General features: G+C 64.2%; 55 protein-coding genes, 3 tRNA genes and 4 pseudogenes. 28 read left to right on the top strand and 34 right to left on the bottom strand.

Annotation, left to right across the window (positions count from 1 at the left end; translation table 11 throughout):
- Positions 1-103: pseudogene (locus tag TZ00_RS19735) on the top strand (IS982 family transposase); the annotation flags it as partial.
- Between the two features lie 39 nt (positions 104-142).
- On the opposite strand, the gene TZ00_RS13130 reads toward TZ00_RS19735, so the two are convergent.
- The gene (locus tag TZ00_RS13130) at positions 143-427 is read right to left on the bottom strand and encodes a GNAT family N-acetyltransferase (protein ID WP_044442398.1); all 285 of its coding nucleotides are present in this window, start codon (positions 425-427) and stop codon (positions 143-145) included.
- 43 nt (positions 428-470) lie between these two features.
- Between TZ00_RS13130 and TZ00_RS13135 the strand changes: the two genes are divergently transcribed.
- Positions 471-1,340, top strand: a complete 870-nt coding sequence (locus tag TZ00_RS13135; protein ID WP_044442401.1) for a DNA-methyltransferase — start codon at positions 471-473, stop codon at positions 1,338-1,340.
- An 88-nt stretch (positions 1,341-1,428) separates the two neighbouring features.
- Here TZ00_RS13135 and TZ00_RS13140 read toward each other — a convergent pair whose 3' ends face one another.
- Positions 1,429-2,970: an MFS transporter gene (locus TZ00_RS13140; RefSeq protein WP_044442704.1), complete on the bottom strand. Its 1,542-nt coding sequence runs from the start codon at positions 2,968-2,970 to the stop codon at positions 1,429-1,431.
- Between the two features lie 136 nt (positions 2,971-3,106).
- Here TZ00_RS13140 and TZ00_RS13145 point away from each other — a divergent pair, with 136 nt between their 5' ends.
- Positions 3,107-3,757, top strand: a complete 651-nt coding sequence (locus TZ00_RS13145; RefSeq protein ID WP_044442402.1) for a TetR/AcrR family transcriptional regulator — start codon at positions 3,107-3,109, stop codon at positions 3,755-3,757.
- On the opposite strand, the pseudogene TZ00_RS13150 reads toward TZ00_RS13145, so the two are convergent.
- From TZ00_RS13150 to TZ00_RS13160, 3 genes and pseudogenes are all read right to left on the bottom strand, one after another.
- Positions 3,735-4,785: pseudogene (locus TZ00_RS13150) on the bottom strand (LacI family DNA-binding transcriptional regulator). The gene TZ00_RS13145 and the pseudogene TZ00_RS13150 overlap by 23 nt on opposite strands.
- A 237-nt stretch (positions 4,786-5,022) precedes the next feature.
- Positions 5,023-6,450 carry a glycoside hydrolase family 1 protein gene (locus TZ00_RS13155; protein ID WP_044442706.1) on the bottom strand — a complete coding sequence of 476 codons (1,428 nt, stop codon included), beginning with the start codon at positions 6,448-6,450 and terminating at the stop codon, positions 5,023-5,025.
- A 137-nt stretch (positions 6,451-6,587) separates the two neighbouring features.
- A complete protein-coding gene (locus TZ00_RS13160) occupies positions 6,588-8,450 on the bottom strand; it encodes an MDR family MFS transporter (protein WP_174436075.1) in 1,863 nt (620 codons plus the stop codon).
- A gap of 150 nt (positions 8,451-8,600) precedes the next feature.
- Between TZ00_RS13160 and TZ00_RS13165 the strand changes: the two genes are divergently transcribed.
- Genes TZ00_RS13165 through TZ00_RS13175 form a run of 3 tightly spaced genes read left to right on the top strand, consistent with a single transcriptional unit; the run spans position 8,601 to position 11,872 of the window.
- A complete protein-coding gene (locus TZ00_RS13165; protein WP_052521561.1) occupies positions 8,601-9,527 on the top strand; it encodes a M15 family metallopeptidase in 927 nt (308 codons plus the stop codon).
- 52 nt (positions 9,528-9,579) lie between these two features.
- Positions 9,580-10,899, top strand: coding sequence for an MFS transporter (locus TZ00_RS13170; protein WP_238579687.1), 1,320 nt, complete (start codon positions 9,580-9,582; stop codon positions 10,897-10,899).
- 52 nt (positions 10,900-10,951) lie between these two features.
- A complete protein-coding gene (locus tag TZ00_RS13175; RefSeq protein WP_052521562.1) occupies positions 10,952-11,872 on the top strand; it encodes an amidase domain-containing protein in 921 nt (306 codons plus the stop codon).
- A gap of 16 nt (positions 11,873-11,888) precedes the next feature.
- Here TZ00_RS13175 and pgm read toward each other — a convergent pair whose 3' ends face one another.
- Positions 11,889-13,511 (bottom strand): phosphoglucomutase (alpha-D-glucose-1,6-bisphosphate-dependent), encoded by a 1,623-nt coding sequence (gene pgm / locus TZ00_RS13180; protein WP_044442405.1) that lies wholly within the window; start codon positions 13,509-13,511, stop codon positions 11,889-11,891.
- 167 nt (positions 13,512-13,678) lie between these two features.
- On the opposite strand from pgm, the gene TZ00_RS18985 reads away from it, so the two are divergent.
- Complete coding sequence (locus TZ00_RS18985; protein WP_052521563.1) at positions 13,679-14,062, top strand: PadR family transcriptional regulator; 384 nt, start codon at positions 13,679-13,681, stop codon at positions 14,060-14,062.
- Positions 14,059-14,781: a hypothetical protein gene (locus TZ00_RS13190; RefSeq protein ID WP_044442406.1), complete on the top strand. Its 723-nt coding sequence runs from the start codon at positions 14,059-14,061 to the stop codon at positions 14,779-14,781. Before TZ00_RS18985 ends, TZ00_RS13190 begins: the two co-directional genes overlap by 4 nt.
- 43 nt (positions 14,782-14,824) lie before the next feature.
- Here the strand turns inward: TZ00_RS13190 and TZ00_RS13195 are convergent, their stop codons facing one another.
- Positions 14,825-15,337, bottom strand: coding sequence for a GNAT family N-acetyltransferase (locus TZ00_RS13195; protein WP_052521564.1), 513 nt, complete (start codon positions 15,335-15,337; stop codon positions 14,825-14,827).
- Between the two features lie 231 nt (positions 15,338-15,568).
- Between TZ00_RS13195 and pheA the strand changes: the two genes are divergently transcribed.
- The 3 genes from pheA to TZ00_RS13210 all read left to right on the top strand — a co-directional run bounded on the left by pheA (position 15,569) and on the right by TZ00_RS13210 (position 18,385).
- Positions 15,569-16,534, top strand: a complete 966-nt coding sequence (gene pheA / locus TZ00_RS13200) for a prephenate dehydratase (protein ID WP_044442408.1) — start codon at positions 15,569-15,571, stop codon at positions 16,532-16,534.
- A gap of 538 nt (positions 16,535-17,072) precedes the next feature.
- On the top strand, positions 17,073-17,957 hold the full coding sequence (locus TZ00_RS13205; protein ID WP_044442409.1) for a hypothetical protein: 885 nt from the start codon (positions 17,073-17,075) through the stop codon (positions 17,955-17,957).
- Complete coding sequence (locus TZ00_RS13210; RefSeq protein WP_044442411.1) at positions 17,948-18,385, top strand: hypothetical protein; 438 nt, start codon at positions 17,948-17,950, stop codon at positions 18,383-18,385. The genes TZ00_RS13205 and TZ00_RS13210 overlap by 10 nt, the downstream gene beginning before the upstream one ends.
- Here the strand turns inward: TZ00_RS13210 and TZ00_RS13215 are convergent.
- From TZ00_RS13215 to TZ00_RS13230, 4 genes are all read right to left on the bottom strand, one after another.
- On the bottom strand, positions 18,382-19,119 hold the full coding sequence (locus TZ00_RS13215) for a hypothetical protein (RefSeq protein ID WP_044442412.1): 738 nt from the start codon (positions 19,117-19,119) through the stop codon (positions 18,382-18,384). The two genes, TZ00_RS13210 and TZ00_RS13215, sit on opposite strands and share 4 nt — an antisense overlap.
- Entirely contained in the window at positions 19,106-19,381 is a 276-nt protein-coding gene (locus TZ00_RS13220) for a type II toxin-antitoxin system prevent-host-death family antitoxin (RefSeq protein WP_044442413.1), read from the bottom strand. Before TZ00_RS13220 ends, TZ00_RS13215 begins: the two co-directional genes overlap by 14 nt.
- Before the next feature lie 149 nt (positions 19,382-19,530).
- A complete protein-coding gene (locus tag TZ00_RS13225; RefSeq protein WP_152631199.1) occupies positions 19,531-20,202 on the bottom strand; it encodes a hypothetical protein in 672 nt (223 codons plus the stop codon).
- A 166-nt stretch (positions 20,203-20,368) separates the two neighbouring features.
- On the bottom strand, positions 20,369-21,352 hold the full coding sequence (locus TZ00_RS13230) for a diacylglycerol/lipid kinase family protein (RefSeq protein WP_052521565.1): 984 nt from the start codon (positions 21,350-21,352) through the stop codon (positions 20,369-20,371).
- Between the two features lie 71 nt (positions 21,353-21,423).
- Between TZ00_RS13230 and serS the strand changes: the two genes are divergently transcribed.
- From serS to TZ00_RS13265, 7 genes are all read left to right on the top strand, one after another.
- The gene (serS, locus tag TZ00_RS13235) at positions 21,424-22,686 is read left to right on the top strand and encodes a serine--tRNA ligase (RefSeq protein WP_044442418.1); all 1,263 of its coding nucleotides are present in this window, start codon (positions 21,424-21,426) and stop codon (positions 22,684-22,686) included.
- The gene (locus TZ00_RS13240; RefSeq protein ID WP_044442420.1) at positions 22,683-23,516 is read left to right on the top strand and encodes an HAD family hydrolase; all 834 of its coding nucleotides are present in this window, start codon (positions 22,683-22,685) and stop codon (positions 23,514-23,516) included. Before serS ends, TZ00_RS13240 begins: the two co-directional genes overlap by 4 nt.
- Positions 23,517-23,583: 67 nt before the next feature.
- Positions 23,584-23,671, top strand: a tRNA-Ser gene (locus tag TZ00_RS13245).
- A gap of 53 nt (positions 23,672-23,724) precedes the next feature.
- Positions 23,725-25,020 carry an LCP family protein gene (locus tag TZ00_RS13250; RefSeq protein WP_044442422.1) on the top strand — a complete coding sequence of 432 codons (1,296 nt, stop codon included), beginning with the start codon at positions 23,725-23,727 and terminating at the stop codon, positions 25,018-25,020.
- Between the two features lie 61 nt (positions 25,021-25,081).
- A tRNA-Ser gene (locus TZ00_RS13255) sits at positions 25,082-25,170 on the top strand.
- A 432-nt stretch (positions 25,171-25,602) separates the two neighbouring features.
- Entirely contained in the window at positions 25,603-26,442 is an 840-nt protein-coding gene (locus tag TZ00_RS20425) for a cupin domain-containing protein (protein ID WP_238579688.1), read from the top strand.
- A 344-nt stretch (positions 26,443-26,786) separates the two neighbouring features.
- Positions 26,787-27,131, top strand: a complete 345-nt coding sequence (locus TZ00_RS13265) for a cupin domain-containing protein (protein WP_044442423.1) — start codon at positions 26,787-26,789, stop codon at positions 27,129-27,131.
- Positions 27,132-27,177: 46 nt separating this feature from the next.
- On the opposite strand, the gene TZ00_RS13270 is transcribed toward TZ00_RS13265, so the two are convergent.
- Positions 27,178-27,768, bottom strand: a complete 591-nt coding sequence (locus TZ00_RS13270) for a TetR/AcrR family transcriptional regulator (RefSeq protein WP_161793772.1) — start codon at positions 27,766-27,768, stop codon at positions 27,178-27,180.
- 128 nt (positions 27,769-27,896) lie between these two features.
- Between TZ00_RS13270 and TZ00_RS13275 the strand changes: the two genes are divergently transcribed.
- Positions 27,897-28,970, top strand: a complete 1,074-nt coding sequence (locus TZ00_RS13275; protein WP_052521566.1) for a hypothetical protein — start codon at positions 27,897-27,899, stop codon at positions 28,968-28,970.
- 10 nt (positions 28,971-28,980) lie between these two features.
- Here the strand turns inward: TZ00_RS13275 and TZ00_RS13280 are convergent, their stop codons facing one another.
- The 6 genes from TZ00_RS13280 to TZ00_RS13305 are packed head-to-tail and all read right to left on the bottom strand — an operon-like array spanning position 28,981 to position 35,535.
- On the bottom strand, positions 28,981-29,781 hold the full coding sequence (locus tag TZ00_RS13280) for a glucosamine-6-phosphate deaminase (protein WP_044442425.1): 801 nt from the start codon (positions 29,779-29,781) through the stop codon (positions 28,981-28,983).
- 12 nt (positions 29,782-29,793) lie between these two features.
- Positions 29,794-30,822 carry a Gfo/Idh/MocA family protein gene (locus tag TZ00_RS13285; RefSeq protein WP_044442426.1) on the bottom strand — a complete coding sequence of 343 codons (1,029 nt, stop codon included), beginning with the start codon at positions 30,820-30,822 and terminating at the stop codon, positions 29,794-29,796.
- Positions 30,823-30,828: 6 nt separating this feature from the next.
- Complete coding sequence (locus TZ00_RS13290) at positions 30,829-31,836, bottom strand: Gfo/Idh/MocA family protein (protein WP_044442427.1); 1,008 nt, start codon at positions 31,834-31,836, stop codon at positions 30,829-30,831.
- A gap of 57 nt (positions 31,837-31,893) precedes the next feature.
- The gene (locus TZ00_RS13295) at positions 31,894-33,213 is read right to left on the bottom strand and encodes an MFS transporter (RefSeq protein ID WP_044442428.1); all 1,320 of its coding nucleotides are present in this window, start codon (positions 33,211-33,213) and stop codon (positions 31,894-31,896) included.
- Positions 33,206-34,237, bottom strand: coding sequence for an ROK family protein (locus TZ00_RS13300; protein ID WP_052521567.1), 1,032 nt, complete (start codon positions 34,235-34,237; stop codon positions 33,206-33,208). The genes TZ00_RS13295 and TZ00_RS13300 overlap by 8 nt, the downstream gene beginning before the upstream one ends.
- Positions 34,238-34,290: 53 nt before the next feature.
- On the bottom strand, positions 34,291-35,535 hold the full coding sequence (locus tag TZ00_RS13305; RefSeq protein WP_044442429.1) for an ROK family transcriptional regulator: 1,245 nt from the start codon (positions 35,533-35,535) through the stop codon (positions 34,291-34,293).
- A 182-nt stretch (positions 35,536-35,717) separates the two neighbouring features.
- On the opposite strand from TZ00_RS13305, the gene TZ00_RS13310 reads away from it, so the two are divergent.
- From TZ00_RS13310 to TZ00_RS13330, 5 genes are all read left to right on the top strand, one after another.
- A complete protein-coding gene (locus TZ00_RS13310) occupies positions 35,718-37,070 on the top strand; it encodes an extracellular solute-binding protein (RefSeq protein ID WP_044442430.1) in 1,353 nt (450 codons plus the stop codon).
- 9 nt (positions 37,071-37,079) lie between these two features.
- A complete protein-coding gene (locus TZ00_RS13315) occupies positions 37,080-38,021 on the top strand; it encodes a carbohydrate ABC transporter permease (RefSeq protein WP_078713047.1) in 942 nt (313 codons plus the stop codon).
- On the top strand, positions 38,018-38,839 hold the full coding sequence (locus tag TZ00_RS13320) for a carbohydrate ABC transporter permease (protein WP_044442432.1): 822 nt from the start codon (positions 38,018-38,020) through the stop codon (positions 38,837-38,839). Before TZ00_RS13315 ends, TZ00_RS13320 begins: the two co-directional genes overlap by 4 nt.
- The gene (locus tag TZ00_RS13325) at positions 38,836-39,705 is read left to right on the top strand and encodes an acyltransferase domain-containing protein (RefSeq protein ID WP_044442433.1); all 870 of its coding nucleotides are present in this window, start codon (positions 38,836-38,838) and stop codon (positions 39,703-39,705) included. The genes TZ00_RS13320 and TZ00_RS13325 overlap by 4 nt, the downstream gene beginning before the upstream one ends.
- Positions 39,706-39,796: 91 nt before the next feature.
- A tRNA-Arg gene (locus tag TZ00_RS13330) sits at positions 39,797-39,870 on the top strand.
- Positions 39,871-40,040: 170 nt separating this feature from the next.
- On the opposite strand, the gene TZ00_RS13335 is transcribed toward TZ00_RS13330, so the two are convergent.
- From TZ00_RS13335 to TZ00_RS13365, 8 genes are read right to left on the bottom strand one after another with little or no spacing between them, the layout of a single operon-like run.
- Positions 40,041-40,325, bottom strand: a complete 285-nt coding sequence (locus tag TZ00_RS13335; protein WP_152631200.1) for a hypothetical protein — start codon at positions 40,323-40,325, stop codon at positions 40,041-40,043.
- A complete protein-coding gene (locus TZ00_RS13340; RefSeq protein ID WP_044442435.1) occupies positions 40,312-40,851 on the bottom strand; it encodes a hypothetical protein in 540 nt (179 codons plus the stop codon). The genes TZ00_RS13335 and TZ00_RS13340 overlap by 14 nt, the downstream gene beginning before the upstream one ends.
- Positions 40,848-42,008, bottom strand: coding sequence for a tyrosine-type recombinase/integrase (locus TZ00_RS13345; protein ID WP_044442437.1), 1,161 nt, complete (start codon positions 42,006-42,008; stop codon positions 40,848-40,850). The genes TZ00_RS13340 and TZ00_RS13345 overlap by 4 nt, the downstream gene beginning before the upstream one ends.
- Entirely contained in the window at positions 42,005-42,190 is a 186-nt protein-coding gene (locus TZ00_RS20635) for a helix-turn-helix domain-containing protein (RefSeq protein ID WP_084606149.1), read from the bottom strand. The genes TZ00_RS13345 and TZ00_RS20635 overlap by 4 nt, the downstream gene beginning before the upstream one ends.
- Positions 42,191-42,195: 5 nt before the next feature.
- A complete protein-coding gene (locus TZ00_RS20540; RefSeq protein ID WP_044442439.1) occupies positions 42,196-43,635 on the bottom strand; it encodes a replication initiator in 1,440 nt (479 codons plus the stop codon).
- Positions 43,636-43,637: 2 nt separating this feature from the next.
- Positions 43,638-44,060: a hypothetical protein gene (locus TZ00_RS13355; RefSeq protein WP_044442441.1), complete on the bottom strand. Its 423-nt coding sequence runs from the start codon at positions 44,058-44,060 to the stop codon at positions 43,638-43,640.
- Positions 44,057-45,460: an FtsK/SpoIIIE domain-containing protein gene (locus TZ00_RS13360; RefSeq protein ID WP_052521568.1), complete on the bottom strand. Its 1,404-nt coding sequence runs from the start codon at positions 45,458-45,460 to the stop codon at positions 44,057-44,059. Before TZ00_RS13360 ends, TZ00_RS13355 begins: the two co-directional genes overlap by 4 nt.
- Positions 45,461-45,465: 5 nt before the next feature.
- Positions 45,466-45,873 (bottom strand): hypothetical protein, encoded by a 408-nt coding sequence (locus TZ00_RS13365; RefSeq protein WP_052521569.1) that lies wholly within the window; start codon positions 45,871-45,873, stop codon positions 45,466-45,468.
- Between the two features lie 250 nt (positions 45,874-46,123).
- Between TZ00_RS13365 and TZ00_RS13370 the strand changes: the two genes are divergently transcribed.
- Positions 46,124-46,717, top strand: a complete 594-nt coding sequence (locus TZ00_RS13370) for a hypothetical protein (RefSeq protein ID WP_044442442.1) — start codon at positions 46,124-46,126, stop codon at positions 46,715-46,717.
- A 182-nt stretch (positions 46,718-46,899) separates the two neighbouring features.
- A complete protein-coding gene (locus TZ00_RS19375) occupies positions 46,900-47,928 on the top strand; it encodes a DNA cytosine methyltransferase (protein WP_238579689.1) in 1,029 nt (342 codons plus the stop codon).
- On the opposite strand, the gene TZ00_RS19380 is transcribed toward TZ00_RS19375, so the two are convergent.
- A complete protein-coding gene (locus tag TZ00_RS19380; RefSeq protein ID WP_161793773.1) occupies positions 47,895-48,857 on the bottom strand; it encodes an HNH endonuclease in 963 nt (320 codons plus the stop codon). The genes TZ00_RS19375 and TZ00_RS19380 overlap by 34 nt on opposite strands.
- Before the next feature lie 534 nt (positions 48,858-49,391).
- Positions 49,392-50,030 carry a hypothetical protein gene (locus tag TZ00_RS19750; protein ID WP_238579690.1) on the bottom strand — a complete coding sequence of 213 codons (639 nt, stop codon included), beginning with the start codon at positions 50,028-50,030 and terminating at the stop codon, positions 49,392-49,394.
- A 361-nt stretch (positions 50,031-50,391) separates the two neighbouring features.
- On the opposite strand from TZ00_RS19750, the gene TZ00_RS13390 reads away from it, so the two are divergent.
- Complete coding sequence (locus TZ00_RS13390) at positions 50,392-50,616, top strand: hypothetical protein (protein ID WP_044442445.1); 225 nt, start codon at positions 50,392-50,394, stop codon at positions 50,614-50,616.
- Between the two features lie 31 nt (positions 50,617-50,647).
- On the opposite strand, the pseudogene TZ00_RS20640 reads toward TZ00_RS13390, so the two are convergent.
- From TZ00_RS20640 to TZ00_RS13410, 6 genes and pseudogenes are all read right to left on the bottom strand, one after another.
- Positions 50,648-50,719 (bottom strand): annotated as a pseudogene (locus tag TZ00_RS20640) (nuclear transport factor 2 family protein); the annotation flags it as partial.
- 18 nt (positions 50,720-50,737) lie between these two features.
- Positions 50,738-50,902: pseudogene (locus TZ00_RS19760) on the bottom strand (IS3 family transposase); the annotation flags it as partial.
- Positions 50,903-51,197: 295 nt separating this feature from the next.
- Positions 51,198-51,557, bottom strand: a complete 360-nt coding sequence (locus TZ00_RS13395) for a hypothetical protein (RefSeq protein WP_044442446.1) — start codon at positions 51,555-51,557, stop codon at positions 51,198-51,200.
- Between the two features lie 60 nt (positions 51,558-51,617).
- The gene (locus TZ00_RS19000) at positions 51,618-52,451 is read right to left on the bottom strand and encodes a hypothetical protein (protein WP_052521572.1); all 834 of its coding nucleotides are present in this window, start codon (positions 52,449-52,451) and stop codon (positions 51,618-51,620) included.
- 418 nt (positions 52,452-52,869) lie between these two features.
- On the bottom strand, positions 52,870-53,241 hold the full coding sequence (locus tag TZ00_RS13405) for a YybH family protein (RefSeq protein WP_044442447.1): 372 nt from the start codon (positions 53,239-53,241) through the stop codon (positions 52,870-52,872).
- Positions 53,242-53,378: 137 nt separating this feature from the next.
- Positions 53,379-53,858 (bottom strand): DUF3817 domain-containing protein, encoded by a 480-nt coding sequence (locus TZ00_RS13410; protein WP_044442448.1) that lies wholly within the window; start codon positions 53,856-53,858, stop codon positions 53,379-53,381.
- A gap of 46 nt (positions 53,859-53,904) precedes the next feature.
- Here TZ00_RS13410 and TZ00_RS13415 point away from each other — a divergent pair, with 46 nt between their 5' ends.
- Entirely contained in the window at positions 53,905-55,188 is a 1,284-nt protein-coding gene (locus TZ00_RS13415) for an MFS transporter (protein WP_044442450.1), read from the top strand.
- The last annotated feature ends 162 nt before the right edge of the window (positions 55,189-55,350 follow it).

Consider the following 55,350-nt stretch of genomic DNA (forward strand, 5'->3'; position numbering starts at 1 on the left):
CTCCCGCGTCGCCGCGAGACTCCTCGCCCTCGCCGCCGGGATCTGGCACAACTGGCTCATCAATGCCCCCGCCAAACGCTCCCTCATCGCCTACGACCACTGAAACGAATCGGACTCACTCATCTAGGGAGTCGGGTCGGAGTCAGCGCGTGGTGAGCGGCTGATACTCCTCGTGGTTGTCGATGTAGCTCGCGACGAAGGGGCATGCCGGAATAACGCGCTGCGTGCCCTCGGCGATCTGATCGAGAACGCCCTGCACCAGCACACTGCCGAGACCTCCGTGCTGCTTGCTGGGATCGATCTCGGTGTGGGTGATGGCGATCGCATCGCCCTGCACCTCGTAGTCGGCGAGGCCGACCTGTTCGTCGTCGATCCAGAGGGTGTAGCGGCGGGCATCGGGCTCATGGCGCACTTCGCGGCTCTGCATTCAACGAACGATACGCCTCGGCAAGACCTGCCACAATTGCAGGATGCCCGATCATCCGACAGACCCGGCGTCTGACCAGGGGGTCAGCCGGATCATCCAGGGTGACAATCTCGCCGTTCTCGCCGAACTCGCCGACGAGGCGTTCACGCTCATCTACCTCGACCCGCCGTTCAATACGGGCCGTGTGCAGAAGCGGCAGTCGACGACATCCATTCGAACCGAAGCCGGAGTCGGCTCGATCACCGGATTCAAGGGCCGCAGCTACGACCGCATCAAGGGCGATCTGCTCGCCTACGACGACGTGTTCGAGAACTACTGGGAGTTCATCGAACCTAGACTTCTTGAGGCCTGGCGCCTGCTGGCCCCCGATGGAACTCTCTATCTGCACCTCGACTATCGCGAGGCCCACTACGCCAAGGTGCTGCTCGACGCGCTGTTCGGCCGCGAGAGTTTTCTCAACGAGATCATCTGGGCCTATGACTACGGAGCCAAGACCAAGAGTCGGTGGCCAGCGAAGCACGACACGATCCTTGTCTACGTCAAAGACCCGGCGCGGTACTACTTCGACTCGGCCACGGTCGATCGCGAGCCGTACATGGCTCCGGGCCTCGTGACTCCCGAGAAGGTCGCAAAGGGCAAGCTGCCGACGGATGTCTGGTGGCACACGATCGTGTCGCCGACGGGCCGTGAGAAGACCGGCTATCCCACCCAGAAGCCCGAGGGCATCCTGCGGCGCATCATTCAGGCATCGAGCCGCGAGGGCGACTGGGTGCTCGACTTCTTCGCGGGCAGCGGCACGACCGGCGCGGTCGCCCACGCGCTCGGCCGCCGCTTCGTGCTCGTCGACCAGAACCCGGAGGCCATCCAGGTGATGCGCACCCGCATGCCCGACGTTCCCGTCCACGGCGACTGAACGCATCCGCGCCCGCTCGGCGCATACGCCACCGGTCGACAGGCAGCGGATGCGCCGAACGGGCGCGAATGCGTCGAGCGCGGCGGCTCTAGTGCACGGGCATCGGCACAGCGTCGGCCGAATCGGATGCGCCGGCCTGGGCGGCCGGTGCGGCCGGGTGCGCGAGCGACAGTCCCTGGCCGCGGCGGCGGAACAGCAGCGCGGCGACGATGGCTCCGAGTGCGAAGAACCCGGCGCTCCACCAGTACGCGGTGGCGTAGCTGGCGATTGCGGCGTTCGCTGCGACCGTGGCCGTGACCGGCGCGTTCGAGGCGAGGTAGTCGGTTGCGGCGGTTGCGGCGAGGGTGTTCAGCAGTGCCACACCGATCGACCCTCCGACCTGCTGGCTCGTGTTCACCAGGGCCGAGGCGACGCCGGCGAATTCGCGGTCGACACCGAGGGTGGCGGTCTGCATCGAGGCGGGCATGATCGTGCCCATTCCGAAGCCCATGATCATCAGCGCCGGCAGCACGTTCGCCGCGTAGGTGCTGTCGAGGTCGAGTCGGGTGAGCATGATCATGGCGACCATGGCGATGATCATTCCGGCCGGCACAAGGATCTTCGGGCCGAAGCGTGGAACGAAGATGTTCGTGCCGAGCTGGGCGGCGAGCACGAGCATGGCGATCATCGGTAGGAATGACAGGCCGGTCTGGATGGGCGAGAAGCCAAGCGATGTCTGGAGGTAGTAAGTGACGAAGAGGAAGATGCCGAACATGCCGGCGCCGGCGATGAGCACCGAGGAGTAGGCCGCGCCTCGGTTGCGATCGAGCACGATCTTCAGTGGCAGCAGGGGGTGCGTGGCCCTGCGCTGCCAGAGCACGAACGCGACGAGCAGAACGGCTGCGCCAGCGAGCATGCCCCAGGTCAGGGGTGCATCCCAGCCTTCGGTCTCGGCGTTGGCGAAGCCGTAGACCAGGCCGAACAGACCGCCCGAGATGAGCACGGTGCCCGGGATGTCGAGCTTCGGACGCGGGCCGGTGCGCTTGGATTCCGTCACGTAGATGGCAGCGCCGATCACGCCGATGATGGCGATGAAGACGTTGATGTAGAGGTTCCAGCGCCAGTCGAAGCGCTCCGTGAGGAATCCGCCGAGGAGCAGGCCGACTGCTCCGCCGGCTCCGGCGATGGCGCCGAAGATTCCGAACGCGCGGGCGCGTTCCTTGGGGATGGTGAAGGTGGTGGTGAGCACTGCCAGTGCGGTGGGGGCGAGCATCGCGCCGAAGGCGCCCTGCAGGGCACGGGCCGCGACTAGAGTGCCGAAGCCGTCTGCCGCGCCTCCGAGTGCTGAGGCCACGGAGAACCCGATGAGTCCGATGATGAAGGTTCGCTTGCGGCCGATGAGATCGGAGAGGCGCCCGCCGAGCAGCAGGAGGCTGCCGAAGGCGAGGGAGTAGGCGGTTACGACCCACTGGCGGTCACCGTCGCTGAATCCGAGGTCGGCCTGCGCGGCGGGGAGGGCGATGTTGACCACGGTCGAGTCGAGCACGACCATGAGCTGGGCGAGGCCGACGACGACGAGTGTCAGCCAGCGGCGTGAAGAGACCTTCTCGGAGCCGACGGCACCCGAGGACGATGAAGTGATCTGGGTCATGCGGAAAAGCATATACGGAACTCTGGAGTTCCGGATAGATCTAGTTTCGAATATCTTCAGTTCCGGATCTCAACAGTTCCCTAATTGATAGAGTGAGGTCGAAGCGCTTGTAAGACGACAGAAGGAGACGGCCGCAATGACGCAGCTTGACGACGGTCAGAAAGTTCTGGACGACGCCCCGAAACTCGGGCGCCGACGCGATCCGGCCAAAGATCAACAGATTCTGGATGCCGCGGTCGAGATCCTCGCCGAGACCGGCTTCGACGGCATGACGATCGACATGGTCGCCGCCCGCGCTGGCGCCGGCAAGGCGACGGTGTACCGCCGCTGGGCCTCGAAGAACGAGCTCGTGCTCGACGCGGTCGCGTGTCTGAAGAAGAACGACCTCGACACGCTTCAGATCCCCGATACGGGAACGCTGCGCGGAGATCTCGTAGCGATGATCCGCCCGCCCACGCTCGACGACGCCGAACGCAAGCTCAAGGTCATGGCCGCGCTCGCGTCGATGCTTTCGACCGCTCCCGATCTCGCCGACGCAGCCAACGAGGCCATCGTCGAGCCGCGCGCTCGTATCAATCGCATGCTGCTCCATCGAGCTATCGAGCGGGGTGAAATCGCACCCGACGTCGATGTTCAGCTCGTTGCGTTGATCTCCCCTTCGATGGTGGCCTACCACTCCCTCATTCAGCGCAAGCCGGTCGATCGCGAATTCCTGCTCACGGTGATCGACGGGGTCATCCTCCCCGCGGTGGGACTGGGTCGCGCTACGCGCCTGACGACTCCCTGATCACCAGGCTCGTCGGCATGATCGTCTGTCGCTCGATCTCCTCCTTGGCGATCAAGCGCACCAGAGCGGCGGCCATACCCGCGCCGAGCTCCGAAGAGGGCTGATGCACCGTCGTGAGAGTCGGGCTCAGGGCTGTGCCGAGCGGGTCGTCGTCGAACCCGGCTACGGCGATGTCCTGAGGAATCGAGAGCCCGCGCTCGCGCAGCACCGGATACGCGCCGGCCGCCATCTGGTCGTTCGCGAAGAACACGGCGTCGATCGACGGATCGCGCTCGAGGAGCCGGCCCATCGCATCCGCCCCCGACGCGGGGGAGAACCCGCCGATTTCGACGAGGTCGGTGGCCAAGCCGGCGGCATCCAGGGCCTCGCGCCAGCCGCGCAGGCGGTCGACGCCGGGCGGCATGTCTTGAGGGCCGGCGACCGTGGCGATGCGGGTGCGACCGCGAGCGATGAGGTGCTCGGTGGCCGCGCGCGGCGGCCACGTTGTCGACGTCGACGAAGTAGCTGTCGTCGAGCTCGGGGGTGAGGGGCCGTCCGCCGAAGACGATCGGCAGCTTCTGCCCTAGCCGTGTGTAGGAGTGGTCGCCCGAGTGGTGCGAGACCACGAGCGCGCCGTCGACGTTGCCGCCGAGCAGGTAGCGCCGGGTCTTGTCGCTCGACGACTCCGACGCGATGAGCAGGTTGAGTGTGTAGTCGGTGTCGTTGAGATAGACGGCCACGCCCTGGATGACGGCCGCGAAGAAGGGGTCGCTGAACACGGTCGACGTCTGCTCGGGAACGATGAGTGCAATCACGTTCGTGCGCCTGCTCGCCAGTGAGCGGGCTGCCCTGTTAGGCACGTAGCTGAGCTTCTCGATGGCGGCATTCACGACGGCAGTCACCTGAGGAGTCACTGCGGTCGATCCGTTGACGACGCGCGACACGGTGGCCCGCGACACTCCGGCCTCGTGCGCGACCATCTCGAGTGTGGGCGCCTGCGGAGCGGCCGTCTGCTCGGACGCCGCATCCTCGGGGTGATCGATCGACATTGACGCTGCCCTTCTGGCTGGAGGATCCCAGTCTAGAAGCGTGGCCCGCGCTCGGGGCACGTGGCCACGGCTCTGAGGTTCGGGAAATGGCCCCTTCGAAGCGCGGATTTCGGTACGAACGCCTGAAGTGCGGTCGCCTCTGTTACCCGGGGCGACGTCTGTTACCGGGCGCCCGGGCACATACGTCGCGAACGGCAACAGGCACGGCCGGATACGCAGACGCCCCGCGCGGCGCGGCTACTCCGCGGCGGGTCGGCCCGCGAACACGGCCGCGAACGCGCGTCCGGAGTCCTTGATCGTGCGCTCCTGCGTGTCGTAGTCGACGCGCACGATGCCGAACCGCTTGTCGTAGCCCCAGGCCCACTCGAAGTTGTCGAGCAGCGACCACACGAAGTAACCACGAACATCCGCGCCCTCGGCGATGGCCTGGGCCACGGCAGACACGTGCGCCAGAATGAACGCGGTCCGCTCGGGGTCGTGCACTTCACCGTCAGAAGACACGACGTCGTCGTAGGCTGCGCCGTTCTCGGTCATGTACAGCGGGGGCAGGTTCGGGTACTCGTGACCGAGGCGCACCAGCAGGTGGCGCAGCCCGTCGGGGTGCACCTCCCAGTCCATGGCCGTGCGGGGTAGGCCGCGGCTCGGGAAGGTCAGAAACTCGCTGCCCACGAACGGCGAGCTCAGCGGCCGCCCGGTCTCGACCAGGTGCGGGTCGATGGCGCCTTCGCCCAGCGGATGTCCGCTTACGACATCGTCGTGGTAGTGGTTGATGCCCAGAAAATCGATGGGTGCAGAGATGATCTCGAGGTCGCCGTCGTGCACGATTTCAGACAGCCGGATGCCGACGGCCACCAGATCGCCGGCCACATCGGCGGGGTAGGCCCCGCGCAGCACGGGGTCGAGGAAGATGCGGTTCATCATGCCGTCGAGGCGGCGGGCTGCATCGACGTCGACGGGGTCGGCCGCGTCGGAAGGGATGGCGTTCGTGAGGTTGTAGGTGACACCGAGGTTTTGCGCGCCGAGCTCGCGCAGCCGGTTCACGGCGAGACCGTGCGCGAGGTGGTGATGGTGAACAGCCTGGATGGCGGCGAGCGGCTCGCGGCGGCCGGGCGCGTGCACGCCGGCGCCGTATCCGAGCAGGGCAGAGCAGAACGGCTCGTTGAACGTGGTCCAGTGCTCGACCCGATCTCCGAGAACCGCGTAGACGCCCTCGGCGTAGTCGCGGAAGCGGTAGGCGGTGTCGCGGCTGGCCCACCCGCCCTGCTCTTCGACCGCCTGGGGCAGATCCCAGTGATAGAGCGTGAGCCAGGGCAGGATGCCGGCGTCGAGCAGGTTGTCGACGAGGCGTGAGTAGAAGTCGAGCCCTGTGCGGTTGAACTCGCGATCGCCCGGCTTGATGCGCGCCCAACTCGTTGAGAAGCGGTAGGAGTCGAGGCCGAGCTCTTTCATGATCGCGATGTCGCCCGCGAAGCGGTGGTAGTGATCGACCGCAACCTCGGGGGTGTCGCCGTTGATGATCGCGTGGGGAACGCGGGCGAACGCGTCCCACACCGAGTCTTCTTTGCCGCCCTCGTGCGCCGCCCCTTCGATCTGTGCGGCGGCCGTGGCCGAGCCCCAGATGAAGCCGGGAGGGAAGGATGTAAATGCGGGTGTGTCGAGCGACATGGTGACGACAGGCTCCTCAATTGCGACGAGAGAGCGCTCTCTCGGCATTCTCACAACGGTAGGCGACCGCTCCGACAGGTGTCAAACCTGCCGGAGCGGTCGTCGAGCGTTCGACGCCTCTTCGCAGAGGGCCGGAGCTAGTGCTTGGGCTTCTGCGCAGGAACGCTGCCGGTTGCAGGCTCGACGAGTGCCCCGAATGTCTCGGCGGCCCGTGTGGAACCCAGCTGCAGCTGCAGTTCGCCCTCGGACTCGGCGTCGGCTCCATCTGCCTTCGCGGCAGCGGCGGCCGCCGCGTCGTCGTTGGCCTCCTGCAGAGCAGACTTCTGCCGCAGGGGAGTGGCCTTGAGGAACCAGCTGAGCACGAAAGCAAGCAGCGCAACGCTGAGGCTGATCCAGAATCCCGTGACCATGGCGGTCGAGAAGCCCTCGAGGAACGGCCGCGCGAGCCGGGGGTCGATGAGGTTCAGGAACGAGGTGTCGCCGTTGAGTGCGCTGCCCAGCGTGTTGGGCTGTCCGGACTGCGCCTGCTGCATCTGCGTGAGCAGGTCGACGTTGGCCGGGTTCGCGAGCACCTTCGGATCTTGACCGGCCGCCGCGATGCCGGCCACGACATCCGGCGTCTTGAACGCGTCTTGGATGGCGCCGGGGGCACGCGAGAACACCACCGAGAAGATGACGGCGGTGCCGAGCGTTCCGCCGATCTGGCGGAAGAACGTGGCGGCGCTGGTAGCCACTCCGATGTCGCGCGGTCCGACCGAGTTCTGGGTGGCGATCGTGAGCGTCTGCATCAGCTGGCCGAGGCCGAGGCCGAGCATCAGCATTCCGCCCATGATGTAGACGACGCCGCTGGTCGCGGTCGCGAACGTGAGGTAGAAGAAGGCGGCCGACATCAGGAATGTTCCGACGATGGGGAAGACCTTGTACTTGCCCGTGCGCGCGATGATCTGACCCGACACGATCGACGCGATCATGAGGCCGACGACCATGGGAATCATGAGCAGGCCTGATTCGGTGGGTGTCGCTCCGTTGACGATCTGCAGGTAGAGGGGGATGGTCAGCATGCCGCCGAACATTCCGAAGCCCACGAGCGTTCCGATGACGCTGGCCATCGAGAAGGTCGGCGACGAGAACAGCGAGAGCGGAATGAGGGCGTTGCTGCCCATGCGGCGCTCGGTGAGGATGAACGCGATGATGCCGACGACACCGATCACGTAGCAGGCGAGGGCACCAGCCGATCCCCAGCCCCAGTCGCGGCCGTTCTCGGCGACGAGCAGCAGGGGTGCGATGCCCATAACGATGAACGCGGCGCCCCACCAGTCGATGCGGGCATCGCGCCGGGTGTGCGGAATGTGAAGGAAGCTGACCACGAGGATCATCGCGATCGCGGCGACGGGCAGATTGAGCAGGAAGATCCAGCGCCATCCGGTGATGAAGAAGATCTCGGGCGTGCCAGAGATCAAACCGCCCAGAAGTGGGCCGAGAACGCTCGAGACGCCGAACACGGCGAGGAAGTAGCCCTGGTACTTGGCCCGCTCGCGGGGAGCGAGGATGTCGCCCATCACGGTGAGAGCCAGCGACATCAGGCCACCGGCGCCGAGGCCCTGGATGGCGCGGAAGCCGGCGAGCTCGAGCATCGAGGTGGAGATACCTGCGAGGAGTGAGCCGAGGATGAAGATCGAGATGGCGATGATGTACAGCGGGCGGCGACCGAAGATGTCGCTGAGCTTGCCGTAGATCGGTGTGGCGATCGTCGAGACCACGAGATAGGCCGTGGTGACCCAGGCCTGCTGGTCCTGGCCCTTCAGGTCGTCTCCGATGGTGCGCATCGACGTGCCCACGATCGACTGGTCGAGCGCGGCGAGGAACATGCCCGCCATAAGGCCGAAGATGATGAATTGGATCTGTCGTGCCGACAGTTGGCCACCGGATTCGGCGGCGGCCCGTGCGCGATCGGCGCCGGACTTCTTCGCGCTCCGAGAAGCGCTCGGTGTTGAGGTCATGAGATTCCTGACAGAAGAGGGGAGGAGGGGGAAAGCGGAGCGGCAGAAAGTTTGCGCAGACTGCAAATTTACACCCGGCGCAACGGCTTCTCAACCGCGCTGAGCCCCGACCTCCACGAAAAGATCAGATCGCGCCCGTATTGTGGGACGGTGACCGAGTTGAGAACGCGCCGCGAACTGCGTCGCCGCGAACCCTCTCGCCCCCGCGAACCCTCTCGCCGCTCCAAAGCGCGCGTGCTCACCGCCGGGCTCGCCGCCATTGTGCTTGTGATTGCCGGCGAGACCGCTCTGTGGGGCGCGACGGCTCAGCGCAACGACTCCGAGGCATCCATCGCGGCCGATTCGCGACTGAGCGACACGTCGGCACCCGCGCAGATCACCATTCCCGCGCCCATCCAGACTTCGGCACCGCTCGCTGTTCCGGTCGAGCCGGAGCAGGCCACCCCGGCCGGCTTCAACAAGTCGGCCCGCTCGATCGACGATCCCACCAGCATCTGGTTCGTCGTCGACAAGACGCGCCCGATTCCGGATGCCGCCAACTACGTTCCGCCCGACCTGGTCGCCCTGCGCAGCGACATCCCCAATCCCTACGGCTATCCGCTGCGTCAGGAGGCCGCCGACGCGCTCGCCTCCATGGCCGACGCGGCGACCGCCGAGATCGGCCAGCAGCTCGTGGCCCAGAGCGGCTATCGCGCCTACGACATTCAAGAGATCGTCTACAATCGCTACGTCGCGCAGCTCGGCGTGGCCGGAGCAGACCGCACCAGTGCGCGCCCCGGATACAGCGAGCACCAGACGGGCATGGCCATCGACATCCTCGCCACAGGCAGCGGATGTTCTCTCGACGGCCCGTGCTTCGGCGAGACGACCGCGGGCCAGTGGCTGGCCGCCAACGCCTACCGCTTCGGCTATCTGCTGAGTTATCCGGCAGACAAGACCGCGGTCACGGGCTACGAGTACGAGCCGTGGCACTTCCGCTATATCGGCGTCGACCTCTCAACAGAGATGCACAACGAGGGAGTCACGACCCTCGAAGAATTCTTCGGCTTGCCCGCCGCCCCCGGCTACCTTGGGTAGGCCCGAGGCCGCCGCGCGCCCCCAGGGCATTCTCCACAGGCCGTATCGCTTGGTGAGCATCGGCGCGTGCGCGCTCATCGTGATCGCCGCGTTCGAGCAGCTCGCCGTCACCACGATCATGCCCGAGATCGCGCGCGATCTGGATGGGCTGGCTCTCTACGCCCTGGCCTTCGCAGGCCCACTCGCGTCGGGTGTGATCGGCATGGTGCTGGCCGGCGACTGGTCAGACCGGCGCGGCCCTGTGAAGGCGCTCTACGCATCCGTCGCGCTCTTCGCCCTGGGACTCGTGATCGCCGGTGCTGCCTGGACGATGCCGCTCTTTCTCGCCGGCCGCCTCGTGCAGGGTCTCGGAGGAGGAGCACTGACCGTCGCGCTCTATGTGATCGTGGCGAAGATCTATCCGCCCTCGCTGCAGCCGAAGATCTTCGGTGCCTTTGCTGCTGCCTGGGTCGTTCCCGCCCTGGTCGGGCCGTTCATTGCGGGTGTCGTCGGGCAGTATCTCGGGTGGCGCTGGGTATTCCTCGGCGTCGTTGTGCTGGTGCTGCCGGCGATGGCGATGGTGCTGCCGGGCATGCGCAGCATGGCGCCCCACGAACGCCTTGAGTCGGGTGACCGAAGCAGCACCGCGCGGGCGCTCTGGGCCGTGCTGCTGGCCGTCGCCATCCTGGGCCTGAATCTCGCAGCCGATCTGGATGGCGTGGCCCGCTGGGCGTTGGCCGTCGGCGGCCTGGCAGTCGCGCTCGTGGCCCTGCGGCCACTTCTGCCCGCGGCCAGCCTGCGCCTGCGCCGTGGACTCCCGAGCGTGATCGCGTTGCGCGGCCTGCTCGCCGGGGCGTTTATGAGCGCCGAGGTGTACCTGCCGTATGTGCTCACCGAGCGTTTCGGACTGACGGCGGCGCTTGCGGGACTCGCTCTGAGCTTCTCGGGGGTTGCCTGGGGTTCGTCGTCTCTGGTGCAAGGGCGTCTCGGCGATCGGGTGGCGCACCGCACCGCCATCCGCATCGGCATTCTGGGGGCCACGATCGCGATCGGGATCGTGGTTCTCGTGACCGCGCTCGAGCTGCCCGCCTGGATGATCATCGGCGGATGGTTTCTCGGGGGAGCGGGCATGGGTTTCGCCTATCCGCGCATCACGGTGCTGACCTTCGACTACTCGGCTCCGGCCGAGCAGGGCTTCAACTCGTCGGCGCTCGCTATTGCAGATTCGGGCGGATCGGCCATCGCGCTCGCCCTCGGCGCGGTCGCGTTCTCCATCGCGGGCGAGCCCGGGAGCCAGCCGTCGTTCGTGGCCACCTTCGCCTTCTCGCTGGTGGTCGGCATCCTGGCCCTGCTGGTGAGCGCGCGGGTCTCGGAGCGCGCGCGGGCGGCGTGACTCTTTCGGGGGGTGTTCAGAAAGCTGTGTTGAGATGGACTCAATCCCGGTCATGCGCTCGTTTTTCCTCTCGGTGCGCCTGAGAAGTTCTCTGGAGGACGTCATCGCTACCCGCACACGCACCACCCGCTCGGTCGTCGCATCGCTGTTCGTGGCCGCACTCGCTCTCACGGGGTGCTCTGCGGTTGAAGAGACTCAGACCGAGGGGGCGGAGCAGTCCAAGAAGATCGACGCGACGCGCATCGACACGATCTCGCCGGCATCCGGATCTCTTCTCGGCGGCGAGACGATCACATTCACCGGCCAGGGGCTCGATCACGTGTCGTCCGTCGTCTTCGGGGGCGTCGCCGCCACGTCGGTGACCGTGGTGGCTGACAGCCAGATTCAGGTCGTGGCTCCCGCGGCGCTCGACTACGCGGTGGGCGCTGTGAGCGTGACCGCCTCGAGCGATGAGGGCGAGGTCATCGCGAGCGCGGCCGACTACGACTATCAGGTCGTCACCCCGGTCGATGCGCAGATGCAGTACGCGTTCGCTCACTGGCAGGACTACAACGAGGTCTGGGGTGTCTTCCCCGACAACGACTGCGGCAACTTCGTGAACCAGACCTTGATCGCGCGCGGCTGGGAGCAGACCGACGACTGGTACAGCGAGTGGGCCACGACGGGCGACTTCAGCGACAGCTGGGCGCGCGGCCCGGCGATGGACGCGTGGTTCGCATCGCAGACCGACAGGGCTACGCGGCTGTCACTTGATCAGCGCGACCAGGTGAAGGTCGGCGACGTCGTGATGTTCGACTGGTATCCGGCGAACGAGAACGGCGTCGACCACACGATGCTCGTGTCGAAGGTCGACGCGGCCACGGGCGCGATCAGCATGGTGGGCCACACCATCGACGCCCAGTACCGCGACCTCGACCAGGCCATCACGATCGAGAACCCGGGCGCCACCGCCTGGTTCTACAGCATCGCGTAAGGGCGCCGCAGAAGCACTACTCCGCTAGGGCCTCGTCGACGATCGCCTTCGCCTCTTTCTGCACCTGGCGCAGGTGTTCCTCGCCCAAGAAGCTCTCGGCGTAGATCTTGTACACGTCTTCGGTGCCGCTGGGGCGCGCCGCGAACCACGCGTTCTCGGTCACGACCTTCACGCCGCCGATGGCCGCTCCGTTGCCGGGGGCGTGGCTGAGCTTCGCGATGATCGCCTCTCCGGCGACCTCCGTGGCGGTGATCGCGTCGCCGTCGAGCTTGCCGAGCCGAGCCTTCTGCGCCTTCGTGGCCGCGGCATCCACCCGCTCGTAGGCGGGCGAGCCGAACTTCGACGTCAGCTCGGCGTACAGCTGGCTGGGCGTCTTGCCCGTGACGGCGAGGATCTCCGCCGCGAGCAGGCACAGGATGATGCCGTCTTTGTCAGTCGTCCAGACGGTGCCGTCGAAGCGGAGGAAGCTCGCGCCGGCGCTCTCCTCGCCGCCGAAGGCGACGGTTCCGTCGACGAGCCCGGGCACGAACCACTTGAATCCCACGGGAACCTCGAGCAGCGTGCGACCGAGCTCGGTAGCAACCCGGTCGATCATGCTCGACGACACGAGGGTCTTGCCGATCGCGGCGTCGGGCTTCCAGTCGGCGCGGTTGGCGTAGAGGTACTGGATGGCGACGGCCAGGTAGTGGTTGGGGTTCATGAGGCCGCCATCCGGTGTCACGATGCCGTGCCGGTCGGCGTCGGCGTCGTTGCCGGTGAGGATGTCGTAATCGTGCTGGTGAGCCAGAACGGATGCCATGGCGCTGGGCGACGACGGGTCCATGCGGATCTTGCCGTCCCAGTCGAGGGTCATGAAGCCCCACTGCGGGTCGACCAGCGGGTTCACCACGGTGAGGTCGATTCCGTAGCGCTCGCGGATGGCCTGCCAGTAGTGCACGCTCGCGCCGCCCAGCGGATCGGCGCCGATGCGGATGCCCGACTTCTTGATGGCCTCCATGTCGATGATGGTGCCGAGGTCGTTCACGTAGTTGTTCATGAAGTCGTAGGTCTCGACCGCGCTCGGCTCGGCGCGCTTGACGCCGCGCAGGCCGTCGGCGAGCAGTTCGTTCGCGCGGTTCGCGATCCAGCCTGTGGCGTCGCTGTCGGCGGGGCCTCCGTGGGGCGGGTTGTACTTGAATCCGCCATCCGCCGGAGGGTTGTGGCTGGGCGTGACGACGATGCCGTCGGCCTGCGGCTCATTCGGATGCGCCAGGTTGTAGGCGATGATCGCGTGGCTCACGGCGGGCGTCGGAGTGAAGCTGTCGAACTCGTCGACGAGCACGCGCACCTCGTTGCCCACGAGCACCTCGAGGGCCGTGGTCTGGGCGGGTCGGCTGAGCGCGTGCGTGTCGATGCCGATGAAGAGGGGGCCGGTGATGCCCTGGCTCGCACGGTACTCGACGATGGCCTGCGTGGTCGCGGCGATGTGGTCTTCGTTGAAGGCGGTGTTCAGCGACGAGCCGCGGTGCCCGCTGGTGCCGAAGACAACTTTCTGGTCGGCGATCGTGACATCGGGCTTCAGGGCGTAATAGGCGTGGATCAGTGCCCCTACGTCGACGAGGTCTTCGGGAAGGGCAACGGTGCCGGCGCGGTTTTCCATGCCTCACAGTCTGGCACTTCGACACGGTGGAGAGGAGGCGCCGATCTTATTCAGGAAAAACGCGCCCGCCGCGTGCGAAAACCCCGCTTTCGGCCCGTTTTTCCTGCGTACGAGCGTGGCACTCTCGAACGATTGACTTTGAGAAGGTACCTTCCTATTCTTTTGGCATGCCTAGACGCAAAGAGGGATCGATTCTTCCGACGGAGTTATCGCTGCTCCACGCCGTTGTCGACCTTGGCGCAGAGAACTCCGATGCATACGGCTACTCGATCGCCCGCGCCGTCGCTGCTGAGGGGCCAGCGCAGGCGTTGATCTCGCACGGCACTCTCTACAAAGCGCTGGGGCGTCTGACCGAGAGAGGGATGCTCGAATCGCGGTGGGAAGCGGCTGAGCTGGCTGAAGGAGAGGGTCGGCCTCGCCGTCGTCTGTACTCGATCACGCCGGTCGGAATCGACACGGTACGGAGCATGCCGAGACCGCACACGTCGACTGTCTCGTCGAAGCGGGCGAAGACCATTCCCGTGCTCCCGATCATCCCGGTGCTGCCATGAACGAGCGGCGCTCCACCATCGCGCATCACCTGACGACCGCCCTGATCTTGCGATGGGTAGCGTTCTATACGAGAGAACTGCCCCTCGACGTAGCCGGAGAGCGGCGCGATGAGATCGCGTCCGACCTGTACGAACAGAGCATGGACGTTGGGCCTGGCGCAGCTGCTCGCCGCCTGCTCGCGATGAGCCTGGCCTGGCGAGCCCTCCGTGGGATCGGCGCCGACCTGGCCTGGCGCGCCACTCGCATCCGAGACCTCCGATGGGTACAGCGTGCCTCGTCGGGCAACGGGAGCCGCCCGCATGAGTCTGCAACCGCCGTCGTTCTTGCGCTGGCCACGTCGCTTGCGGTCGTGGGAGTCCTCACGGCGATCCGGGTTCTGGCGAGTCCGAACGCGCGAAGCTCCGAAGAGTTGCAGTTGCTGCTGATCGTTGCACCGGCGGCCATGCTTACCGGCCTTGCTCTTTTCGCCCGAGCAACTACCAGGCCGGCCGCGCTTATGGTCATGGCCGCAGCCAGCGTGCCGCTGACGTGGGCGGTCGGAGTATCGCTTTGGAGTGTCAGTGCGACGCTCGGCCATGCGTCGATGTACGTTCTCGGACTGATGAATCTCAGCGTTGACAAGATTGGATACATCGCCGCCGTGCCGGGCGCAGCGTTGGCTCTGTTGTTCTTCGCGATGGCACCACGCGCCCGAGCGAAGCCACGCACGGAGACGTAGAAGGAACTTCAGCGGTGAGTTGCACGCCGCCGGGAATTCCCGTCTACTCGGCAGAAGGCGGCAGCTTCTTCGCGAGGTGGTAGTCGGCGTAGGGAGACGTGGAGAAGGGCTCGACAGTTTCATAGCCGAGCCGCTGGTACAGCCGATGCGCCTCGACGAGGTCACGGCGCACGGTCAGCCTCAGAGTGTGCACGCCGCGGCGAGCGCTGATCGATTCGAGCTCGTCGATCAGGGTGCGACCGGCCCCACGGCCCCTGGCGGCCGTGTCGATGAAGATCCGGGTGAGTTCGCCGACCCCTGGCTCGATGAAACGCACGCCGCCGCATCCGACCACGCGTACGCCGTCCTGAACCAGAAGCAGAAACCCGCCTTCGCCGCGAAGGTCATCGCTCGGTTCGTCGAGCATGGCCTGTTCGACTTCGGCGGCGGTCGCAGTTCGACCCCAGTAGCGGCCCACGACGTCGGTGTAGAAGCGTGTCACTACCGCTCGACCGTCTGCTGATCGTGGGTCGACGAGTGCCGTCGTGAGCGGCGTGCTGTTGTTCGTCGTCGTCACTAGGCTCTCATCTTTCTTGCCTTCGGAGTAAGCCGGTTTTCGCACCCACGTCACTCTACAAAGTCGCCGAGAGCCTCCCGTGCGAATCGGCCTGCGTCAGCCGTTGAGGGCAGGAGATGCTGCTCCTATTCAGGAAAACGCGCCCGCCGCGCGCGAAAACCCCGATGTCGGCCCGTTTGTCCTGCGTACGAGCGCGCGGCGACAGAGGCCGCGTCGAATAGGCTCTGAGCCATGTCCGATGCAGTCGAACCCGCCGCCGCCACCGAGAGCTACAGCTACCTGGGCCCCCGAGGAACGTTTACCGAGGCGGCCCTCGCGCAGGTTCCGGATGCCCGGGGCAAGGTCTGGCGCAGCGTCAACAATGTGGGCGAGGCGCTCGACGACGTCGTCTCCGGGCGCAGTGTCGCGGCGATGATCGCGATCGAGAACTCGATCGAGGGCGGAGTGAGCGCGACCCAGGACGCCCTGGCGAACATCCCGAATCTGCGCATCGTTGGCGAGTACCTCGTGAAGGTGCAGTTCGTTCTGGTTGCCCGGCCGGGAACGACGCTGGGCGATGTGAAGGTCGTCAACGCGCATCCGGTGGCCTATACGCAGTGCCACCACTGGCTCGACGCGAACCTGCCGAGCCACGGGCACATTCCGGCCACGTCGAACGTTGCTGCTGCCGCCTCGCTGTTCGAGAACGAGCTGGCAGACGCGGCCGTCGCGCCTCCCGGAATCGTCGACCACTACGACCTCGACGTGCTCGCTGAGAACATCGGTGACAACGACAACGCGGTCACGCGTTTCGTGCTGGTGAGCAAGACCACCACGATTCCGCCGCGTACCGGCGCCGACAAGACGAGTCTCATCGTCGAGCTGCCGGATGATCGCGCCGGAGCGCTGCTCGAACTGCTCGAGCAGTTCTCGACCAGGGGCGTGAACATGAGCCTGCTGGAGTCGCGGCCGATAGGTGACGCCCTCGGCCGCTACCGCTTCGTGATCGACGCCGACGGGCACATCCTCGACGAGCGTGTGGCCGACTCCCTTCTGGGCGTGCGTCGGTTCAGTCCGAAGGTGATCTTTCTCGGCTCGTACCCGCGCGCCGACAAAGCGCCCATTGAGTACATCCCTCGCTACGACGACGACGTGTTCATCGAGGCGCGCGACTGGCTGCGCGGAGTCATCTCGGGCGAGCCGTCGACGTCAAGCTGATAAGTCGCGAACGGATTTGCGCGTCATTATTTGACGACAAAACACCCTTCGGGGTTCGACGATAAAACGCCACTCCGAGTAAAAATGCGTTCTGGCTTTTAGGTTCTACGCATAAGAACAAAACGCTATGTTCATGTTTTGTTTCGCGGAGCTAGTGATCGAAATCTGTAATTTTAGATGCGAGAATCTAATAAAAGACAATTCGTTAGATAAGTTATTTTCTCTTGAAACATGCTTTCGAAGTCGCGCGATTTGCCGGGAAGCCGCACCCTCCATGAAGGCACAATGTTGCTTTCTGCGGCTTGCAATGCTCGCTATTGATGCCGCTAGTATCACGGGGTAGTTGCCTCGTACGGCAATACAGGAAACTTTAAGAACTTGCTGTGTTCAGTGTGCGGTATTGGTTTTTCCAAGTCACCGGCTGTAGCAGAGTCGCGGTTGTCTTCCTGAGCGCCTGAGCAAATACTCGCCTCTCACCCGAAATATGAGGCCTCCTGTGGCAGCCAATGTCCGGGCCGCGGATAGAAAAAGAGATCTTATGAACTCTCCTGAAACAGATTGGGATGTCGCCGCCCGAGAAGGGCGGTGGGACGACGTCGGGAGGCTCATCGATGGCGCGTTCTTCGCGACTTTCGTCGAGGATGCCGAGAGTGTTCATCGTGCTCTGTCGCAGGCGCCGGCGTCGTGGCTGAACGCCAATCCGCGGTACCTCAACGCCCGGGCTCTCGCCGATGCGGTAGCCAGAGGCTTCAGAATCGTCGACGACGAAGCAGGAAAGATCTTTGCCAACTGGGTCGCCTCCCAGGAGTCACCCGCGACGCGCGACATCCTCGGGGTGAAGACGTCTCGCATGAGGTCGCTCCTTGCGATCGGGCGGTTTGCCGAAGCCGAGGCGATCGGTGACACGATCTTGAGCACCATCGACGCCGGTGAGGAGCTCGATGGCCTCCACGACGTGCTCCCTCCGGTGTTCATCTTCACGGGGTCGACGAAGTTGCTCGCCCGGGGCCCTGACGAAGCCATTCCGTACTTCGAAGAAGCGCACCGCTGGTCACTCGGGTGGGGGGTGCATCCCTTGGAGCCCTACGTGCGCAACTACGTGGCGCTGGGGCACGCGCTCAGTTTCAACTACCGTCGAGCGGCAGCGAACATTACAGACTGGGCAGGCACGAGGCGGGCCGACGTCGGAAGCGCCACGTACCACCACGAAACCGTGGGAATCCTTGCCCGCGCGTTGATTGCTCTCGGAGCGCTCGATGAGCAGGCGGTTCGCAGGACTCGGCTCGCTGATGACGATTCTGATGGGCCTCGGAGTCGTGTTCCTCCGTCGCCGCCAGGACATCCAGTAGCAGGAACCACCGAGTGGGCCAGCGGACATGTGCCGCTGGCCCACCGGCATTTCAGAGGAAAGTCATGGCCTTGAACGAAGCCCTGAACCCCACCGGCCCGGGCTTCAAGCGAGGGCAGGACCGCGTGATCGGCATTCTCCGGGCCGCGTCACACCGAGAAACCGAATCACATGGCCCCGACCGGCGCATCGCCTTCCGAACCACCAGGCATCTCATCGAGGGTGCCCAACGGTCAGGCCTGACAGATACCGCCATAGCGGAAGCGCTCGGCGTGAAGCGCGACACCATACGATCCCGCAGCGGTGTAGACGGAATAATCGACCCCGCAATATTCGTCGAACTCGCCTCCATCACACACAGTGACATCGAACAGTGGCGCGAAGACCGGCACCTCGAGTTGATCGGCCCAGACCGCGGTGGGCTAGTCGGCTACCGCGCATCCGAACTTCTCAGCGCCGTCGTGCGAGACGCACTCCTCGCCGACCCGGCTTCTCGGTACTAGCGATGGCCACGATGCGCGCCAGCGTGACCCTTCTTGCGTATGCATGTCTTCTTGGCCAAGGGCAGTAGCGCGCCACACCGATCATCGCGCCTCGATGCGAACACACGCTCCGGGGTCGCGCTGCTGGCAACCCGTTTCATGGCAGCGACCATGGCTGCTTGCCGGTCGAGCGTTCCGCTCGCCCAGGCTGCCTCCATCGCCACGGTGAGCTCACTCTTTGTCAGAAGTCGTGCGAATTCCTCATCGAGGATGTCCGCCGCGACGGCGGCTTTCACCAGGCCCTCAGGGGCGGCTTCCTCGACGTAGTCCCATTCCTCGAGCCCCAGGCGTCCTTTCGTTTCTCCGAGAATCTGAAGTGCATCCCAGATCTGCGTTTGCTCATCCGGAGTGAGTTTGCCGGAGTGGACAAGGTCGTGTGCTTCGGCGCACACCTCATCGTCGCGACGGAGTCCGATCGTGATGATTTCTACTGTCCCGACATCTTTCTGCGTCTTAGCGCGATAGATGATGCGGTAGTCCCGCCTGCACGCCTCAACGGTGTTGAAGCCCACGAGGTTTGTGGCTGGCTTTTTCGACAGGCGGTGCTTTCCGGCCGGCGACACGAACAGGCCGACGATCGTGTCGAAGACCTCCTCACGGTCGGAGGCATTTACGTTTGCGATAAGCCACTCGATGCTCTCATCGGTGAAAACTACTTCGGCCTGATCGTCGGGGAAACGATCACCCGGCTGCAAGCAGGCGCTCCTTCGCGACGTTGGTGCTCACCATGGTCGAGCGATCGGCGACAAGGTTGGCCGCTATGCTGAGCAGCTTCAGCTCGGCCTCCTTCAGCACCCGGCGCTGTTCGTCATATTCGGCAGCCGACACCACTACGGCCACAGGCTTGCCGTGGGAGGTCAGCTTGACCGGACGCTCCTGCGCCTCCGAGGTGAGGAAACCGATGCCCCGTTTCGCTGCGGTGCCCGAGGTCAGAGTCAGGGGTTTAGTCGTGGTCATGACACCAAGCTATCGCTTTTAGTGCAAAAATATACAGAATTTGACACGCGGTGTTCGTCTCGGGATACGAAGTGGTCGGCGGCGTCGACCATGCGTGCACGCCGGCAATGCTCTCGTTGGATCACCGTCTCCTTGGCGAAGGCGTGCCCCTATCGCTCACGGTGACCATCAATTTCAGCAACGTCAATGCACCCCCAAGCCCCAGCCGGCTGCGCCGTAAAGGAGAGGTAAGAAGTGACGTATCTATCGAGTATGAGCTTCGACTCTCGCAGCATGGCTGGGTCTCCGTCAGGCGAGATGGTGAAGGCCCGCCGAATGAGGGCATCCGCCAGGCGCACGACGAGTTCGAGATGGCGGTGCAACGATGGCTCGTTTATAGCTGGCTGTGAGGGTTGCACGAGCTGAAGGTGAAGCCGCGCAATACGGTCGCTCTCAGTGGGCCGGTCGGCGACCTGGTATCGCTGCACCGCGGGGATCGGCCCACTGCCCTCTCGCAGCGTGGACTCACGAATATGGAAGTGCATCGAGAGGACATCGGCCGGGGCGCAGATGACGTGGTCTTTTCTGTAGGCCTCCACAGCCTGTTCATACAGCGACCAGTCCTGAGCGACGAGCGCACAGCGGATGTCATGCACGTCGCAGAAGTAGCGGTAGAGGCCGGCGACCGAGCACCCTGCCACCTCCGCGATCCTCGTTGTCGTCATCGGCCCCTCCTGGCCCATGGCAATAGCGCGTGCCGCGTCGAGGATGGAATCGACGAAAACGTGTGACTTTCTGTACTTCGGAATCACCCGGGTCGTGAGTGGTTGTGTGTTCGCCAAGAGAAATGGTCCTCTCGTTTCAGCGCCCAAAATGTCGCAGATTTACTGACAGAAAGGGCCATCTTGAGCCGCCGCAGCCGAGGAATTTCGTACGAGGTCGATATCTCATCCTCGAAAACACACCGAGGGGACGATATTTCACCCTCGGAGGCTCAGGGAACGGAGGCTACGCAGGCACCTTCACACGCAGTGCACCCGGCTCGACCCAGCTGTGCACGGCGGTGACCTCGCCGAACTCGTCGCCGTCTAGCTGGAACTCCTCGGGTTCAGCGACGACCAATTTCAGGTCCTTGCCCGTGTGATACGTCACCGAGCGCACATCGCGAGACAGGTCGATGATCTTGCGACCGGCCGCCGACTTGCGCAGAACCCCGTTCTCCCATGCGATCTTGTTCCACACCTTGAGCCAGCCGAATGGGCCCTCGGGGCGCAACGCCATGATGTCGAGCACACCGTCGTCGAGTCGGGCATCCGGAATAAGGAGCACGCCGCCGGGAAGCACGCCGCAGTTGCCCACCATCACGGTGTGCGCCGACGTCGACTTCCATGGCGAGCCGTCGATCGAGAAGCGGAACTTCACGGGATGCAGTTCGGGCAGCGACCGACCGACGCCGTCTACGTAGGCCAGCCATCCGACGGCCTTCTTGAGCCTCGAGTTGGTGTTCGCGATCATTTTGGCATCGAGACCAAGGCCTGCCATGACGAGAAAGACGTGCTCCTGAACGTCGCCGTCGGGCCTCGTGATCGCGGCGAGGCCCAGATCGATCACCCGGTCGCGACCGGTGAAGATGATGCCGAGCGCCTTCTCGGTGTGGGGAACGCCCATGTCGAGGTTGCGGGCCAGCAGGTTGCCCGTGCCGCTCGGAAGCAGGCCGAGGGCGGCCCCGGTGTTGCGCAGCCCTTCGGCCACTGCTCTGACCGTGCCATCTCCGCCCGCGGCGATCACCACCGTGGCTCCCTGCTCGACCGCCTGGCGGGTGAGGTTCTGGCCGGCCTCGTCGATCGTGGTCTCGAACCAGAGGGTCTTCTCGAACCCGGCCTTTTTGGCAGCCCGGTTGATCTCGACGCGCAGCTTGGTGACATCCACTTTGATCGGGTTGTAGACGACGGCAGCCCGCTGGGATTCGGCGGGTTCTTCGATTGTGACCACGAGTGTAAAGCTACCGCGTTGTTCATCAACGGCCATCCGGGCGCGCGTGCGGCAAAAGGTAGGCTTGAGCGGTGATCGATCCCGTACTCTTGCGCGAAAATCCCGATGTCCTCCGCCAATCGCAGGCAGCGAGGGGCGACTCCGTCGATCTGGTCGATGCGGCACTGTCTGCTGACGCCGCCCGCCGGGCCGCCATCGGCGAGTTTGAGAACTTGCGAGCCAGCCAGAACGCGTTCGGCAAGAAGGTCGCGCAGGCCGCCAAAGAAGAGAAGAAGGCCCTCGTGGCGGAGGCCCAGTCGCTGGCCGCCGAGGTCAAGGCCGCGAGCCAGCGGGCGACGGATGCCGAGGCCCAGTTCACGACGATCGTTCGGCAGATCGCCAACCCGATCATCGACGGCGTGCCCGCCGGCGGCGAAGACGACTTCGTGACGCTGCGCGAGGTGGGAGAGCGCCCCTCGTTCGACTTCGAGCCGCGCGATCACGTGGAGCTCGGTGAGACGCTCGGCATCTTCGACCTGGCGCGCGGAGCCAAGGTCTCGGGTGCGCGGTTCTACTACCTCACCGGCATCGGAGCGCGACTCGAGCTCGCCCTTATGACGCTGGCGCTCGATCGCGCCGAGAAGAACGGATTCGTTCCGCTCATCGTTCCGACGCTGGTGCGGCCCGAGATCATGGCCGGCACCGGATTCCTCGGCGAGCACTCCGACGAGATCTACTACCTGCCCGCCGACGACCTCTACCTCACGGGAACGAGTGAGGTGGCGCTCGCGGGCTTCCACTCCGACGAGATCCTCGACCTCGAGGGCGGCTCGAAGCGCTACGCCGGATGGTCGACGTGCTACCGGCGCGAGGCCGGCTCGGGCGGAAAGGACACCCGCGGAATCCTGCGCGTGCACCAGTTCAACAAGCTCGAGATGTTCAGCTATGTGCTGCCCGAGAATGCTGAGGAGGAGCACCTCGCCCTGGTTTCGTTCCAGGAGCAGATGATGCAGGATCTTGGCCTCAGCTACCGGGTCATCGACACGGCGGCGGGCGACCTCGGCTCATCTGCAGCGCGCAAGTACGACATCGAGGCGTGGATTCCCACACAGGATGCGTACCGCGAGCTCACGTCGACCTCGAACTGCACGACCTTCCAGGCGCGCCGCCTCGACACCCGCTACCGCACCGAGAGCGGCAAGACGGCTCCCGTCGCGACGTTGAACGGCACACTCGCGACCACCCGCTGGATCGTGGCCATTCTCGAGACGCACCAGCAGGCCGACGGATCGGTGATCGTGCCCGAAGTGCTTCGTCCGTATCTCAACGGGGTCGAGAGAATCGAACCGAAATGACCGGCGATTTTTCGGATGGCGCCTCCGGCGACGATCGCTGGCTGCTCGCTCTCGACATCGACGGCACGGTCATCTACGAAGATGGCACCCTGACCGACGCGGTTCGCGACGAGGTCGCTCGGGTTTCGGGGCTCGGCCACGAGGTCATGCTGGCGACCGGGCGGTCTGTGGCATCGACTCTGCCGATGCTCGACCAGCTGTCGATCACGCCGGAGTACGTGGTGTGCTCGAACGGTGCCATCACGCTCAAGCGCGACCCGACCGCGCCGGTGGGGTATCGCCGTGAGTTCGTCGAGACGTTCGGCCCCGGGCCGGTGCTCACGAAGATCAGGTCTCATCTTTCCGAGGCGAGCTTCGCCGTCGAAGACGAAGAGGGCAACTTCTGCTACTACGGCACGTTCCCCGTGTCTGCGGCCGATGTGGGCAGCCGAGCCGTGCCGTTCGAGCAGCTGCTCACCATCGAGGCGACGCGGGTCGTCGTGATCTCGCCCGACCACGACATGGAGGACTTTCTCTCCCTGGTCGAGCGCATGGGCCTGCACAAGGTGAGTTACGCCATCGGCTGGACGGCCTGGCTCGATATCGCCCCAGACGGTGTAAACAAAGCGACGGGTCTCGAGCGGGTGCGCGAGCTTCTGCATGTTCCGCGCGACCGCGTCTTCGCGATCGGCGACGGGCGCAACGACGTCGACATGCTGACCTGGGCAGGCGAATACGGCCGCGGAGTCGCGATGGGCCAGGCGCCCGACGACGTGCTGGCCGTGGCCAGCGAGGTGACGGCATCCGTGCACGAAGACGGCCTGGCCGTCGCCCTTCGTACGTTTTTGTAGGAACTGCCTGACCCACCGACGGATGCTGTTCGGTTAGAATCGTGGCTTGTCTGGTTCTGCCAGGCATGGAGGGCTGTCCGAGCGGCCGATGGAGCCAGTCTTGAAAACTGGTGGGCAGAAATGTCTCTAGGGTTCGAATCCCTAGCCCTCCGCCATTCCAGCCCGATGACCGTGGTCTACCCGAGACCGTGTGCGTGAAAGGACCCGAATGAGTGCAGATTCTTCGCGTCGCCGCACGCCATCGCCTCGACCGACGGCGATTCGCCACGGTCGGCAGCGCACATCCACTGTTGTCGCATCCTTCTTCAGGACCGTTGGTCTTGTGCTGGCCGTCGCTCTCGTCAGCGGAGTCTCGATCGCTGCGATCGCCACGTGGGACGTAGGTAAGGATCTCACCGTCGTCGCTCTCGAGGGCGACAAGACCGACGTTGCACCGCCCGATATCGCCGCGATCGAGGGCGGGGTGAATCTGCTGCTCGTCGGCAGCGACAGTCGTGCCGGTCAGGGTGAGGCCTACGGCGATGAGACGTCGAATCTGAACGACGTCACGATGCTGCTGCACATCTCGCAGGATCACTCGAGCGCCTCTGTCGTCAGCTTTCCGCGCGACCTCGTCGTGTCGATCCCCGAATGCCCGGATGGCGAGGGCGGCACGAGCGACGCCATGTCGGCGCAGCCGATCAACGTCACTCTGCTCTACGGTGGTCTGCCCTGCACCGTGCTCACGGTCGAGAAGCTCACCGGACTCGAGATTCCCTTCGCCGCCGAGATCCAGTTCAACGGCGTGATCGAGATGTCGAACGCGGTCGGCGGCGTGCCCGTGTGCGTAGCGTCGCCCATCGACGACGATTGGACGAACACGCATCTCACGGCGGGCACGCACCAGCTGGCGGGCATGGATGCGCTGCAGTTCTTGAGGACCAGACATGGCGTCGGCGACGGCAGCGACCTGGGGCGCATCAGCTCGCAGCAGGTCTTCTTGTCGTCGCTCGTGCGAACGATCAAGAGTTCGGACACGCTCACCGACGTCACCAAGCTCTATGGCCTGGCCAAGGCTGCCGCCAGTAATATGCAGGTCTCCACGAGGCTGAGCTCGCCCGACACCATGGTGTCGATCGCGGTCGCCCTCAAAGACATTCCGCTCGAGAAGATCGGGTTCTACGCCTATCCGGGAACGACCGGCGGCTCGGGCGTGTACTCCGGCAAGGTGCAGCCGAACGTTCTCGACGCCGAGGCCATGTTCGCCGCGATCCGGGCAGACCAGCCGATCGTCGCCGAAGCCGGCAATACCGGGCTGGGAGCCGAGGTAGACCCGAACGCCCTGCCCCTGGCATCCGATGCCCCGGCCGACCCCGGCGCCGGCGAGTCGGCGGCCGTCGAATCGGATGCGGCCGCAGACCTGACCCAGGCCGGTCAGGCCGGCTCGGCTGCGACGGTGCTTCCGAAGAGCATCACGGGCCAATCCGCTGCCGAATACACCTGCACCAAGGGCTTCGATTACTGATCGACAGACCGAAAACGAAGATTCGGCCGACGTCAGCTATGATTGCTGAGGCGCAAGCCAAGGAGACGTCGCATAGTCCGGCCTAGTGCACCACCCTGCTAAGGTGGAGTGGGGGAAACCCCACCGAGGGTTCAAATCCCTCCGTCTCCGCACTGTGTGTTTATCACTCGGTGAAACCCGCTCGGCCACTGTGGTCAGGCGGGTTTTTTGCGTACCCACCGGGGCGCGGTGCACTGAGGTGCGGAGTATGGCCGCATCCCGTCGTCGAATAGCGGCCATATTCCGCACCTCAGTGATATCAGGGTGCTGGCGAGGTGCTGGCGTGGGTCAGACCTTAGCGCCGCCGGCGAGCAGCGTGAGAGCAAAGCCGATAAGGAGGCCGCGCTCTGTATCCTGACCCGTTGCGGCGGGGGCGGCTGAGCCATCCGCGATCTGGCCCGTGATGCAAATGCTGAGAAGTTGGCCATGTGAGCTCGCGGTCTCAGGCTTCGGCCAGGCCAGCGCTCGAAAATGAAGGGCCCGTCAAGAGCGGCGCAACGGTCGACGACTCAGCCTCGTCGCGAAGCAGATGAGGAAGCGTTGGTGAACGAACCTGAACCGCCCCAAACCGAGATTCTCGCCAGCATCTCCATGCCTGACGGGAGCCGCTTCGAGGTGCGCCACGCAGTTCTCCCCAGCGGCACATCGACAGGGTGGCACTACCACGACGGTTGGCAGACCGGCTTTCTGCTGCGCGGCGCAATCAGCCACACCACCGAAGACCACAGTGCCGTCTTCGGGATCGCCACGCCGCTGGTCGAGCAGCCTGGAATCGTTCACATCGCGCACAGCACGGGTGACGAGGGGGCGGAGCTGCTGTTCCTGTCGCACATTCCTGCGGGTTCCGAGGCGGCAGTGCCGTGTTCGGCTCCAAACGAGAATGCCCCAGCAGCCACCTCGCAGGCGGGCGCTTCATCCATCGCCGTTCCGCTCGGCAAGCCCGTCTTCGCACAGGCCTTCCGTTACACCGCGATGTACGGCCCCAAACCCTTCCCCGAGGCTCTGCTGATCTACCTCGACAACGGCTCCTACAAGATCCTCTCGCCGGGCGAGGAGCACTACGGCAGCTACGTCTCGGCCACCGAGCTCGCAGCTGACGCTCCGCCCCGGCACGTCTCGTTCCTCTCGTGGCCGGCGGATGACTGGGATCGAAATGTGGCCTCGCATACCCTGACCTTCAACGTCGACACGGGCGCATACATCCAGACCCTCGTTCTACCGGGCGACCCGGTGCCGCACGCCCAGGCGGGCTACGCGCTGCCGATCGACGACCCGACCCATATCGACATGCGCGCGTCGTGGGAGCAGGTGCGCGTGACTTACGCCGAGGTGTTCGAGCGACTCATTGCGGGGGAGCGGCGGCGGGCTGCCGAAGGGGCGTAACGCCCGGGGAGCTCGTCAGTCGCCCAGCGCGGCCTGGCCTGGCGCTACGACCTCTACGGCCCCGGCGCCCTCGTGCGCCTCGACCACTTCAACCGGGTCACTTCGGATGTGCCGCGCGGACGCAAGTACCACCGTTGCTCGCCAGCTCCGGCGGTGGAGCATCCGCGCCCTGGAGGGCGGTCCACGAGTCCCACCGCGACTTCCGGGCCTGTGACCAAAGTCCTCGGGGGTGCCTGCTTTTCGTGGCAACCTTCGATCATGGAGACGACGCCTCTGCAGAACGATTCACGTACCACCCGCTTCGGAGTGGATGGGATCGGAGTGGCGACCGACGAGCTCCCCACATGATCAGCGACGATCCGACCGTGACCAATCCGGCCAACTATACGACGCTGTGGGAGAACGAGTTCGTACGGGTGCTCGACTATCTCGACGTTCCCGGCACTCAGACCGTGCCTCACAGGCATCCGAACAGCGTCATGGTCACCTTGACCGACTTCAGCCGGCGATTGCAGTCGGGTGACAGGATGTTCGACACCCAGTTGGCGGCCGGAACAGCGGTCTGGCTTCCCGCGCAGAGCCACGCCGGACAAAACACCGGAACCACTCCGACGCATGTCATCCTGATCGAGCTGAAGGGCGCCTCGGCGGGGGAGGAGTCGGCGGACAGGCTCGGACCCGAGTCGTGAGCCGACATTCCGCTTGCGCTTCGGGTGCCGCTGCCGGTGCCGTCGCTCAGCGGGGGAGCAGCTCGCGCGCCATCGCAAGGTACGCGGGGCCGTCGAACTCGCGGAACAACGCCGACTGAGCGATGTACCCCTGGCCCAGGCCCAACGCGACGGCCGTGAGCCTCGTCGCCCACTCGAGCGCTTCGTCCTCGCCGAGGCCCCGCTCTGCCCTCGCCCAGTCGGAGAAGAGCTGCACGTAGCTGGCCTTGAGCTCGCCGAAGACCACGTCGACGACCTCGCGGATGCCAGGGTCGGTGACCGATTCGCCCCAGACCTGCAGCAGCAGGCCGGTGTCGGCCACGTCGTCGCTGAGCCCGGTCAGGATGCGTGTGAGCACTTCGCCCGGCGACGGGATGCGTTCCCGCGATCGCAGGCTCTGCATGTCTTCGATGCGGGTGCCCATGACCTTGACCGCCACGGCGTGCATGACCTCGGCCTTGCTCGCGAAGTGGCCGTAGATCGCGCCCGCGGAGAGTCCTGACTCGGCGATGATGTCGGCCATCGATGCGCCGAACCCCTTGGTGGCGAAACAGCGCAGCGCCGCCTCGGTGATCTGATCGCGCTTCGCCTCGCGGTACTGCTCGGTGACCTTGGGCATCGGCACCTCCACTGTCAGAAATAAAAAAGAACGAACATTCCTTGACAAGGATCCTAGCGGTGACTCATTCTTATAAAGAACGAACATTCTGTTTTGTTCCCTGACCTTTCTGAGAATCGAGAATCACCATGAGCAACGCAGATAGCATTCGCCTCGCGCCCCCGCCCACCCCCTGGGGGCGCATCGGCGCCGTTGGCCTGATCCTGGCCGTGGTCGTCTCGATCATGGTCATGGCGTTCGCCTGGCCGTCGGTCACTTCCGCCGTCAAGAGCGTTCCCCTCGCCGTGGCAGGCCCGGATGCCGCGGTGCAGCAGGTCGAGGCCGCTCTCGCCGAGTCGGCCCCCGACACCTTCGCATTCGTCGACGCCTCCGACCGCGCCGACGCCGTCTCGCAGATCGAGACGCGCGAGGTGTACGGTGCGATCATCCTCGGCGATGCTCCCGAAGTTCTCACCTCGTCGGCTGCCAGCCCGATCGTGAGCCAACTGCTCACCGGCATCGCGCCGAAGCTCGCCGCGCAGCTGAACGCGGCACTTGCGGCTCAGGGTGTCGCTCTCGCCGAGCCGGTCTCGGTGCCGGCGACCGATGTCGTGCCTCTGGCTGATACCGATCCACGAGGCGCGGGGCTCACTGCGGCCGCCTTCCCGCTGACGCTCGGCGGCATGCTCGGCGGCATCCTCGCATCCATTCTGATCGTCGGCGCCTGGCGCCGCGTCGTGGCCATCACCGTCTACGTGGTCGTCGCCGGCTTCTCGCTCACCGGTATTCTGCAGGGCTGGTTCGGAGCGCTGCAGGGCGACTACCTCGTGAACGTCGGGGCGATCGCGCTGACCCTGCTGGCCATCAGCGCCACGATCGTGGGAGTCGCCTCGCTCGTCGGCCGCGCCGGAATCGCCGTGGGCCCCGTGGTCTTCCTGCTCATCGCCAACCCGATCTCGGCGGCGACCCAGCCCCTGGAGTTTCTGCCGCAGCCGTGGGGGCTCATCGGCCAGTGGTTCCCGCCGGGCGCGGGTGCGACGCTGCTGCGTGACCTCTCATACTTTCCGGATGCACCCACGACGTTCCCGTGGCTGATTCTCACCGGATGGGCTGCGGTCGGCATCGTGCTGGCCCTGATCGGCCACTTCAGAGCCGGAGTCAGGATGGACGTCGAGAACGAGATCGCACCGGCCGCCACGCACGTCGGAGCGCACGCGGCTTAGGCTCCGCCTTTCAGCGCTGCCACTCCGGTCGGTTGTCGAAGACGAAGCGGTAGTAGTCGGTGAGGGTCAGCTCGGCCGCCGCGGCCTCGTCGAGCAGCACCGTCGCATCCGGATGCAGTTGCAGCGCCGAGCCCGGGCACATGCTCGTGAGCGGACCCTCGACGGCGCGGGCGACGGCGGCGGCCTTCTTCTCTCCCGTCGCCACGAGCAGCACCTTTCGGGCGTCGAGGATCGTGCCGAGACCCTGCGTCATGCAGTGCAGGGGAACCTCGTCGGGTGAGGAAAAGAAGCGCGCGTTGTCGCGACGCGTCTCGGGCGTGAGGGTCTTGATGCGGGTGCGGCTCGAGAACGACGAGGTCGGTTCGTTGAAGCCGATGTGACCCGAGCCTCCGATGCCGAGGATCTGCAGGTCGATGCCGCCGGCATCCTGAATTGCTGTCTCGTATGCCAAGCACGCCGCGACCGGATCGTCGGCGAAGCCATCGGGAACGTGCACCTTCGAGGGGTCGAGCCGCAGCCGGGTCGTAACCTCGCGGTCGATCACCGAGTGATAGCTCTCGGGGTGGGAGTAGGGCAGCCCCACGTATTCGTCGAGCGCGAAGGCCGAGATGGCGGCGAGCTCGGGAACCCAGCGCCGCTCGAGGGCCTCGTAGATGGGCAGGGGCGACGATCCGGTGGCCACGCCGAGCACGTAGTTCATGTGCCCGGTGTTCATGTGCCCGGTGCTCGGACGCTCGGCAACGCCGCGCAGGATCACGTCGGCCGCGTAGTCGCCGATCGATTCTGAGCTGGGAAGGATGACGACTTGCATGAGACCCTGCCCCTAGCCTTTCGATACGGCGACTGTGCGACCCGTGCGGGCCGACTCCTGGGCGGCGAGCACGATATCGAGCGTGCGCAGCCCGACCCTGCCATCGGGCTGAGGCTGCTTGCCCGAGCAGACCGCGTCGATGAAGGTCGACAGCAGCGCCTCGTCGAAGTTCGGCCCGTAGGGCTCCTCGATCGGCAGACCGGTTGCTGTGTCGAGGCCGCGTGCTCGAGGGCCGAAGAAATCGACGGCCACGGTGCCTGCTGTGCCCGCCACCGTCACGGAGACGCCGCCCCAGGTGGGCGCCGTGTCGGGCTGGCTCCACGAGCAGTCGATGGCCGCGATCACACCGTTGTCGTAGCTGATGGTGACGAGACCTGCCGTCTCGGCGCGGGCCCGCTCGGCGTGCAGCTTCTGGTTGGTGACGGCGGTCACCGAAACCGGGGCTGCGCCCATCAGCGCTTCGAGCAGATCGGCGATGTGCACCACGTGATCGACGAGGGCGCCCCCGCCAGACAGCGCCGGGTCGGTGAACCACGCTCGCTCGCTGGGCAGTCTGCCGTTGTTGCTGCCCCTCACCGAGAACACCTGCCCGAGCTGGCCCGAGTCGTACTCGGCCTTCAGCCGGGCGAAGGTGCTCGCGAACCGCACAGGAAACGCGACCATCAGGATGACGCCTGCGGCGTCTGCCGCTTCGAGCATCGCCACACCGTCGTCGTGGCTCGTGGCCAAGGGCTTCTCGCACAGGATGTGAGCCCCGGCCTTGGCCGCGCGCTCGACGTCGGCCCGGTGGCGGGCGTTCTCGCTGGTGACGATCACCGCATCCGGTTGCCAGGCCATGAGTTCGTCGTAACTGTCGACGTAGTCGATGCCGAGGTGCTCGGCGAACGCACGACCACGCAGCTCCGCTGCGGGGTGTTCGCCCGGATCGGAGGTGAGCAGGCTCACCGAGGGGATGTTCTTGAGCAGTTCGATGTAGCCGCGCGCGTGGGTGTGTGCGAACGACATAACGGCGATCTTCAGAGGGCGATCGGGAGTGCGCATTGAGGTCTACTTTCCGATGGCCTGGGCTGAGGGGGTGTGCACTTCGACGGGCTGCCCGGTCTCGAGCGAGAGGAGTGCGGCGTTGGCGAGGCGAACGGCCTCGGCGCCCTCGGCGGCGGACACCCGCGGCACCGGCCCACCGCCGAACGCGTTCGTGAACTCACGCAGCTCGGCGAAGTAGGGGTTCTCGGCCGGGTCGACCTCGGGCAGAAGGCCGCTCGGGCCATTGGTGTTCGCCAGATGCGCGATGTAGTTGCGTTCCGCCGCCGACGAATGGGCGAGCGAACCCTCGGTTCCGGTCACCGAGTACTCGGTGGTGAACGGCAGGTGCGACGGCCCCCAGATTCCGGCGATGTGGCTGATGGCTCCCGAGCTGTGGGTGAGCAGAACGTGCGCCGCCTCGACCGGCACCGTCGCATCCCCGGCCTTCGACGAGACCGCCGACACCCGCTCGACCGGCCCGGCGACCCACCTCGCGATGTCGATGTCGTGAATCATCTGGTCCATGATGATGCCGCCCGACAACGCGCGGTCGGCGAACCAGGGTGTGCGTGTGGGGAATGCGCCGGAGCGAGAGAAGCGCAGCACCGCGAGGTCGCCGAGTCGGCCTGAGGCGACCGCCTCTTTCAGAAGCACGTATTCGGGAAAGAACCTCACGACGTGGGCGGGGAACAGCATAAGCCCGAGCTCGTCGGCCAGAGCTGCGAGCTCATCGACTTCAGCGTCGGTGCGCGCCAGCGGCTTCTCGCTGATCACGTGCTTTCCAGCCTCGAGCGCGCGCTTCACCAAGGCGTGATGCGTAAACGTGGGGGTGGCCACGTCGACGAAATCGACGGAGGCCAGCAGCTCGTCGAGCCTGTCGACGACGGTTCCGCCATAGCGGGCGACCAGCTCGGCCGCGCCGACCTCGGAGTAGACGTAGACGTCTGCGCCGAGCGTGAGCAGATGCGGCAGATGAGAGTTGCTGATGCCGCCGGCGCCGATGAGGCCGATTCGAAGCGGGGTGTGTGTCATGGCTGTCTTTCCGTCGGGGAGGAGAGGTGGGCAGGTGAAGAAGTGGCGGGCATCCGGTCATCGCCTTCGTGTGATGACGTCGCGAATTCGGGGCAGATGGATGCCTCTGGCCGCCATCACCGCGCGGGTGCGGCGGCGCTCGCGCAGCAGGGCGATGACGCCGACGGCCCAGATCGGGAACTGCACGAGGAAGGCGATCTTGAACGCGGCGAGGGAGTAGGTGGCGGGAGTCCCCGCGCCCTGCACATCCATGGCGATGCCGATGAAGAGGATCGCGATCACGCTGGCGAGAAAGCCGCCGCCGTTCACGATTCCCGTGGCGGTGCCCAGGCGCTGTGCCGGATTGTGCGCTCGCGTGAGGTCGAACGCGATCATCGAACCCGGGCCGCCCGCGCAGAGTGCCGCGGCGAGCGCGAAGATCACGGGCAGAGGAGCAGCGCCGGGCCAGAGAATGACCACCGCCCAGAGCGCGGCCTGCGCAGCGACGACGGTGAGCACGATCCACGAACGGCGTAGCGGATGCCGGGCAGACGCCGCCCCAACAAGGGGGCCCAACACGAGTCCGACGAGCACGTAGAAGGTGAACACCAGCGACGCGAGCTGCACCGACAGGCCCAGCCCCTCGATGAGGAACGGATAGCCCCACAGCAGAGCGAACGCGTTTCCGGCGAATGGAGTGGAGAAGTGCGACCAGAACGCGAGCCGCGTGCCCGGGTGCTTCCAGGCATCCACAAAGCCCTGACGAAGGTCGGGGCGAGACGTCACGACCGTGATTGCGCCCGTCTTCTCGGGTTCGTTGCGCACAACGGCGAAGGTCAGGATGCCGGCCAGGGCACCGACTCCGGCGAGCGACACGAAGGCGGTCGGCCAGTTGGTGGCGTGCAGCAGAGCTGCCAGCGGAATGACCGAGACGATCTGGCCGAACTGACCGAGCAGTCCGGTGAGCTGAATCACGATGGGCGCGCGTTTCACCGGGAACCAGGCAGCGATCACACGAAGGATGCTGGGGAAGATCGCTGCATCTCCCGCCCCGAGCAGCACACGGGCGGCGATGGCGATGTGCACGTCGGGTGTGAGGGCCATCACGAGTTGGCCGGACGCCATGACAAGCATTCCCACGGTCATCACGCGTCGCGAGCCGAATCGGTCGAGCAGCAGACCCACGGGGATCTGCATCGCCCCATAGACCAACAGCTGCAGCACGGCGAAGATAGCGAGCGTCGACGCATCTGCGTGAAAGCGCGCCGATGCCTCGGTGCCCACGGCGGAGAGCGAGGTGCGGTTCACGATCGAGACGATGTAGGCCAGAACGCCGGCGCCCCAGATCAGCATCAGTCGCCGGTCGAGCGAGCTGCCGACGTGCACGGATTTAGGCATCCGCTGCTCCCTGCGGCTCTGAGCTCAGCGAGAGGTAGGTCTGCCGGGCGAAGCCCGCATCCAGAACCTGGTCTGTCCAGCCGATGATCGCGGCGCCGATCAGGCCGCCTTGGGCGCCGAGCGCAGACTGCTCGATGCGTAGGGTCGAGCGCCAGCCGAGCCGAGCGTCCACGGCCTCGCGCAGGGGCCCGATGAGGGTGTCGCCCGCCGCCGATACGCCCCCGCCGATCACGATCACGGCCGGATCGAGCACGGCGGCGAGGCCGGCGAGGCCGATGGAGAGGGCGTTCACGGCGTCGGCCCACACGCGGGCGGCGATCGGGTCGGTGTCGAGGGTGGATGCGATGGCCTGGGTCGACGACGCGATCGTTCCGCCGTGCTCGCGGTACCGGTCGAGGATCGTCGTTCCCGACGCATAGGCCTCGATGCAGCCGCGCTGCCCGCACGAGCAGAGCGCGCCGTTCGGAATGACCTGCATGTGGCCGAGCTCGCCCGCGGCGCCGGTGGCTCCCGCGATCAGCACCCCGCCCGCCACGACGGCAGACGAGACCCCGGTGCCGATCGGAACGATGAGGGCGTTGTCGTAGGCCGTGTCATAGCTCGAGCCCGTGTCGGTGCCGGATGCGCCGGCCCCCTGGGCGGCCCGCTCCGCCACGGCGGCCGTGCGAGCGTCGTGGCCGACACTGACAGCGATCTGCAACTCGGCCTCGAGCAGCCGACGCAGGGGAAAAGCATCCCATCCGAGATTCGCGGCGAACATCACGGTGCCTGACTCGGGGTCGACCAAGCCTGGTGACGCGATGCCGATGCCCGCTGCCGCGAAACCGGCTTCCACCGCGTCGTCGACGAGCTGACGAGCGACCCCCACCACGCTCGCGTAGGCGTCGCGGCCGGCATCGAAGGTGGAGGCGGTCTGCCGTGAAATCACCGTGCCCGCGGCATCGATTGCTGCGCCCTTCACGGTGGTGCCGCCGATGTCGATCGCGATCACGACATCGAGGGCCGAGTGGTGCGGGTGGATCACAGAGTGCTCGCTGTTCTAGGACGCAGGGCCGGGTGGAGGGAAGACTGAAGCGGTCAGGCGGGCTGAGTCGTTGTGTCGTCGGGTGCAGTGTCGGTGGGCGAATCGTCGAGCTCTCGAACGCGCTGCTCGATGCGTGCGGGCGCCAGCACCTCTTCGAGAATCAGCTGCGCGGCTCCCCGCACGCCTGCGTCGCCTGGGCTGCGCGCGGCGCGCACGTCGAGGTCGTTGCCGACGAGAGGCAGGCAGCGCTGAAAGAGCTCGGCCCGGATAGCGGCGACCAGCGGCGCCGACGCAGACATTGCCCCGCCGAGGATCACGTCGCGGGGATTGAAGAAGTTGACGATCGAGGCGAGGACGCCGCCGATCGAGGTGCCGGCGCTGCGCAGAATGTCGACGACCTGAGCATCGCCCCCGCGGCCGAGTTCCACGACGTCTGCGGCCGTCTGCGCGGTATAGCCGAGCTGCGCCAGCCGGGCCACGATCGCGCCGCCGCTCGCAACGGATTCGAGGCAGTTCGGGGTGCCGCACACGCATGAGATCGTGGAAGTTCCCTGCACCGTGGTGTGGCTGATCTCGCCAGCGGCGCCGCCCGCGCCGCGATGCAGTCGACCGTCGGAGATGATGCCGCAGCCGATCCGGGTGCCGAGCTTGATAGCAAGAAGCTGGTCGCTGCTCTCGCCTCCCATCGTCTGCTCGGCCAACGCGATGAGGTTCGCGTCGTTCTCGACGAGTACCGGGATGCTCGTGAACTCGGCGAACAGACCGGGCAGATCGGCGTTGTGCCAGCTGGGCATGAACGAGGGCAGAACGACGCGGCCGCTCGGGTATTCGATGGGAGCGGGCAGGCCGATGGCCACCCCGAGAAGCTGTGCCTCGTCGAGTTCGTTCGCGGCGATAAGGCTGCGAAGCGCCGCCCAGAGCGCATCGGCAGCGAGGGCGGGGCCGTCTTCAATCGCCACGGGCACATCTTCTATGGCGAGCATGCGGCCGCCGAGATCGGCGATACCGACCTGCACGTGGTGGGCACCGACATCCATCGCCCCGACGAACCCGGCGCCGGACGAGAGCTCGAGCGAGCGAGCCCGGCGGCCGCCGCGGGACTGCTCGTCGCCGGCCTCGCTGATGAGTCCGAGTCGAATGAGAGAGTCGACCCGGAGTGAGATCGTCGAGGGTGCCATGCCGATCTGGCGCGCGAGAGTCGAGCGGGAGTTGGCCGCGCCGGAACGGATCAGGCGAAAGATGTCGCCTACCGAGCCAGGGGCATATTCCGACTCTCGGAAAAGCTCTGCTCTTGTCATACACTCACCATATAGGGCGAAAATCGAACGAAGTCGTTCGAATCAGAAACTACTTACGGTGGCAATCAAACGGTAACTCGCACGAAACATAGGAACCATAGCGTGTATCCCAGGCACCCGATCCATCTTTTTTCGCTCCATCACCCCATCACTCATTTCCCCCAGTCATTCGAGGAGTCAGCATGAACGGCAAGAAACGAAACTGGACAGGAGTCATCGCCGTATCCGTCGCGGTAGCACTGTCGCTGACCGCCTGCGCCCCCGGGTCTGGATCCGGCCCAGCGGCTTCGAGCGGGCCCGTCTCCAAAGACGTGGCCGGAGCCGGAGACGTCACACTCACGGTGTGGGATCAGAACACCGACGAGGGCATCACCGACGCGCAGGAGAAGCTGAACGCGGAATTCTCGGCGAAGTACCCGAATGTGAAGATCGACAGGGTCACGCAGTCGTTCGCAGACCTCAAGACCACTCTCAAGCTTGCGCTCTCGGGTGACAACCCGCCAGACGTCGTTCAGGCGAACCAGGGCTACCCCGACATGGGCGCCTTCGTGCAGGGCGGCCTCATCCGCTCGCTGAACGACTACGACGGCCTCTACGACTGGAGCTCGTACTACCCGGAGTCGCTGCTGAAGATCAACTCGTTCAGCGCCGACGGCAAGACCTGGCAAGGCGACAACCTCTATGGCATCTCGCAGACCGGCGAGGTTGTGGGCATCTACTACAACAAGAAGATCCTGACGCAGCTCGGCGTCGAGGCTCCGACCTCGCTCGACGAACTCGAGAAAGACATGGCTGCTGCGAAGGCCGCAGGCATCCTGCCCATGGCTTATGGCGACATCGAGAAGAGCCCGGGCATCCACCTCTTCGGTGTGGTGCAGGCGGCTATTGCCGGGTCCGACGCGGTGAACAAGCTCGTCACGGGAGCAGGTGGGGCGTGGACCGACGACGCATCGGTCGATGCGGCCAAGACCATCCAGGACTGGTCGAGCAAGGGGTACATCACCGAGGGTGCCAACGGTGTCTCTCGCGACGATGCCCTTGCCCAGTTCGAGGCCGGGCAGTCCGCCTTCTACATCGTGGGCACCTGGAAGCAGGCCGCGATCTCAGAGGCCATGGGCGACGACGCGGGATTCACCACGCTCACGCCGAAGGACGCGGACTCGCCGGTGACCACGGGCGGCGAGGGCCTGGCCTGGGCCGTGACCACGGGCTCGAAGCATCCGGATGTCGCTGCCGCCTACATCGACTTCATCAACAACGCAGACGCGGCTAAGACGTTCATCGACGAGAACAGCCTGCCCTCGGTGATTCCCGCCGATTACACGCCGAAGCCGGGACTCGAGACGGATGTGTTCGATACCTACGGCAAGGTCACCTCATCGGGCGGACTGGTTCCGTACCTCGACTACTCCACCCCCACGTTCTACGACACGCTCACGAGCGCGGTGCAGCAGTTGACCGACAAGCAAGTGACACCCGAGGCCTTCACCGAGATTCTGCAGAAGGACTACTCCGGCTTCATAGGCAGCAAGTAAGGACTCCGGATGACCGTCACCACTCGGCTTCGCTCGGGTGAGACGCGAACGGCGGGTGTGGCTCCCGGCCGCACCCGCCGCCGCCGCGTCGACTCGCTCAAGGCATTTCTCTACGTCGCCCCGGCGCTCGCGTTCTCGCTCATTTTTCTGATCGTGCCCACGCTGCAGACGGCGTGGTACTCGCTCTACGACTGGAACGGTCTCAGCGCCGCCACCTGGGCCGGGGTGCAGAACTACATCGACATCGTGCAGGACGAGCAGCTGCGCGACTCGTTCATGCACGTGGGTGTGCTTGTGGTGTTCTACTCGTTCCTGCCCATTGCTATCGCCCTGCTGCTCACGATGGTCATCTCGCGAGCACATGCTCTTCGCGGCATGTCTTTCTTTCGCACAGTGCTCTTTCTTCCCCAGGTCATCGCCTCGGTGGTGATCGCCACCACGTGGCTCGCGATCTACTCGCCCAACGGACTGCTTAACACGCTGCTGCGAGCGATCGGGCTCGACTCGCTCACCCACGTCTGGTTGGGCGACTTCAACACGGCCCTCGTCTCTGTGGGCTTCGTCGGAACTTGGCTCAACGTCGGCCTCTGCCTCGTTCTCTTTCTGAGCGGCGTCGGCAACGTGCAGCCCGAGCTGTTCGAAGCCGCCCGGCTCGACGGGGCGAGCGGGCTGCAGGAGTTCTTCGGAATCACGCTGCCCGCGCTGCGCGGACAGATCACGGTGGCACTCACTCTCACCGTGGTGTCGTCGCTCAAGACGTTCGACCTCGTCTACATCACCACCCGCGGAGGGCCCGGAAACAGTACGTCGGTTCCCGCGTTCGAGGCCTACAACCGCGCGTTCAACTCAGGCCAGGTCGGATCCGCCGCGAGCGTCGCGGTCGTGCTGACCATCGGCATCCTGTTGATCACCGCCCTGATCGGGCGCCTGCAACCGAAAGACACGGAATGAAGCTCTCGCTCGGCGAAAAGCTCGTCACCTATCTCGTTCTCGTCATTTTCGCGGCGTTCGCGCTCGTGCCCCTGCTCGGCGTCGTGATCACCGCGGTCAGCCCGTCGAGCTCCACGAGCGGCTTTCGCATGCCCGAGTCGATCGAGCTCGGCAACTTCGTGGAGGCGTGGAATCGCGGCCACTTCGCTCAGTACATCGGGTCGAGCCTCATCGTCACGGTGACCGTGATCGTGGTCACCACCGTGCTCAGCGTCATGGCCGGATTCGCGTTCGCCCGGCTCAGATTTTTCGGCTCAAACATCGTGTTCTTTGTGCTGCTCGCGGGCCTGCTGCTGCCCGCCGAGGCGTTCATCATTCCGCTGTACTTCAACCTGCGTTCGGCGCATGTCACAGACAGCTATTGGGCGCTCATCCTGCCGCAGATCGCGCAGTCGCTCGCGTTCGGCATCTTCTGGATGCGCAACCAGTTCATGTCGTTCCCGGGCGAGGTCATCGAGGCGGCGCGGCTCGACGGTGCCACCGATCTGCGCACCCTATGGCAGATCATCGTTCCGCCATCGATTCCGTCGATCATGACGATGTGCCTGCTCGTGGCCATGTGGACGTGGAACGAGTTCCTGATTCCGCTCGTGATGGTGACGCAAGACAATCTGCGCACAGCGCCGCTCGGACTCGCCTTCTTCCAGGGCCAGCACGCCACCGACTACTCCCTGCTTGCCGCGGCCGGCATCATCATCGCCGCGCCCATCGTTGTGCTGTACTTCTTTCTGCAGAAGCGCTTCATCAGCGGCATGCTCGACGGCATCTCGAGCCGATGACAGAGAGGAAGGCCTCAGTGCTGGGGGCATACGACGAAGACGCGCTGTTCGATCTTCTCGCAATAGACGAGGTCGATCGAGCCGACTGTTCGCGCTTGCTCCGGCGAGCGGACGATGCGGAGCAGGTCGCTCTGGCCGTGGCGGCGTTGCGACGCAGCTTCGGCAGTTTCAACCAGATTCCCGTTGATGAGCCCACGCAGGAACCGTTGGTCTGGCTCAAGGCGTTCTTCACCCTCACCCCGCGAGTAGTGGCGTGGAGCCGCCGGCACGATATCCCCGAGCGGGTGATACGCGACACGCTGGCCGACGTCGGGCGACACCTCGCCATCAGCCGCCGAGTCACCGGGGAGTTCGGCCTGCAGACCTGGCGCTGGCTCACGTACCACTTCACGGTGCGTATCTTCGCGCTGGGCAGGCTGCAGTTCGCGCTGGAGCGAGCATCGGATGAGATCGTTGTCGACGGCGTGCTCGCCGCCGGCGATTGGGTGCTCGCGGTGCACATTCCGGAGTCCGGGCCCCTGTTGCCTGCCCTCGTCGACGAGAGCCTCGTTGCGGCCAAGAAGTTCTTCGCGGAGCACTTTCCGCAGCATCCGGTGTCTGTGGTCACCTGCGATTCGTGGATACTCGACCCGTTTCTGCTCGACCGGCTCTCGCCTGACAGTAATGTCGGGTCGTTTGTGCGCCGATTCACGCCGATCGACCATTCGAGTGACGGGCACACCGACGCGCTGTACTTCGTCTTTCGCACCCGCGACCTGACCCGCCTCGACGAGCTGCCGCGCAACACGTCGCTGCAGCGCGCCGTGCTCGAGCGCCTCGAACTCGGCGAGACATGGCAGGTCGCGTGGGGGTATTTGACGCTGTGACGAGGTCGTTGCGCGATGCTTTGCGGGTCGCTTGGCGGCGGCGTCAGCGGGTCGCTGCGAGCCGTGCTAGGATTTCATCTGGTCTTGACCTGCGCCCTTAGCTCAGCTGGATAGAGCGTCTGACTACGGATCAGAAGGCCAGGGGTTCGAATCCCTTAGGGCGCACAACGGAAAGCGACTCGCGAAAGCGGGTCGCTTTTTTGTTTGCCCCGAGAAGACGCGGATCCTGGCGGGTTTCAATAAGAAGGCATCCGGCGGGGTGCCGGGTACCCGTTGTGGTGGAACTGGCTTTGACAGCAACCATGACAGCAACGTAGGTGGATACGGTCTCGAAATCAGACATTGTCGCCTCGATCTTCGCGGTGCTGGGCTTTGAGGGCCTCAAGGGCGATCGAATAGATCTGGTCGTCGATCAGGTCGTCGAGGAAGGCAGCTTCGATGTCGTCGAACGACCCCGGCGTGTCGTTCAAGAGGTCGTCGTGGAGGCCCGCTGTCTTTGTTTCGCCGGGCAGATAGCGCCACGCGGTCAACGCGTCGATGAGTTGCTCACGAGAGATCTCGCCCCGCGAGTACTGCTCAGACACTACATAGGGCCAGTTCAGTGGTTCACTGTTCGTCATCGCGGATCTCCTTCTCTTCAATCCATATCGCCAGTTTGTCTGCGGCCTCCGACACGGAGTAGCGAACGGGCCAGCCGATTGTCTGCGCGAGCACGGAGTTGACGGCGTTGGTCGGCGGGTGACGGTAGCCCGCAGCGCTGAGCAGCTCCACAACATCGCGTCGACTTGGTTCCAAGCCTTGGGGGATGAACCTCCGAAACACCCCGTCGATGGAGGCGGCGATCGCCGTTTCGTTGAGCATCTCCACCTGGACGGGGCGGCCTTGCTCGGCCAACTCTGTGACGACGGGAACGTGCGAGTCGGTGTCCATGATGATGCCGAGGTTCAGTAGCCAGAATTCCGGGTCGTCCCACAGGCTTACATGGTCAACAAGTCCATTGCCGTCGTCGACCGGAATGCGCAGGGGAATGATCCACTTCCAGACCCCTACCGCTTCGAAGCCACCGTCATCCCGCAGGCAGAGGCAAGTGGTGGCGAAGTATTCTCCCGTTTCACGGGAGGGCACGCGGATCTCCACCTCAATCATGAGCGGGCCTCCTTCTGTAGTGAGCTGACGTGCAGCGAGTCCATCGCGGTCGCCGCGTCGACGAGTGCGCTTGGCATGATGTGTGCGTAGAGATCGGTCGTGATGGCCAAGGTCGAGTGACCTAGAACATCCATGACAACGCGAGGTGGAACGTTCTGCGAGAACATCAACGACGCGAAGGTGTGCCGCAGATCATGAAAGCGGATACGACGAACCCCGGCCTTTGCGGTCAGTGCGTTGAATGTACGCAGGAGGTTGCTCGGCTCGATGCTCGTGCCGATGGTGGTCGTGAAGACGAAGTCGCTTTCAACCCAGCCCTCCCGCGCAGCAGACCGCTCTACGAGTTGTTCTTGCCGGTGAATGGTCAGCGCCTCCAGGGCTACCGCCGGGAGCGGGATCGATCGACGAGACCGCATCGACTTCGGTGGTCCGAGAACGAGGCCCTCGTCCTTGCCTAGCCGTTGCAGCGTCTGCCTGACGTGAAGAAGTCGCCGGTCGAAGTCGAGATCCTGCCAGCGAAGGCCGAGCAGCTCGCCACGACGCAGACCGGTGGAGTAGGCCAGTGTGAACAGGGCGCTCAAGCGGTGATCCTGGGCTGACTTCACGAACGCCTCGACGTCAGCAAGCGACCATGGCACTATCTCTGCACGCTCACCTCGAGGTGCACGCACAAGGCTGGCGACGTTGCGTGACACGTACTGCTCACGCACGGCCTCGGAGAGCATCGTGCGCAGCACCGCATGGCTCAACTGAACCGTGCGATCCGAGACACCAGTGGCCGAGACCTTGGTGTGCATCTCGCGCACGTGCGCCGGGGTGAGCTTGTCGAGCTTCCTTTTGCCGACCGCCGGAACGACGTACTTTCTCATGATCCAGGCGTAGTTCGAGCGCGTAGCCGGCCTCAGGGCTCCCGGCGCAATGTTCGCCAGCCAGTGGGCTGCGTAACCCTCGACCGTCCAATCGCTGCTCGAGGCGGGAACGCCGTTTGCCGTCTTCGTGATGAGATCAGCGATCTTGGCTGCGACAGCTCCCCGCGTCGTTCCGTAGACCTGTCGACGTTCGCGACCACCATCGGGCCGGATAACGTACGTAGCGCCGGTCCACCGACCATCCTTTCGTTGGTAGATCGACCCCTCGCCGTTTGCGCGTTTACTCATCGAGCTGACGCGGTTTCAGCGAGGCTGTCTGCGTATTCGCGTAGCGACGAGACGGGCACGCGAGTTGACCGCCCAATCTTTACGCTCGAAATCAGCCGGAGCCGCAGGAGGCCGTAGACCGTTGATCGGCCGATCCCCAGTGACTCCGCGACTTCTTCGGGAGTGAGCATGAGCTTTTCCATTTCTTTCACCTCTTCTTGTTGTTTGCAGATCTGGACTCTTGGTACTTCGCGTCCTCCCACTCGCGAGCGGCAGCAGCAGCTTGGGCTGCCAGATAGGCGTCACCCGAGGTGAGCCAGCCCATGCCGGCGAAGCTCCATTGACCGATGACCAGCGTCGATTCCTTGAGATCATCCGGCGCATCGTCGGTGTCACCTGGGCCGCGAGTGCGAGCTACGGCGGCGCGCTTCTGCCAATTGCGCCGAGCCGAGCGAAGTCGTCCAAGCGTCGTCGAGTAGCGGCGTGACTTCGTCGAGAAGTGACCCCGAAAGCCGAGCATCCCGACCCACTTACCCAGCAGCTCGTAAGTGCTGTCCGCAGCGGAGAGGCGGATGATGGCCGCGAGATCGTCGATTGTCTGCTTTAGCTGGGCGATGTGTGGACGGGGGCCGCTGGCTGAGGAGCCCGGGTCAACGTCCTCGGTTGCCTTGGTGGCGTACTTAGCGATGTAAGCGGCGACGGCCCGATCGGAGAGCTCGCCATCTTCGTCGATCCCGCCACGCACCACCACGCGAGCATCAACCTGTTGCCCGAAGTGGAGAGTTCTTTCGACGTCATCAGTAAAGATCGGTGCAGCAACTGTCCAGAGTCGAGCGGCGCTGCTCCTGGCGATTGATGCAAGCTGATCGGCAGACACCTCGATAGCCGGAGGTGGGAAAGGCTCTGTCTCGGTCGGGTCACCGTCGAGCCGAATGAGTGCATGAAAGTGGACCAGGCCACGCTTTTGGAACTCGGCGACTTTGGCGAACTGCACGCGGACGAATTTGCGTGACGCTGATTCAGAGAGTCCGAGCGACTGAGCGAGCTGACGCCGAAAGGTGATGGTGAACCGGCGCCAGAGTTCGGGAGCGTGCCACTGCCAGACGATGTGCCCGAGGTAGTCGTAACATTCTCGACACAGCGGCTCCCCGGCAGCGGGGGAGCCCTCGGAATGCACGCTCATGCACCACGTCGGCTTGCCGTGCGGGCATAGCTCCTTCTTTGAGCGCGGGCGGCACCGAACCGAGCCAGATCGACCCGTCTTCTTAACCGCGTGAACCGCGCCGAACGAAGGAGCCGTCAGGGTCACGAAGATCAGCGGATGCGTGCCCACCGCAGCAGGAACATCCTTCGAACCACCCGCAGCACCCGCAACGACGAGGTGCCACATATCGCCCTTGTACTCATGACTGCAAGACGGGCAGCGCACGGCGCGACGATTACCGCAGCGAACGTAGGTGACGCCATCCGGTTCGCGCGATGACCCGTACGAGGAGATCACCTCGCCAGTCTGGGCATCAATGACCGAGGAGGAACCGACCAGGCGAACTGGGTTCGAGCAATAGCCTGTGCCCGCAGCCTGCTTGAGCCATTGCTCGAAGTCGGGCCGACGCATCCGGCTCGAGGCCGATTCCTCCGCGGTCTGCATGATCAGTTCAGCGACTCAGGCGCAACGCACTCGGCGGCGGAAAGGGCACTCACGATGTACGCGATGTCCATGTCGAGCTTGCAAGCTCTCTCGGGTGACCCCGCGTCTGCTTGAGCTGCGTTCCAGGACTGCACCTGATCATCAGTGCAGACGGCGTCCGCAACCAGCACGTTTTTGGGGATGTACTCGTAGACGCGGATGTCGTCGGAGTAGGGCTTCGGGCCGTCGACACCGGTCGAGAACTTCAAGTTGCAGAAGTTGTAGCTGGCCTGGCTATACCCGTCTTGATAGGCCGAGTCCGCGACCCACGAGGACTGGTTGCCGAGGTAGTAGCCCCCTGCTCCGAGGGCGACGGCGACCAGGGCGGTTGAGGCGCCGAGGACGACTCGCTTAATGACTCTTCTCTGGTTCGTGATGATGCTCATTGCTCTTCTCCTGTCTTCTGAGTGCGACGACTACGCCGAGGGCGAGGCGACGTCGTGGTGTCTTCCGGTACGTCCGGTTTGGGGATGTGGATCTTGACGTGGTGCGGGGCTTCGAAAGCGTCAGCCACTTGCGTGATCAGTTCGTCAGTCGCGTGGCCCGCTCGTACTCGAACGGGGTCGCTACCGTCTTCGGGCACGACGTAGGCCACGCCGGGCAGGGTCGAGGGGATGTGGTGGCACAAGGCCCCTTTCTCGCGCATGCCCTCGCCAAGCACCATCGAGGTTTCGAGAGCATCTCGGAGCCGCAGGCCGATGGTCTGCGTGAAGAGCCCTCTCGAGGGCAGTGTCTCTTTACGTGGGTCTTGCAAGCAGGCGAAGACGGTGAACCCCGGCGCACGGCCCTGCGAACAGAGCAGAGCTATGGCCACGTTCGCGCGCCTCTGCAAGTCTCGATCCGAGAGGTAGGCAGTCAACGCGGCGAGTTCATCGATCACGACCAGAACGTGCGGGCTGTCGATCGTCGCGACGTGCTGGCGACTCTTCCCCGCGAGGTCTCCCGCGCGTCTCTTCATCTGGGCAGCGACATCCTCGAGGAGCTGCACCGCCTCCGTGGGATCGGTGGCATAGCTTGTCAGCAGCTTGCGACCCATGGTCAGCTCCATGCCGCCCTTGAGGTCGATGCCGTGCACCTGGACCAGGTTCGACCTGATCGCCGGGGCCAGGCCTATAAGAAGGCTCCAGATCATCGAGGCCTTGCCCGAACCCGATGAACCTGCCACAAGAGTTTGCGGACCGAGCCTGACGGACCAGGGCCGACCAGAGGACTCCACGCCCATTGGAATGGCTCGAAGATCCGTCGTCTGCGGCCACGGAGTTGAGAACGGGGCGGCGAGCGGGTCGGCGTACTGGATAACACATTCGGCACCACCAGGAGCCGCCGTAACGGATACGGCCAGCGCCGAGAGTGACTCGGCAAGAGCTGGAGCTGCAAGTGTCAAGGATCGGCGCTCCATGCCGAGCGGAAGGGCCACGGTCATCACCAGGGATAGCTCGCGCCAGCCGTAGGCTGCGACAGACGGAATCTCGGGGACACCCGATCCGCCGCGCACGGAGAGTCCGAGACGGATCATCAATTCCGGCCAAGCCGTGAGAGCGGACTTCGCAGTCTCCCGCTCCCAGCGTCGGCGAGCGTGCTGGGCCAGGGATAGACCTCTGCCGTAGCGCCGCCACAGGGTGAGAGCGACGATGGTGGTGAGCACGGCGAGGAGAGCCACGCGGGCGAAGGTGAACTGGTTGAACAGCAGCCCGAAGACGCCGAGCAGGATGATGAGGACTTTGAACCGTCGCCACGCATCGCGAACCTCGAGGCCCAGCCAGCGCAGTTCTCCTGAGAGATCCATGGCGGTTACTCGCCCGCTTTGCCCTTGACGGCCGGACGGATGCCGGTCGACCACCACGACATGCCCAGGCGGTTCGTCTGGCGGTTGACGTATGGACTCATCGTCAGATTCTCGAGAGTGATGAGGATGTGCGGCAGGTTGGGAAGCGTCGGCGGTAGCTCGGGCTGAAACTGCGAGACGACCTTCACCTCGAGGATGTCCTGACCGCGACCGGCGGTGGCCTCGGGGTCCCAGGCGCGAAGGTTCCAGATTGGAAGACCGGTCTCTTCGTCGCGGCGCTGGGGACCGGGCTTTCCATCGATCCAGTCGATCGCCGGGGTTACGCCGCCTGCCGTGGTTGTGAGAAACGGCGGCGTAGGAACCGCGATTCCCTTCCTTTGGCTTCGGGTTGCTGTGGTGGTTGTGTCGGTCATTTCGTGACTTCCTTCATCTCGTTGAGTCAGACGCAATGGGGCGTCCTCGTTTAGTTCGATGCTCCTCACGGACCCTTGGTTGATTTCTTGATTGATTCGGGGGAGAGGAACTTTCTCCACGGACTGACTGATGCTTGATGCACTTCAGCTCGTCCACTGTGTGTCGAGCATAAACAAATGTTTATGACGCGCGCAAGAGTGGATTTAATAAAGACATGCGAATGGCGTCCTCATGCGCGAGACTTGATACATGACGGAGATCGAAGAGCCGGGGGCCCTGGACGGGTGGGGACTTGTTCCGAAGCCCGTTGTGGAAGCTGTCCAGGCTCTAAATAGCAAGATTCTGCGCAGCAGCGAGCATCTAGGAAAAATGGTGTGGCCGGACAAGCCCCGCGACGTTCAGGACCTTCTCCGGATGTCCATCTCCGACGCGCACAAGGTTGCTCGCGCGAGCGCGGATCTGCGCGCTCTTCTAACGGCGTACGCGCACCGCGTCCATCAGCCGCGCCCCGTTATGGCTGACCTCGCTCGAGCGCAGGAGGCGTCTCCACAGGGAATACCGCGTAGGTACAGTCAGGCAAACGTTGATGGCATCAATGAGCTACTCAGCGACGAACCGGATATCGAACTGATCCTGATCGGATTTCCCTCGTTAAGCCTCTCGGACCTCACGGATTTTAGCGGGGCCGTGGGAGCCTCTGCGTCGAATCTGAGTACTCAGAACGCCCGTCCACGCTCGGCAACGAAGCGAAGGGCCGATGAGGCGAAGGCCCGGTCAACTGCTAATCCTCCCCTAGCCATAGCCCTGGAGCGGATTGCAGTTGATCCCGTCGACAACCACTGATTAGGCCAACTACCAAGCGCGGCGCTCGACCAGACCAGGGAATTTTGCTAAGTCCTTCGTGCTTGGCTCAGTGGAAGCGTAGGTGTTTTGGTCTCTTCTGCGACTGGAAATCACCGTACTCTGGCAGTGTCGGTTGCATAGGTTAGTGTCCGAAAAGTGATGAATTTTGAAACGGTGGACTGGTGAGAACGTTGTTGGACGTGGTGACTGAAGGTACTCCTCAGGAACAGGCGGACGAGAACGAACCCAGGGTCCGCGTTGCCAGTTTCTTTGCTGGCATCGGCGGTTTCGATCTCGGATTCGAAAACGCCGGTATGGAGACAGTTTGGCAATGCGAAAAGAAGGAATTTTGCCTCGACATTCTCGAGAAGCATTGGCCAGACGTGCCGAAGGCATCAGACATTCAGGAGGTAGATCCGTATGACATCCCGGAAGCCGAAATCTGGGTCGGGGGATTCCCCTGCCAGGACATTAGTCTCGCTCGAATGGGACCGCGAAGCGGGCTCCGAGGAACCCAATCCGGACTCTTCTACGACTTTGCAAAGCTCATTGAAGCGCGTCGCCCCGAAGTTGTCGTCCTCGAAAACGTTGCGGCACTCCTCTCTTCCCACGATGGACGAGATTTCGCAATCATCCTTCGGACGCTGGCCGACATCGGGTATGGCGTCGCATGGAGAGTACTTGACAGTCGACACTTCGGCGTCCCCCAAAGCAGAAGTCGAGTCTTCATTGTCGGATCTCTTAGAGGAGCAGACGCCGCCGGATCGATACTTTTTGAGTCCGAACGCGGCGACAGGAATTCTGAGAAGAGCGGATCGAATGGGGAGAAACCTGTTTCCCCCTTTGCGATCAGCGTTGGAAATTCTGAGCAAGGATTCGTCAAAAAGCTCGCTCACTGCCTCTATGCCGAGTCTGCCCGACACACCGGAACCGACTGGTCACGCAATTACGTCTCCTACCCTCATGGACGCGTCAGACGACTAACCCCTCTCGAAGCGGAACGGCTACAGGGGTTCCCGGATAACTGGACGATGCCGGTTCATGAGATCGCCAACGAGAACACTCTCGATTCTGCCCGTTACCACGCCTGCGGAAACGCCGTCTCCGTTCCGGTTGTCGAGTGGATCGGTCATCGTATCGTCGATCAACTGGCTGACGATCTGCTCTCCAGGCGAGTTCAAGAAGTGAACGAAATAGCTAAGTCTGCGTAGAGGCGGTCAAGGTATCGAGGGCTAGGCCATTGGGCTTTGTCAGCGGGGAACCACTGCGTGGGGATCTCGAAATCGCTTTGCCCCAGTAGAGCCAAGCTGCTCTGATCGATGTCTGTAGCAAGCTCGGTAAAGTGCAGCGAGTACTTTCCGTTCTCATAAATCGGCATTAGCAAGGCTGCATCGAACGCCCAGTGGTGAAGCTTGCAGAGGCTAATCCCATTCTGGACAACATCCAGGTCGTACTTGCTCCAAGCCAAGATGTGTGCGGCATCCACTCCAGATCGAACTCCAGGGATGCCTCCAAATACGCCGCCACAAAAGAGACAGCGCCCAGAGTATGCATTTCGAACACTGGTGCTGAACGATCGACCGGAAGCGCCGCGCATCTTCGCGAGCCTGTATTGGTGAGCCGATCTGGCACTAACCTCGGGTTCCTCTTCGCCGATCTCGTCTGGTGGGGGAAGAGCTGGCCCGAGCGTTGGTGCGATGCCCAGAATCTGTTCCAGGACTGGGAGGGGGTCTGCTCCCGGCGACGAATTCCACGGATCCGTTGCCCCTTGCAGATCACGGATGAGGGCAGTAACGGCTGAGACTAAGACAGTAGTGACCGCGCCACCGGAAGCCATGAAGTCGCGGTGAAAGGCCACACGCGCTCGTATTGCGTCCGGTAGGCGATCGATCGAAGCATAGACGGCCTCGATTCGTTGCCAACGTTGTTCAACCCCGATTGAGACGCTGTCGGTGAGGTTGTCAAGATTGACGAAGGAGGGATGAATGGTGACCCGATCGGCCATTCCGGTGAACTCTGTATCTGGCCCAAATCCGACCCGGGACAGCACATATCCCTTTGGCCGAATGACTGGAAGTCCTCGTTCGGTTTTCGAGTATTCACGTCGAGGATCGGGGAGCATCAGCATCGAAGCAATCATTCGACCGATTTGAAACTGAGGGCTACGAAGTGACCGAAGTCTGGGCTTCCCGCTCTCTGCCGGCTCGAGCTCGAGGTCAGTATCTCGGACTAGGCCGTCGGGCCACCACAGATAGAAAGTCCACCCCTGAAGGCTGATGGCCGTGTACCCCGAATGAGATCCAACGACCTCGTACTCACCTCGCCCGCCTGAGCGCTGAAATCCAATATGCATTGCCGTCCCTGTGGCGACTTCTACAGAGCGAGCGCCCTGAATCCAAATATTAGCGCCGACGGGAATTAGAAGCTCGCGTCCTGCGGGCGACGCGCGGGAGGGCGGATGAGCCGTGAGAACTTTCTTTACTCGTTCAAGCGCCGGGCAAGCCCGGCGGGGTCGAGCTGCGGTGCGTCCGGTCCTCGCTCCGCTGCGGTCCGGGCGCTCCTCGCTCGACCGTGTTCGACTTGCCTGGTTAAACAGCAAGACCCGCCGATCCACGAGTGTGGGGCGAGTCCGCTGTTCGAGCTTATCCGTTGCCTTGCTATGCAGTTATCGAGCTCAACTCAGGTCGAAATCAAGCTCTGTCATTTGCGGAGGAGGCTTGGCGCGAGTCCAACTGTTTCCGAGAGCGGTCCGCTCTTCGGCCGTGAACTTCAAGTCCGAACTTCCCGGAACCAGGATCTGGCCGCGAAGCAACGATAGGTCGAGGTTGATTGGGTAATCCTTGAGGTGCGCTGACCTTGCGAATGCTCGTCGGACATCATCATGCGCTTCGGCATAGTTCCACCCGTTCACCTCCGCCAGTACCTCTTTCACGTCCTTCAGATCCAAAGCGCGCCCAACGTGTTGGGTGTTGTGGCACTTCTTGCAGAGAGCGATAAGGCCCGCGAGGACCTGGACCACCTCAGACTCTCGAAGCTCGAAACGCCAGATCTCGTGGCAGTCGGGATGCTGCACACGTCGCTTTGGGCCGAGGGATTCACCCCCGCAGATCTCGCAGCGCTTGCCAGCTCGAGCCGAGACGGCGAGCCGGATTCGATCCCATTCAGATTCCCGTGCGATGCCGCGCACGTTGGAACCGAACACGTTTGTGGGCAGTGCGTCAGCACGCATCCGAACATGGCCGGCTGGGGAGTGCGGCAGCAGCGTGGGGAGTAGCAGGTCTGCGAGAGCTGGTTCAGTCACGATGCGGCCCACGATCGATTGACAGCAACCATGACAGCAACGCATCGCTGTCCCAGGTGATCCAACGAGAGCGGGGGAGTGAAGGATGACCCGCCAGACATACGCAGTGGACTTGGATACATGGCCCGAACCTTTCTACGGATCAGAAGGCCAGGGGTTCGAATCCCTTAGGGCGCACAGAGATACACCAGAAAGCGGCTCGCGAAAGCGGGCCGCTTTTTTGTTTGCCCTGAGAAGTCCGCGCTCCAACGCAGGAGAAATCGACCCTCGGTGCGCGAAAAGCTCGGTTCGGCACGATTTTTCCTGAATACGGGCGGTGCGGGCACCGGACGGGGGACAGACGGGGCTCGCTGAGCGGTGGGAGACTTCACTCATGACGATCGAACAGTGGTGGCCGAATCTGAATGACGCAACGCAGGCCTGGTTGATCGCCCACAATGGCGAGGCCCTTCCTGCCTCCGTGATCGCCGAGATTGTTGCGGCCGGGGGAGTCGCGACTTCGGAATCGACCTGGGTCGCCGAGGTCGGCCCAGACGGCCTTCTTCCTTCCGACGAGGCCGTCGATTGGATCGAGGCAGCCGCGAACGACGAGGTCTGATCCGCCGGTCGAGGCCGAACCCAGCGCCGAGTCAGGCGCTGAGGTGCTCGTGTGTCATCTGCCAGCGACCGTCTCGACGAGACATCACGTTGGTTCCCCGTCCGCTGCCACTTGCAGGCTACGCGACCCCAGCCCGGGTCGGCACGAACTGCAGATCAGTGACCCGCAGCCGGTTCGGGGCCTCCCGCTTCACCTGGTCCGGGTGCCTCGCGGACGTGGGGTTGGGGCGAGTTGTCATGACTCGTTTGCTTTGGGTCGCGCCCTCGATGCCGGCGGCACGCATGAGTGTCCGCGCGGAGAAGGCTAGCTAGCTCATCCTCGTCGCTGCATCGGGATGTCCAGTCAGGTCCCACCGGATCTGTAGTGGCGCCGATGTCATTTTCACAAGCGTTACTAGTCGGATTCTGCACAGGGCACGATACGTGCGCGACAGTACTGTCGACGCCTCATCCGACCATCGGCATGGGTAGTTCCGGATTGGTGCCTGCGGAACCGGAGGTTGTCGCTCTCGCCCTGGTGTACCTCGCGCGTCCGGTTTCTCTAACTAGAGAAGCTTCCGGCTCACGTGAACTGCCGCCACGCTAGGGCTTTGATTCGGCCAAAGAGGCGTCTGCGCTCGCCAACTGCTCTTCGTCAAGAGAACGGAGGAGGCTCGGACGGAGGAACTCTTGACGAACGATCCAGCCGTAGCTGACCGACGAATCCAGTCTTTTCTTCCAGAGCCAAGCGGCATAGAGAACCGATGTGCCGACGGTCACTAATACGAGCAGAAGTGCGGCTCCAAGGTTGGCAGGCTCAACAACGAAGAGGATGGCAGCAAGCGCTGCTGTGGCCACAAATGAACTCACAGTCGGCAGAAATCTTGTCTCGGGGATGCGTGAGCCGCCGGTGAGGAACCCTATGCAGATTCCTCCGAGAATCACGAGAGCAGAAAGCAGCATGATTTCCTTTCGTATGAAAGCCCGGCGGAGCATGAGCGTCCGCCGGGCTTCGCTTACAGACTATCTGCAGTTGTCGCTAATCCACCGAATTGCAAGGGGAGCTGGGATCGCAGCGATGAAGACGCAGCCGTTTGCATTCGCAGCTAGCCCGGCCTGCAGGAACCACTGCGCACCTGCTATGCCACACGCAGCGGCAAGTGCCGGGAACTTTGCGATGGTTGCGCAGAAACCGGTCACGGCACCCACATTGGCGAGTTCCCTCGTCTCCTGCTTGCTGAATCCCGCGCCGTATGCGGCGGAGTACCACTCCCCGGTGGGATCAGCGACGATAGGATATGCGGCGTCAGCCGCAGGGGCAACGACCTGTTTCAGGATGTTGCCGTCGATTTCGTAATGGGTGTCGACGACAGCACCGTTTGCATCCCGAGCCCAGGCTTCGCCGATGCCATAAATCTCTATCTGGCCATTTTCGGCGAAGCGGTATGCCCAAAACGTCCCGTCTGCGGCTTCGGCAAGGGAGTAGTCGGCTCCTACTTCATATGAATAGGTAAGAGGTGCAGACTCGTCCTTCAACACCGTTTGGAGGCGAAGTTTTCCTGACGACAAGGACTGCGCGGCAACATCGACGGCGCTGTTGCTCGTGTAGACAATCGTGCCGTCTGAGGCTTGCTTCCCCGCGACTGAAGGCCCATGCTGAGGCAACCCGATCTGGAGGGGGACTTCGGCATCACCCTTCACTGTCACGGTGTCGGAAGAATCTAGGGGCAGCGCTGCCGCGGTTGAATCAAATCCGCCCTGCCCCGAGATGGTCGTTAGCTGAACCTCACCTTGCGTTGGCGCGACCGCCGAGATCAGGTCGGCGGTCTTGTTTGTGTCGGAAGCGTCGTCTGCCATGGCGGGGGATATTCCTGCCCCAATGACAAACGTGCTTGCCACGAGGAAACCAAACCCCAGTTTCCAATGCGAATTTGTACTAACCATTACCTACCTCGTTCCGTATCGTTCGAGACAAACTTGCTCTACCAACGTAACCATTAAGGGGGGTACTCGCATGATTGGTTTGGTACGTCAAGTCTCAAGCTGAGCGTGAACAACGCTTGTATCGTGCTCGGGAGGTGGCTAGCCGACGTTGCATCATGGTGCGTTAGTTGGCTGCCATGAAGCCTGACGGTGGCGCCTCGGACCGCGACCACTTCAGGCTGAACAGCTTGCAAGTCATATGAGAAACTGGAAATAAGTCCATGCCACGCGGGCAAAATTTCCTTGTGTTGGGTCGACGTGACCTCAGCCGCCGATAAGCTCCGCGAGCGAGTCAGGCGCTGAGGTGCTCGTGTGTCATCTGCCAGCGACCGTCTCGACGAGACATCACGTTGGTTCCCCGTCCGCTGCCACTTGCAGGCTGTCCATTTTGGAGACCTGTCCAGTTGAATCGGTAGCGCACAACGGCGATGTCATCGGCCCGGTGCACCCACTCGACATCCGAGATGCGGTAGGTCTCGTCCTCGATGACGCGGAAGTTGTATGCGACCGCGTCTACGATCGCCCGTTTTCCAACGTGAGTGCCGTTCGTGAACCAATACGTGGCGTCCTCGGCGATCAGCTCGCTCCACGCGTCGATATCGTGCGCATTGGTGCGTCGTTCGTATTCGGCCAAAAATGAATCTGCGTCAGCGGTGAGGCTCATGCGCTCGATCGTAGGCTGCGCCGCTGACCGCGTCCTTCGTCGTGCCAGTGCGTTTCAACGCAGGAAAAGCCGACCCGTCGCGTGCGAAGGTGCCTGAATCGGGGCGATTTTCCTGAATTGGAGCGGGCCGCGACCGGTCAGGCTTTGCCTCCGGGAGGGCCGACCATCAGCAGCGTCGCCATGATCACGGCGAGGGCCACGAAAAGACCACCCGCCAATGGGATGGGTCGCTGAATCGCCCAGCGGAACGCCCGATCGAGCGGGCGCGCGTCTCGGGGGTCGCTTGTCGCATCCGTTCGCCATCCGCCGTCGAGATCGCCGCGGCGAGCGAGCCACCGTTCCGTCGGGATGGTGGCGTAGGGCACCACGGCGGATGCGACGGCCAGGGCCGCGAGGCCGAGGTGCCACCGCTGGTTCACGGCCACGACGCCGGCCTGCAGTGCATACGCGATGAAGATCAATCCGTGAATGAAGCCCGCGATCGATACCGGCCAGTCGCCGACTCCGACCGCGTACTTCAAAATCATGCCTGCGATGAGCAGCGTCCACGTGATGGTTTCTAGCAGGGCGAAGACGCGGAAGAGTTTCTCGGGCGTGAATGTGTTCGCTGTGGCCATGCATCCAGTGTCTCGCACCGTCGGTGGCAGCCCGTACCGTGGAAGCATGGCACAGCTTCCCCGCGCCATGCGGCCCTTCGCTACCGGGCAGTACCGGTTGCTCTTTGGCGCGCTCACTCTGTCGCTCTTCGGCGGGGGCATGTGGCTGGTGGCACTCGTTTGGCAGGTCATCGAGCTCGGCGGGGGGCCGCTGCAGCTCTCGATCACGGCGACCGCCACGAGCATCGGAATGGTCGGCGCCACACTTATCGGCGGAGTCGTCGCAGATCGCGTGCCGCAGCGCCTGATTCTCGTGGGCATTGAGAGCGTCAAGCTGGTGAGCATGGCCGGCATCGCCACGCTCGCGCTCACCGGGTCGCTCGAGCTCTGGCACCTGGTCGCAGCAGCCGCTCTGCTCGGCATTGGCGAGGGGTTCTTCTACCCGGCGTACTCCGCGATTCTTCCCTCGCTTCTTCCTGCCGACGACCTGCTCGCAGCGAACGGCATCGAGGGTGTGCTTCGCCCCGCCGCCATGCAGGCTGCCGGCCCGGCGCTCGCAGCAGGGCTCATCGCGATCGGCGGCCCGCCCCTCGCGTTCGTTGTGATTGTCGCTGTGCATATCCTCGCGCTCGCGGGGCTCAGTGTGATGCGCAGCGTGCCCGTCGCGCGCGACCGCTCGGGCGACACCGCGCATCCGCTCGTCTCGGTGTATCGCGACATGCGCGAGGGCGTCATCTATATGGTGCGCACCCCGTGGCTGTTCGCGACTCTGCTCTTCGCGTTCGGCTGGGTGCTGGTGCTGCTCGGGCCCATCGAGGTGCTGCTGCCGTTCGCGGTGCGCGAGCAGACAGGGGGAGGTGCCGGATCGTTCGCCCTCGTGCTCGCCGCCTTCGGAGTGGGTGGCGCGATCGGATCGATCGTCGTCGCCTCGCGTCGACTGCCGCGCCGCTACCTGACTGTGATGCTGCTCGCGTGGGGCATCGGCTCGGTTCCCCTGGCGATCATTGGGTTCACGAGTGAGCTCTGGGTCATGGCGGTCGCCGTCTTCGTCGTGGGTTTCACGGGCTCGGCCGGCCAGGTGATCTGGGGAACTCTGCTTCAGAGGCGCGTGCCACGCGAACTGCTCGGGCGTGTGTCGAGCCTCGACTTCTTCGTCTCGCTCGCGCTCATGCCGGTGTCGATGGCGCTCGCGGGCTCGGTCGGCGAAGCGGTCGGTCTGATGCCCACGTTCCTCGTCGCGGGGATCGTGCCCGTGTTCTTCGCCGTGGCGGCCCTGCTCATCGCCCGCATGCCGCGCGACGAGATCGCGCATCCACTGGATGCCGCGCCGCCCCTCGAAGAGGTCGCGTGACGTCGTCACGCTGATGTCATCGAGTGTGCAATTTCGGCCTGTATTGGCAGGGTGCACCGACCTTTTTTGCACACCCGAGACGGGTCTCGACGTGTGTCGAATGCGCGGTTCGGTACTTTCTCACTGAGTAGTGCCACTCTGGAACCCCGACGCGTCAGCGTC

Source organism: Agreia bicolorata, from assembly GCF_000938265.1.
Lineage (GTDB): Bacteria > Actinomycetota > Actinomycetes > Actinomycetales > Microbacteriaceae > Agreia > Agreia bicolorata.

What these genes read in the sequence shown, in the direction of transcription:
- TZ00_RS13285 (WP_044442426.1), bottom strand. Translation starts at nt 30,822, where the DNA reads ATGCGCACTCCCGATCGCCCTCTGAAGATCGCCGTTATGTCGTTCGCA.
- TZ00_RS20635 (WP_084606149.1), bottom strand. Translation starts at nt 42,190, where the DNA reads ATGGAAAAGCTCATGCTCACTCCCGAAGAAGTCGCGGAGTCACTGGGG.
- TZ00_RS18985 (WP_052521563.1), top strand. Translation starts at nt 13,679, where the DNA reads ATGCCTAGACGCAAAGAGGGATCGATTCTTCCGACGGAGTTATCGCTG.
- pheA (WP_044442408.1), top strand. Translation starts at nt 15,569, where the DNA reads ATGTCCGATGCAGTCGAACCCGCCGCCGCCACCGAGAGCTACAGCTAC.
- TZ00_RS13175 (WP_052521562.1), top strand. Translation starts at nt 10,952, where the DNA reads ATGCGCTCGTTTTTCCTCTCGGTGCGCCTGAGAAGTTCTCTGGAGGAC.
- TZ00_RS13135 (WP_044442401.1), top strand. Translation starts at nt 471, where the DNA reads ATGCCCGATCATCCGACAGACCCGGCGTCTGACCAGGGGGTCAGCCGG.
- TZ00_RS13315 (WP_078713047.1), top strand. Translation starts at nt 37,080, where the DNA reads ATGACCGTCACCACTCGGCTTCGCTCGGGTGAGACGCGAACGGCGGGT.
- TZ00_RS13220 (WP_044442413.1), bottom strand. Translation starts at nt 19,381, where the DNA reads ATGACCACGACTAAACCCCTGACTCTGACCTCGGGCACCGCAGCGAAA.
- TZ00_RS13405 (WP_044442447.1), bottom strand. Translation starts at nt 53,241, where the DNA reads ATGAGCCTCACCGCTGACGCAGATTCATTTTTGGCCGAATACGAACGA.
- TZ00_RS20540 (WP_044442439.1), bottom strand. Translation starts at nt 43,635, where the DNA reads ATGCAGACCGCGGAGGAATCGGCCTCGAGCCGGATGCGTCGGCCCGAC.
- TZ00_RS13280 (WP_044442425.1), bottom strand. Translation starts at nt 29,781, where the DNA reads ATGCAAGTCGTCATCCTTCCCAGCTCAGAATCGATCGGCGACTACGCG.
- TZ00_RS13270 (WP_161793772.1), bottom strand. Translation starts at nt 27,768, where the DNA reads ATGCCCAAGGTCACCGAGCAGTACCGCGAGGCGAAGCGCGATCAGATC.
- TZ00_RS19380 (WP_161793773.1), bottom strand. Translation starts at nt 48,857, where the DNA reads ATGATTGCTTCGATGCTGATGCTCCCCGATCCTCGACGTGAATACTCG.
- TZ00_RS13325 (WP_044442433.1), top strand. Translation starts at nt 38,836, where the DNA reads ATGACAGAGAGGAAGGCCTCAGTGCTGGGGGCATACGACGAAGACGCG.
- TZ00_RS13395 (WP_044442446.1), bottom strand. Translation starts at nt 51,557, where the DNA reads ATGCTGCTTTCTGCTCTCGTGATTCTCGGAGGAATCTGCATAGGGTTC.
- TZ00_RS13370 (WP_044442442.1), top strand. Translation starts at nt 46,124, where the DNA reads ATGACGGAGATCGAAGAGCCGGGGGCCCTGGACGGGTGGGGACTTGTT.
- TZ00_RS13145 (WP_044442402.1), top strand. Translation starts at nt 3,107, where the DNA reads ATGACGCAGCTTGACGACGGTCAGAAAGTTCTGGACGACGCCCCGAAA.
- TZ00_RS19000 (WP_052521572.1), bottom strand. Translation starts at nt 52,451, where the DNA reads ATGGCAGACGACGCTTCCGACACAAACAAGACCGCCGACCTGATCTCG.
- TZ00_RS13390 (WP_044442445.1), top strand. Translation starts at nt 50,392, where the DNA reads ATGACGATCGAACAGTGGTGGCCGAATCTGAATGACGCAACGCAGGCC.
- TZ00_RS13160 (WP_174436075.1), bottom strand. Translation starts at nt 8,450, where the DNA reads ATGACCTCAACACCGAGCGCTTCTCGGAGCGCGAAGAAGTCCGGCGCC.
- TZ00_RS13365 (WP_052521569.1), bottom strand. Translation starts at nt 45,873, where the DNA reads ATGACCGACACAACCACCACAGCAACCCGAAGCCAAAGGAAGGGAATC.
- TZ00_RS13360 (WP_052521568.1), bottom strand. Translation starts at nt 45,460, where the DNA reads ATGGATCTCTCAGGAGAACTGCGCTGGCTGGGCCTCGAGGTTCGCGAT.
- TZ00_RS13265 (WP_044442423.1), top strand. Translation starts at nt 26,787, where the DNA reads ATGATCAGCGACGATCCGACCGTGACCAATCCGGCCAACTATACGACG.
- TZ00_RS13140 (WP_044442704.1), bottom strand. Translation starts at nt 2,970, where the DNA reads ATGACCCAGATCACTTCATCGTCCTCGGGTGCCGTCGGCTCCGAGAAG.
- TZ00_RS13355 (WP_044442441.1), bottom strand. Translation starts at nt 44,060, where the DNA reads ATGAGCATCATCACGAACCAGAGAAGAGTCATTAAGCGAGTCGTCCTC.
- TZ00_RS13415 (WP_044442450.1), top strand. Translation starts at nt 53,905, where the DNA reads ATGGCACAGCTTCCCCGCGCCATGCGGCCCTTCGCTACCGGGCAGTAC.
- TZ00_RS13240 (WP_044442420.1), top strand. Translation starts at nt 22,683, where the DNA reads ATGACCGGCGATTTTTCGGATGGCGCCTCCGGCGACGATCGCTGGCTG.
- TZ00_RS13295 (WP_044442428.1), bottom strand. Translation starts at nt 33,213, where the DNA reads ATGCCTAAATCCGTGCACGTCGGCAGCTCGCTCGACCGGCGACTGATG.
- TZ00_RS13275 (WP_052521566.1), top strand. Translation starts at nt 27,897, where the DNA reads ATGAGCAACGCAGATAGCATTCGCCTCGCGCCCCCGCCCACCCCCTGG.
- pgm (WP_044442405.1), bottom strand. Translation starts at nt 13,511, where the DNA reads ATGGAAAACCGCGCCGGCACCGTTGCCCTTCCCGAAGACCTCGTCGAC.
- TZ00_RS13155 (WP_044442706.1), bottom strand. Translation starts at nt 6,450, where the DNA reads ATGTCGCTCGACACACCCGCATTTACATCCTTCCCTCCCGGCTTCATC.
- TZ00_RS13340 (WP_044442435.1), bottom strand. Translation starts at nt 40,851, where the DNA reads ATGATTGAGGTGGAGATCCGCGTGCCCTCCCGTGAAACGGGAGAATAC.
- TZ00_RS13335 (WP_152631200.1), bottom strand. Translation starts at nt 40,325, where the DNA reads ATGACGAACAGTGAACCACTGAACTGGCCCTATGTAGTGTCTGAGCAG.
- TZ00_RS13205 (WP_044442409.1), top strand. Translation starts at nt 17,073, where the DNA reads ATGAACTCTCCTGAAACAGATTGGGATGTCGCCGCCCGAGAAGGGCGG.
- TZ00_RS13320 (WP_044442432.1), top strand. Translation starts at nt 38,018, where the DNA reads ATGAAGCTCTCGCTCGGCGAAAAGCTCGTCACCTATCTCGTTCTCGTC.
- TZ00_RS13210 (WP_044442411.1), top strand. Translation starts at nt 17,948, where the DNA reads ATGGCCTTGAACGAAGCCCTGAACCCCACCGGCCCGGGCTTCAAGCGA.
- TZ00_RS13310 (WP_044442430.1), top strand. Translation starts at nt 35,718, where the DNA reads ATGAACGGCAAGAAACGAAACTGGACAGGAGTCATCGCCGTATCCGTC.
- TZ00_RS13345 (WP_044442437.1), bottom strand. Translation starts at nt 42,008, where the DNA reads ATGAGTAAACGCGCAAACGGCGAGGGGTCGATCTACCAACGAAAGGAT.
- TZ00_RS13190 (WP_044442406.1), top strand. Translation starts at nt 14,059, where the DNA reads ATGAACGAGCGGCGCTCCACCATCGCGCATCACCTGACGACCGCCCTG.
- TZ00_RS13305 (WP_044442429.1), bottom strand. Translation starts at nt 35,535, where the DNA reads ATGACAAGAGCAGAGCTTTTCCGAGAGTCGGAATATGCCCCTGGCTCG.
- TZ00_RS13130 (WP_044442398.1), bottom strand. Translation starts at nt 427, where the DNA reads ATGCAGAGCCGCGAAGTGCGCCATGAGCCCGATGCCCGCCGCTACACC.
- TZ00_RS13250 (WP_044442422.1), top strand. Translation starts at nt 23,725, where the DNA reads ATGAGTGCAGATTCTTCGCGTCGCCGCACGCCATCGCCTCGACCGACG.
- TZ00_RS13410 (WP_044442448.1), bottom strand. Translation starts at nt 53,858, where the DNA reads ATGGCCACAGCGAACACATTCACGCCCGAGAAACTCTTCCGCGTCTTC.
- TZ00_RS13290 (WP_044442427.1), bottom strand. Translation starts at nt 31,836, where the DNA reads ATGACACACACCCCGCTTCGAATCGGCCTCATCGGCGCCGGCGGCATC.